At 72.6% G+C, this 57671-nt stretch carries 48 protein-coding genes (2 of these 48 only partly in view); 18 read left to right on the top strand and 30 right to left on the bottom strand.

Annotated elements, in window-relative coordinates:
* From ACWZEH_RS08625 to ACWZEH_RS08615, 3 genes are all read left to right on the top strand, one after another.
* Positions 1–168 carry the 3' end of an alpha-amylase gene (locus ACWZEH_RS08625; protein WP_456197118.1) on the top strand. 1206 nt of this gene lie to the left of the window's left edge, so 168 of the gene's 1374 nt are visible here — the last part of the coding sequence; the start codon falls outside the window, past its left edge; it ends in the stop codon at positions 166–168.
* Between the two features lie 205 nt (positions 169–373).
* Entirely contained in the window at positions 374–5812 is a 5439-nt protein-coding gene (gene pulA / locus ACWZEH_RS08620) for a pullulanase-type alpha-1,6-glucosidase (RefSeq protein ID WP_456197116.1), read from the top strand.
* A 65-nt stretch (positions 5813–5877) separates the two neighbouring features.
* Positions 5878–6252: a 5-carboxymethyl-2-hydroxymuconate Delta-isomerase gene (locus tag ACWZEH_RS08615; protein ID WP_456197115.1), complete on the top strand. Its 375-nt coding sequence runs from the start codon at positions 5878–5880 to the stop codon at positions 6250–6252.
* A 31-nt stretch (positions 6253–6283) separates the two neighbouring features.
* Here the strand turns inward: ACWZEH_RS08615 and ACWZEH_RS08610 are convergent, their stop codons facing one another.
* Positions 6284–6973 carry a TetR/AcrR family transcriptional regulator gene (locus tag ACWZEH_RS08610; RefSeq protein ID WP_456197113.1) on the bottom strand — a complete coding sequence of 230 codons (690 nt, stop codon included), beginning with the start codon at positions 6971–6973 and terminating at the stop codon, positions 6284–6286.
* Between the two features lie 87 nt (positions 6974–7060).
* Positions 7061–9037 carry a hypothetical protein gene (locus ACWZEH_RS08605; protein WP_456197111.1) on the bottom strand — a complete coding sequence of 659 codons (1977 nt, stop codon included), beginning with the start codon at positions 9035–9037 and terminating at the stop codon, positions 7061–7063.
* A gap of 129 nt (positions 9038–9166) precedes the next feature.
* Between ACWZEH_RS08605 and ACWZEH_RS08600 the strand changes: the two genes are divergently transcribed.
* Positions 9167–9610: a hypothetical protein gene (locus tag ACWZEH_RS08600; protein WP_456197109.1), complete on the top strand. Its 444-nt coding sequence runs from the start codon at positions 9167–9169 to the stop codon at positions 9608–9610.
* Between the two features lie 86 nt (positions 9611–9696).
* Here the strand turns inward: ACWZEH_RS08600 and ACWZEH_RS08595 are convergent, their stop codons facing one another.
* From ACWZEH_RS08595 to ACWZEH_RS08565, 7 genes are all read right to left on the bottom strand, one after another.
* The gene (locus tag ACWZEH_RS08595; protein WP_456197107.1) at positions 9697–11202 is read right to left on the bottom strand and encodes a DUF1996 domain-containing protein; all 1506 of its coding nucleotides are present in this window, start codon (positions 11200–11202) and stop codon (positions 9697–9699) included.
* Between the two features lie 386 nt (positions 11203–11588).
* Positions 11589–12242, bottom strand: coding sequence for a response regulator (locus tag ACWZEH_RS08590; protein ID WP_456197105.1), 654 nt, complete (start codon positions 12240–12242; stop codon positions 11589–11591).
* Positions 12227–13600 carry a sensor histidine kinase gene (locus ACWZEH_RS08585; protein WP_456197103.1) on the bottom strand — a complete coding sequence of 458 codons (1374 nt, stop codon included), beginning with the start codon at positions 13598–13600 and terminating at the stop codon, positions 12227–12229. The genes ACWZEH_RS08590 and ACWZEH_RS08585 overlap by 16 nt, the downstream gene beginning before the upstream one ends.
* Positions 13601–13713: 113 nt before the next feature.
* Positions 13714–14724: an NAD-dependent epimerase/dehydratase family protein gene (locus ACWZEH_RS08580; RefSeq protein ID WP_456197101.1), complete on the bottom strand. Its 1011-nt coding sequence runs from the start codon at positions 14722–14724 to the stop codon at positions 13714–13716.
* Positions 14725–14866: 142 nt separating this feature from the next.
* Positions 14867–15904 carry a glutamine synthetase gene (gene glnII, locus ACWZEH_RS08575; protein WP_456197099.1) on the bottom strand — a complete coding sequence of 346 codons (1038 nt, stop codon included), beginning with the start codon at positions 15902–15904 and terminating at the stop codon, positions 14867–14869.
* A gap of 401 nt (positions 15905–16305) precedes the next feature.
* Positions 16306–16980 (bottom strand): RlpA-like double-psi beta-barrel domain-containing protein, encoded by a 675-nt coding sequence (locus ACWZEH_RS08570; RefSeq protein ID WP_456197098.1) that lies wholly within the window; start codon positions 16978–16980, stop codon positions 16306–16308.
* Between the two features lie 114 nt (positions 16981–17094).
* Positions 17095–17454, bottom strand: a complete 360-nt coding sequence (locus ACWZEH_RS08565) for an arsenate reductase family protein (RefSeq protein ID WP_456197097.1) — start codon at positions 17452–17454, stop codon at positions 17095–17097.
* A 231-nt stretch (positions 17455–17685) separates the two neighbouring features.
* On the opposite strand from ACWZEH_RS08565, the gene ACWZEH_RS08560 reads away from it, so the two are divergent.
* Positions 17686–17994 (top strand): hypothetical protein, encoded by a 309-nt coding sequence (locus ACWZEH_RS08560; protein ID WP_456197095.1) that lies wholly within the window; start codon positions 17686–17688, stop codon positions 17992–17994.
* A gap of 60 nt (positions 17995–18054) precedes the next feature.
* Here ACWZEH_RS08560 and ACWZEH_RS08555 read toward each other — a convergent pair whose 3' ends face one another.
* Entirely contained in the window at positions 18055–18315 is a 261-nt protein-coding gene (locus ACWZEH_RS08555; RefSeq protein WP_456197093.1) for an SCO2583/SCO2584 N-terminal domain-containing protein, read from the bottom strand.
* A 136-nt stretch (positions 18316–18451) separates the two neighbouring features.
* Here ACWZEH_RS08555 and ACWZEH_RS08550 point away from each other — a divergent pair, with 136 nt between their 5' ends.
* Positions 18452–18919: an ankyrin repeat domain-containing protein gene (locus ACWZEH_RS08550; protein ID WP_456197091.1), complete on the top strand. Its 468-nt coding sequence runs from the start codon at positions 18452–18454 to the stop codon at positions 18917–18919.
* Between the two features lie 57 nt (positions 18920–18976).
* Here the strand turns inward: ACWZEH_RS08550 and glnA are convergent, their stop codons facing one another.
* Entirely contained in the window at positions 18977–20386 is a 1410-nt protein-coding gene (gene glnA / locus ACWZEH_RS08545; RefSeq protein WP_456197089.1) for a type I glutamate--ammonia ligase, read from the bottom strand.
* 275 nt (positions 20387–20661) lie between these two features.
* On the opposite strand from glnA, the gene ACWZEH_RS08540 reads away from it, so the two are divergent.
* Positions 20662–21132 (top strand): RDD family protein, encoded by a 471-nt coding sequence (locus tag ACWZEH_RS08540; RefSeq protein WP_456197087.1) that lies wholly within the window; start codon positions 20662–20664, stop codon positions 21130–21132.
* Between the two features lie 100 nt (positions 21133–21232).
* Here ACWZEH_RS08540 and ACWZEH_RS08535 read toward each other — a convergent pair whose 3' ends face one another.
* The 4 genes from ACWZEH_RS08535 to lipB all read right to left on the bottom strand — a co-directional run bounded on the left by ACWZEH_RS08535 (position 21233) and on the right by lipB (position 24443).
* Complete coding sequence (locus ACWZEH_RS08535; RefSeq protein WP_456197085.1) at positions 21233–21934, bottom strand: DUF4191 domain-containing protein; 702 nt, start codon at positions 21932–21934, stop codon at positions 21233–21235.
* A 117-nt stretch (positions 21935–22051) separates the two neighbouring features.
* Positions 22052–22255, bottom strand: coding sequence for an SCO2195 family GlnR-regulated protein (locus tag ACWZEH_RS08530; protein ID WP_384021204.1), 204 nt, complete (start codon positions 22253–22255; stop codon positions 22052–22054).
* 285 nt (positions 22256–22540) lie between these two features.
* Positions 22541–23506, bottom strand: a complete 966-nt coding sequence (gene lipA / locus ACWZEH_RS08525; RefSeq protein ID WP_456197084.1) for a lipoyl synthase — start codon at positions 23504–23506, stop codon at positions 22541–22543.
* A 139-nt stretch (positions 23507–23645) separates the two neighbouring features.
* A complete protein-coding gene (lipB, locus tag ACWZEH_RS08520) occupies positions 23646–24443 on the bottom strand; it encodes a lipoyl(octanoyl) transferase LipB (RefSeq protein WP_456197082.1) in 798 nt (265 codons plus the stop codon).
* Positions 24444–24853: 410 nt separating this feature from the next.
* On the opposite strand from lipB, the gene ACWZEH_RS08515 reads away from it, so the two are divergent.
* Entirely contained in the window at positions 24854–26320 is a 1467-nt protein-coding gene (locus ACWZEH_RS08515; RefSeq protein WP_456199503.1) for an NsdA family TPR-like regulatory protein, read from the top strand.
* Between the two features lie 48 nt (positions 26321–26368).
* On the opposite strand, the gene ACWZEH_RS08510 is transcribed toward ACWZEH_RS08515, so the two are convergent.
* The 3 genes from ACWZEH_RS08510 to ACWZEH_RS08500 form a co-directional block, all read right to left on the bottom strand.
* A complete protein-coding gene (locus ACWZEH_RS08510) occupies positions 26369–27763 on the bottom strand; it encodes an NAD(P)/FAD-dependent oxidoreductase (protein ID WP_456197080.1) in 1395 nt (464 codons plus the stop codon).
* Positions 27764–27976: 213 nt separating this feature from the next.
* A complete protein-coding gene (locus ACWZEH_RS08505; protein WP_456197079.1) occupies positions 27977–28879 on the bottom strand; it encodes a TIGR01777 family oxidoreductase in 903 nt (300 codons plus the stop codon).
* A gap of 47 nt (positions 28880–28926) precedes the next feature.
* On the bottom strand, positions 28927–30111 hold the full coding sequence (locus tag ACWZEH_RS08500) for a MarP family serine protease (protein ID WP_456197077.1): 1185 nt from the start codon (positions 30109–30111) through the stop codon (positions 28927–28929).
* Positions 30112–30299: 188 nt separating this feature from the next.
* Here ACWZEH_RS08500 and ACWZEH_RS08495 point away from each other — a divergent pair, with 188 nt between their 5' ends.
* Positions 30300–31229: a peptidoglycan recognition protein family protein gene (locus ACWZEH_RS08495; RefSeq protein WP_456197075.1), complete on the top strand. Its 930-nt coding sequence runs from the start codon at positions 30300–30302 to the stop codon at positions 31227–31229.
* Here the strand turns inward: ACWZEH_RS08495 and ACWZEH_RS08490 are convergent.
* The 7 genes from ACWZEH_RS08490 to ACWZEH_RS08460 form a co-directional block, all read right to left on the bottom strand.
* Positions 31196–31714 carry a DUF4240 domain-containing protein gene (locus tag ACWZEH_RS08490; protein WP_456199501.1) on the bottom strand — a complete coding sequence of 173 codons (519 nt, stop codon included), beginning with the start codon at positions 31712–31714 and terminating at the stop codon, positions 31196–31198. The genes ACWZEH_RS08495 and ACWZEH_RS08490 overlap by 34 nt on opposite strands.
* 53 nt (positions 31715–31767) lie before the next feature.
* Positions 31768–32838, bottom strand: a complete 1071-nt coding sequence (locus tag ACWZEH_RS08485; RefSeq protein ID WP_456197074.1) for a helix-turn-helix transcriptional regulator — start codon at positions 32836–32838, stop codon at positions 31768–31770.
* 100 nt (positions 32839–32938) lie between these two features.
* Entirely contained in the window at positions 32939–35641 is a 2703-nt protein-coding gene (gene aceE / locus ACWZEH_RS08480) for a pyruvate dehydrogenase (acetyl-transferring), homodimeric type (protein WP_456197072.1), read from the bottom strand.
* Positions 35642–35906: 265 nt separating this feature from the next.
* A complete protein-coding gene (locus ACWZEH_RS08475) occupies positions 35907–36530 on the bottom strand; it encodes a GntR family transcriptional regulator (RefSeq protein WP_266071999.1) in 624 nt (207 codons plus the stop codon).
* Positions 36531–36960: 430 nt separating this feature from the next.
* Positions 36961–38802, bottom strand: coding sequence for a 2-oxoglutarate dehydrogenase, E2 component, dihydrolipoamide succinyltransferase (sucB, locus tag ACWZEH_RS08470; protein ID WP_456197070.1), 1842 nt, complete (start codon positions 38800–38802; stop codon positions 36961–36963).
* Positions 38803–38862: 60 nt separating this feature from the next.
* On the bottom strand, positions 38863–40251 hold the full coding sequence (gene lpdA / locus ACWZEH_RS08465; RefSeq protein WP_456197068.1) for a dihydrolipoyl dehydrogenase: 1389 nt from the start codon (positions 40249–40251) through the stop codon (positions 38863–38865).
* Between the two features lie 425 nt (positions 40252–40676).
* Positions 40677–42224 carry a leucyl aminopeptidase gene (locus ACWZEH_RS08460; RefSeq protein ID WP_456197066.1) on the bottom strand — a complete coding sequence of 516 codons (1548 nt, stop codon included), beginning with the start codon at positions 42222–42224 and terminating at the stop codon, positions 40677–40679.
* A gap of 293 nt (positions 42225–42517) precedes the next feature.
* On the opposite strand from ACWZEH_RS08460, the gene ACWZEH_RS08455 reads away from it, so the two are divergent.
* Positions 42518–43360, top strand: coding sequence for an endo alpha-1,4 polygalactosaminidase (locus tag ACWZEH_RS08455; RefSeq protein WP_456197064.1), 843 nt, complete (start codon positions 42518–42520; stop codon positions 43358–43360).
* A gap of 40 nt (positions 43361–43400) precedes the next feature.
* Here ACWZEH_RS08455 and ACWZEH_RS08450 read toward each other — a convergent pair whose 3' ends face one another.
* Complete coding sequence (locus ACWZEH_RS08450) at positions 43401–44192, bottom strand: adenosylcobinamide-GDP ribazoletransferase (protein WP_456197062.1); 792 nt, start codon at positions 44190–44192, stop codon at positions 43401–43403.
* Between the two features lie 60 nt (positions 44193–44252).
* On the opposite strand from ACWZEH_RS08450, the gene ACWZEH_RS08445 reads away from it, so the two are divergent.
* Positions 44253–45017 carry a hypothetical protein gene (locus tag ACWZEH_RS08445; protein WP_456197060.1) on the top strand — a complete coding sequence of 255 codons (765 nt, stop codon included), beginning with the start codon at positions 44253–44255 and terminating at the stop codon, positions 45015–45017.
* Between the two features lie 500 nt (positions 45018–45517).
* On the opposite strand, the gene cobT is transcribed toward ACWZEH_RS08445, so the two are convergent.
* The gene (cobT, locus tag ACWZEH_RS08440; protein WP_456197058.1) at positions 45518–46720 is read right to left on the bottom strand and encodes a nicotinate-nucleotide--dimethylbenzimidazole phosphoribosyltransferase; all 1203 of its coding nucleotides are present in this window, start codon (positions 46718–46720) and stop codon (positions 45518–45520) included.
* A gap of 228 nt (positions 46721–46948) precedes the next feature.
* On the opposite strand from cobT, the gene ACWZEH_RS08435 reads away from it, so the two are divergent.
* Positions 46949–48076 (top strand): class I SAM-dependent methyltransferase, encoded by a 1128-nt coding sequence (locus tag ACWZEH_RS08435; protein ID WP_456197056.1) that lies wholly within the window; start codon positions 46949–46951, stop codon positions 48074–48076.
* A gap of 39 nt (positions 48077–48115) precedes the next feature.
* Here the strand turns inward: ACWZEH_RS08435 and ACWZEH_RS08430 are convergent, their stop codons facing one another.
* Positions 48116–49315 (bottom strand): bifunctional adenosylcobinamide kinase/adenosylcobinamide-phosphate guanylyltransferase, encoded by a 1200-nt coding sequence (locus ACWZEH_RS08430; protein WP_456197054.1) that lies wholly within the window; start codon positions 49313–49315, stop codon positions 48116–48118.
* A 163-nt stretch (positions 49316–49478) separates the two neighbouring features.
* Here ACWZEH_RS08430 and ACWZEH_RS08425 point away from each other — a divergent pair, with 163 nt between their 5' ends.
* Positions 49479–49691 carry a hypothetical protein gene (locus ACWZEH_RS08425; protein ID WP_456197053.1) on the top strand — a complete coding sequence of 71 codons (213 nt, stop codon included), beginning with the start codon at positions 49479–49481 and terminating at the stop codon, positions 49689–49691.
* Positions 49692–49762: 71 nt separating this feature from the next.
* Here ACWZEH_RS08425 and ACWZEH_RS08420 read toward each other — a convergent pair whose 3' ends face one another.
* Entirely contained in the window at positions 49763–50482 is a 720-nt protein-coding gene (locus ACWZEH_RS08420; protein WP_456197051.1) for a class I SAM-dependent methyltransferase, read from the bottom strand.
* 128 nt (positions 50483–50610) lie between these two features.
* Positions 50611–51291 carry a DUF3043 domain-containing protein gene (locus ACWZEH_RS08415; protein WP_456197049.1) on the bottom strand — a complete coding sequence of 227 codons (681 nt, stop codon included), beginning with the start codon at positions 51289–51291 and terminating at the stop codon, positions 50611–50613.
* A 230-nt stretch (positions 51292–51521) separates the two neighbouring features.
* On the opposite strand from ACWZEH_RS08415, the gene ACWZEH_RS08410 reads away from it, so the two are divergent.
* From ACWZEH_RS08410 to ACWZEH_RS08390, 5 genes are all read left to right on the top strand, one after another.
* Positions 51522–52298 carry a PspA/IM30 family protein gene (locus tag ACWZEH_RS08410; protein WP_456199500.1) on the top strand — a complete coding sequence of 259 codons (777 nt, stop codon included), beginning with the start codon at positions 51522–51524 and terminating at the stop codon, positions 52296–52298.
* 69 nt (positions 52299–52367) lie between these two features.
* Positions 52368–52655 carry a PspA-associated protein PspAA gene (pspAA, locus tag ACWZEH_RS08405; protein WP_456197047.1) on the top strand — a complete coding sequence of 96 codons (288 nt, stop codon included), beginning with the start codon at positions 52368–52370 and terminating at the stop codon, positions 52653–52655.
* Between the two features lie 73 nt (positions 52656–52728).
* Positions 52729–53976, top strand: coding sequence for a sensor histidine kinase (locus ACWZEH_RS08400; protein ID WP_456197045.1), 1248 nt, complete (start codon positions 52729–52731; stop codon positions 53974–53976).
* A 52-nt stretch (positions 53977–54028) separates the two neighbouring features.
* On the top strand, positions 54029–54715 hold the full coding sequence (locus ACWZEH_RS08395; protein WP_456197044.1) for a response regulator: 687 nt from the start codon (positions 54029–54031) through the stop codon (positions 54713–54715).
* Positions 54716–54951: 236 nt separating this feature from the next.
* Positions 54952–57671, top strand: partial view of an efflux RND transporter permease subunit gene (locus ACWZEH_RS08390; protein WP_456197043.1) — the 5' portion only. The gene runs 439 nt beyond the window's last position; 2720 of the gene's 3159 nt are visible here — the first part of the coding sequence; the start codon lies at positions 54952–54954; the stop codon falls past the right edge of the window.

Here is a 57671-nt window from a genome sequence, read left to right as displayed (position 1 = left end):
CACGAGTCCGGCTCGCTGACCCGTACCTACCAGACGTCCCTCGCGGCAGGTACGTACTGCAACGTACAGAACAACACGCAGGTGACGGTGGACGGTTCGGGCCGGCTCGCCGCCACCCTGGGCGCCGACACGGCCCTCGCGGTGTACGCGGGCAAGTCCTCCTGCTGAACGCGCGCCGGTCGCGCCGCCGCTCACGGGGGCGGCGCGACCGGCGTCCGCATGAAAGTCCTTACCGTTACTTTCACAACCCTTGCTGTAAAGCTTTCAACGGCGATACGGTCACGCCGGCGCCCCGGTGACGTGGCCGGAACAGGTCGTGCCGTGGTGCGGGGTCGGACCCTCAATGAGCCGTAGTCGCAAGGAGTTCACGCCTGTGATACCCAGATGGCCCGCGCCCCCGGCGCGCCGCACCGCGCAGGGCGGGCGGGTGGCCGCCGTGACGGCGGCCGCACTCGCCGCCGCCCTTGCCGCCACCCTCGTGCAGCCCCTGGCGGCTCAGGCCGCCGCACCCCCCGAGCCCCCGTCCGACGCCACGCTGGCGAAGGCCCCCGCGCGGCACGATCTCACCCGGGAGCAGTTCTACTTCGTCCTGCCGGACCGGTTCGCCAACGGGGACGCGGAGAACGACCGGGGCGGGCTCACCGGTTCGCGGCTCAGCACCGGCTACGACCCCACCGACAAGGGCTTCTACCAGGGCGGCGACCTCAAGGGCCTCACCGAGAAGCTCGACTACATCAAGGGGCTCGGCACCACCGCCCTCTGGATGGCGCCCATCTTCGAGAACCAGCCCGTGCAGGGGACGGGGGAGAACGCCTCGGCCGGCTACCACGGTTACTGGATCACCGACTTCACCCGGGTCGACCCGCACTTCGGCACCAACAAGGACCTCGAGACCCTCATCGACAAGGCCCACGACAAGGGCATGAAGGTCTTCTTCGACGTCATCACCAACCACACCGCCGACGTCGTCGACTACGAGGAGAAGTCCTACGACTACCTCTCCAAGGGCGCCTTCCCCTACCTGACCAAGGACGGGAAGCCCTTCGACGACGCCGACTACGCCGACGGCTCCCGGAAGTTCCCGCGCGTCGACGCCGGTTCCTTCCCCCGCACCCCGGTCGTCCCCGCCGCGAAGAAGGACGTCAAGGTCCCGTCGTGGCTCAACGACCCGACGATGTACCACAACCGGGGCGACTCCACCTTCGCCGGCGAGTCCGGCGAGTACGGCGACTTCTCCGGGCTCGACGACCTGTGGACCGAGCGTCCCGAGGTCGTCGACGGCATGGAGAAGATCTACCAGCGGTGGGTGAAGGACTTCGACATCGACGGCTTCCGGATCGACACCGTGAAGCACGTCAACATGGAGTTCTGGACCCAGTGGGCCACCGCCCTGGACGCCTACGCGGCGAAGAAGGGGCGCGACGACTTCTTCATGTTCGGTGAGGTCTACTCCGCCGACACCGACGTCACCGCCCCCTACGTGACCGAGGGCCGCCTCGACGCCACCCTCGACTTCCCCTTCCAGGAGGCGGCCCGCCAGTACGCCTCCCAGGGCGGCAGCGCGCAGCGGCTCGCGTCCGTCTTCGGCGACGACCACAAGTACACGACCGACCGGGCCAACGCCTACGAACAGGTCACCTTCCTCGGCAACCACGACATGGGCCGCGTCGGAACGTTCCTGAAGCAGGACAACCCCGGGGCGTCCGACGCCGACCTGTTGAAGAAGGACATGCTCGCCAACGAGCTGATGTTCCTCAGCCGCGGCAACCCCGTCGTCTACTACGGCGACGAGCAGGGCTTCACCGGCGCCGGCGGCGACAAGGACGCCCGCCAGACCCTGTTCGCCTCCCGCACCGCCGACTACCTCGACGACGACCTCATCGGCACCGACCGCACCCACGCCGAGGACACCTACGACACGAAGGCCCCCCTCTACCGGCAGATCAGCGCCCTCGCCAAGCTCCGCAAGGCGCACCCCGCCCTCACCGACGGTGTGCAGCAGGAGCGGTACGCGGCCGACGGCCCCGGCGTCCACGCCTTCTCCCGCACCGGGACCGGCACCCGCACCGGCCAGGACACCACCGAGTACGTGGTCGCCTTCAACAACACCGACGAGGCCAAGAAGGCGACCTTCGCCACGAACTCGGCCAGGATGACCTTCCGCGGCATCCACGGCACCGACGCCTCCGTCACCAGCGGCGCCGACCGGAAGATCACCGTCACCGTCCCGGCCGGCTCGGCGATCGTCCTCAAGGCGGCGGGCAGGCTCGCCAAGCCCGCCGCGAAGCCCACGGTCACCCTCAAGGCCCCGGAGGCCGGAGCCACCGGCACCGTCGAGCTCACCGCCGACGTCGAGGGCGGACAGCTCAACCGCGTCGTCTTCGCCGCCCAGACCGGCAACGGCAAGTGGCGCACCCTCGGCTCCTCCGACCACGCCCCCCACAAGGTCACCCACACCATCGGCGACGACGTCCGCGCCGGCACCGCCCTGCGCTACAAGGCCGTCGCGATCGACTCCGCCGGCCGCACCGCGAGCGCCCTGGCGGCCTCCTCCACCGGCACTCCGCCCGTCGAGGAACCGCCCACCGCGGGCTCCCGCGACCACGCGATCGTCCACTACAAGCGCGCCGACGGCGACTACGACGACTGGGGCCTGTACGCCTGGGGCGACCTCGCCGAGGGCGAGGCCACCGAGTGGCCGGGGAGCCACCCGTTCACCGGCCGTGACGCCTACGGCGCCTTCGCGTACGTCAAGCTCAAGCCCGGCGCCTCCACCGTCGAATTCCTCGTCGTCGACAAGGACGGCAACAAGGACGTCTCCACCGACCGCACGATCGACGTCACGGAGAACGGCGAGATCTGGATCGAGCAGGGCGAGGAGACCGTCACCACCGAACGCCCCGAGTACCCGGCGCAGGACAAGAGCAAGGCGGTGCTGCACTACCAGCGCGCGGACGGCGACTACGACGGCTGGGGCCTGCACGTGTGGACCGGCGCCGCCGAGCCCACCGACTGGTCGAACCCCCTGGAGCCGGTGAAGACTGATTCCTATGGCGCGGTCTTCGAGGTACCGCTCACCGAGGGTGCCACCAGCCTCAGCTACATCATCCACAAGGGCGACGAGAAGGACCTCCCCTCCGACCGGTCGCTCGACCTCAAGGCGAACGGCCACGAGGTGTGGCTGTTGAGCGGCGAGGAGAAGTACCTGCTGCCGCAGCCGCCCGGCTCGGCCGCCGCCGTCGACCCGGCCACCTCGAAGGCGGTCTGGATCGACCGGGACACCGTCGTCTGGGACGGCTCCGCGGGCGCCGCCTCCACCCAGCTGCTCGCCTCCCGCAGCGGCTCGATCGAGGCGCGGGACGGCACGCTCGTCCTCGGTGACGACACGCGCGTGATCCGGCTGCTCCCGGCCGACCTGACCGACGCGCAGAAGGCGAAGTTCCCGCATCTCAGGGACGGCACCGCCCACACGGTCGACCCGCGCGACCGGGACCGCGTGCGCGAGGCCCTGCGCGGCCAGGTCGTCGCCTCCCGGCGCGCAACCAACGGAGCGGTCCTCGCGGCGACCGGCGTGCAGATCGCTGGCGTCCTCGACGACCTGTACGCGGCCGGCGCGACGAAGGCGGAGCTCGGTCCGACGTTTTGGCACGGCCGGCCCACGCTGTCCGTGTGGGCGCCGACCGCGCAGAACGTCTCGCTGGAGATCGGCGGCTCCACCGCCCGCATGAAGCGCGACGACGCCACCGGCGTCTGGTCCGTCACCGGCCCGAAGTCCTGGAAGGGCAAGCCCTACCGGTACGCCGTGAAGGTGTGGGCGCCCAGCACCCGCCGGCTCGTCACCAACAAGGTCACCGACCCCTACTCCGTCGCCCTGACCACCGACTCCGCGCGCAGCCTCGTCGTCGACCTCGGCGACCGCGACCTCGCCCCCAGGGGCTGGTCCGGCCTGGACAAGCCGAAGGCCGTCCCCCTCAAGGACGCCCAGATCCAGGAGCTGCACATCCGCGACTTCTCCGTCGAGGACCGCACGGCGAAGCAGCCCGGCACCTACCTCGCCTTCACCGACAAGGACAGCGACGGCTCGAAGCACCTGCGGAAGCTGGCGAAGGCCGGCACCTCGTACGTGCACCTGCTGCCCGCCTTCGACATCGCGACCATCCCCGAGAAGAAGTCCGACCGGGCGACCGTCGACTGCGATCTCGCCTCCTACCCGGCCGACTCCGAGAAGCAGCAGGAGTGCGTGGCGAAGGCCGCCGCGAAGGACGCCTACAACTGGGGCTACGACCCGTACCACTACACGGTCCCCGAGGGCTCCTACGCCAGTGACCCGGACGGCACGGCCCGCACGGTCGAGTTCCGGAAGATGGTCAGGGCGCTCAACGAGGACGGCCTGCGCGTCGTCATGGACGTCGTCTACAACCACACCGCGGCCAGTGGCCAGGCGGGCACCAGTGTCCTGGACCGGATCGTGCCCGGCTACTACCAGCGGCTCCTCGCCGACGGTTCGGTCGCCGACAGCACCTGCTGCGCGAACACGGCGCCCGAGAACGCCATGATGGGCAAGCTCGTCGTCGACTCGGTCGTCACCTGGGCCAGGGAGTACAAGGTCGACGGCTTCCGCTTCGACCTCATGGGCCACCACCCGAAGGCCAACATCCTCGCCGTCCGCAAGGCCCTCGACGCGCTCACCCCCGCGAAGGACGGCGTCGACGGCAAGAAGATCATCCTGTACGGCGAGGGCTGGAACTTCGGCGAAATCGCCGACGACGCCCGCTTCGAACAGGCCACGCAGAAGAACATGGCCGGCACCGGCATCGCCACCTTCTCCGACCGGGCCCGTGACGCCGTCCGCGGCGGCGGCCCCTTCGACGAGGACCCCGGCGTCCAGGGCTTCGCCTCCGGCCTGTACACCGACCCCAACTCCTCGGACGGCAACGGCACCGAGGCCGAACAGAAGGCCCGGCTCCTGCACTACCAGGACCTGATCAAGGTCGGTCTGAGCGGAAACCTCGCCGAGTACCGCTTCACCGACACCGACGGCAAGGAGGTCAAGGGTTCCCAGGTCGACTACAACGGCGCACCGGCCGGATACGCCCACGCCCCCGGCGACGCCCTCGCCTACGCCGACGCCCACGACAACGAGTCCCTGTTCGACGCGCTCGCTTTCAAGCTGCCGACGACCGCCGGCGCCGACGACCGGGCCCGCATGCAGGTCCTCGCCATGGCGACCGCCGCCCTCTCCCAGGGCCCGGCGCTCTCCCAGGCCGGCACCGACCTGCTGCGCTCCAAGTCCCTGGACCGCAACTCCTACGACAGCGGCGACTGGTTCAACGCCATCCACTGGAACTGCGCCGACGGCAACGGCTTCGGCCGCGGTCTGCCGCCGGCCGCCGACAACGCCGACAAGTGGCCCCACGCGAAGCCCCTGCTGGGCGCGGTGCGGGTCGGCTGCCCGCAGATCGACGGCGCCTCGGCCGCCTACCGGGACCTGCTGAAGATCCGTACGACGGAGAAGGCCTTCTCCCTCGACACCGCGGGGCAGGTGCAGTCCGCGCTGTCCTTCCCACTGTCCGGGAAGGACGAGACACCCGGCGTGATCACCATGCGCCTCGGTGACCTGGTCGTCGTCTTCAACGCGACGCCGCAGAAGCGGGAGCAGCGCGTCGCCGCCCTCGCCGGCACGGACCACCGGCTGCACCCGGTGCAGGCGGCGGGCTCGGACGCGGTGGTGAAGACCTCGTCCTACGCGGCGGACACCGGCACCTTCACCGTCCCGGCCCGCTCGGTCGCGGTGTTCACCGCGGCCGGCTGACGCCCCGGGCGCGCCGGCGCAGAAGCTAGGGTGAGCCCTCCGACCCGGAACCGGAGGGCTCACCCATGCCGCAGATCACCGTCGACCACTCCGCACAGCTGAAGCACGGCTTCGCGTACGACTGGCCCGCCTTCGTCCGGGACCTGCACAGCACCGTGGTGGAGATCGCGGCGGCGAAGCTCCCGGCGTGCAAGACCCGGTTCCGTCCGACCGACGACGTCTTCATCGGCCACGAGCAGGCAGAGGACCACGCCCTCGTACACGTCCACATCGGCCTGCTCCCCGGACGGACCGAGGAGACCAAGGCGCGGCTCACCGAGGCCGTCCTGGAACTGGTGCGCCGGCATGTGCGGCCGGTCGGCGGCCTGACCCTGCACGCCTCCGCCGAGGTAGGCGACCTCGACGCGTCGTACCGCAAGTTCGTGGAGCCGGCGCAGTAGACGGAGCCGGCACAGCAGGTGGAGGTCCGCCTCAGCGGGCCAGCGCGATGAGCCGGGCGGCCAGGTCGGCGAACGGCCCGTCGCCCGGCTCGTCCCCCAGCAGGTCGCGCAGCAGCCCGCCCAACTCCTCGTCGTGGGCCGCGGCGACGGCACAGAGCGCGGCGAAGTCGTGCACCAGCTGGGCCTCCAGCTCGTCCCGCGGTATGCGGCGGCCGTCCAGCCAGATCAGAGCCGTCGACTCGGCGAGCGAGATCCAGGACCGCACCACCAGCTCCAGCCGCGGGGACGGGTCGACCGCGCCCATGTGCGACAGAATCTGTTCGTACGCCGCCTGCCGTACGGAGTCGATCAGCGCGTTGGTGGTTGAGGAACCAACCGCCGGGCCACCACGCATCAGGGCGGAGAAACCGGGCCCGTGCTCGTCGACGAAGTCGAAGTACCGGCCCATGACCCGCAGCAGCCGCGCCCCCAGCGGGCCCTCGCGCGGCTCCACGAACCGTGACGCCAGATCGTCCGCCGCTCGCCTCAACGCGGCTTCGTAGAGGCTGAGTTTGCCGGGGAAGTAGTGGTACACCAGGGGTCGCGAGATGCCGGCCGCCGCCGCGATCTCGTCGATGGAGACGTCGTCGGGCGAGCGACGGCTGAACAGTTCGAGGGCGACGCCGATCAACTGCTGCCGTCGTTCCTCGACTCCCATTCTGCGGCGCACCCCGGTAGTCATACACACAGCCTACCGATCGAATCCGGCCGTGACCGGTCCGCACCGGACCGCGGTGGTCATCCGGGCTGCCGGCCGGCCCGCATCCGGTCAGCGGAGCCCGGTGACCCGGTCCCCGTTCTCCAGGGTTCCCTCGAGGTCGGCCCGGGCGCCCTGTTCGGCCTCGACGGTCAGCAGGTTTCCCTGCGCGGTGCCCTCGACACCGCCCGTCGCGGTGACCGACGTCGTGCCGCGGCTGCCGGCGGCCAGCAGGTACCAGGTGCCCGCACCGGACTTCCACAGCACCCCGGCCAGCACCCGCGGCTCGCGCTCCCCGCACTGCGGCACGTCCTCGGCCTGGGCCGCCACCGCCCCGGACGGCCCGCCCGGCGTGTGGAACTGCGCCTGCGTCCGGGTGCCGCCGCCCCGCCAGGTCTCGGCCCGCGTGCACACCCAGGCCGCGGCCCCGCTCGCGTCCGGCAGCGGCTGCTCGGCGAACGCCCACGCGTTCACGCTCCGTACGCCCGCCGAGCGCATCGAGGCCAGCGAGCAGGCGAACGGCGCCCAGGTGCGCAGCGCCTTCTCGCCGGCCACCTCACCGGTCCTCCCGGGCCGCCCCGCGGTCAGCGCGGCCGGGACCAGCTCGCCGAGGTCGGTCACCAGCCGGGTGCCGGTGTCGTCGGTCAGCTCCAGCACGTTCCACGAGGTGCACGAACCGGGCTTCGGGGCCGCACCGGCCAGCGGAGAGGTCACGCCGTCGGTGAGCGCGAGGTCCGCCGTGTCCGCGCCGGGCTCGCGCAGGTCCCGCGCACCGGCCGCACGCACCCAGGGTGCCGTCAGGTAGCGGACGTTGTTGTCGGTCCGGCCCAGCACCAGCGCACCCGCCCCGGCCCGGTCCGCGCCGTCGGCCCGGGCGAGGTCGAGGGCGGCGCCCTCGGTGCCGTCCACGGGCTCGGCGTACCTGGCGATGCGCAGACCGTCGTGGAGGATCACCACGCGCGCGTTGTCGACCGTCCCGGCGTAGAGCAGTTGGGGCGGACCGGCCGGACCCCCGGACGGGGTGTCCGGCGTCGCCGACACCCGCACCCGCTCGCCGGGCCGGGCCCACACGGCGAGGGCCCGGCGCAGCAGGCCCGCGTCACCGGCCAGGTGGCCGCGGGCCGGCCACACGGAGAAGTCGGTGCGCGCGGAGGTCTTCCAGGCGGCGGGGGAGACCCGGGTCAGCTTCCCCGGGTCCAGGGCGGCCCGCGCGGCCCGGTTCAGCGCGTACGGCGGCGCGGCGGCACCGTCGGGGCCCCAGCCGTCCTCCGGCAGCCCGAACAGCGCGCCGCAGACGACGAGCGCGGCCCCGGCGGCCAGTACGGCCTTCAGCCGCCGGCGGCGGCGCACCAGATCGGTGGGCCGGGCCTGGAGGGAGCAGGGGTCGAACGCGGGGGAGCCGAGCAGCCGGTACTCGGCCGGCACCCGGTCGGCCTCGCGCAGCGCCCCCGCCGCGTCGGCCACGCCCGCCTCCGTGAGCAGCGTACGGACGTCGGCGTCCGCAAGCCGCTCCAGAGCACGCAGCACATGGGCGGCGCGGACGGGGCCGGGCAGGGCGGACAGCCGCTGCTCCAGGGCGAGTTCGTCGGCGCCGCCGGACCGCGGGAGCAGGCGCAGCCCCCACACCTGGGGCAGCGGCGGCGGCAGGGCGGGCAGCCCGGCCCGCTTGCGCCGGGCCCCGCGCCGCCGCACGGCCGTACGGTGCGACGGGCTCGCCCGCAGCGCCGTACGCACCACCTGGAGCCGGACCAGCGCGTACCCGGGGTCACCGTCCGGGCCGACGGCCCGCGCGGGCCGGGTGGCCCGGACGGCCTGGGCGGGGATCGCGGGTGCCGCGGTGCGGCCGCGGGGCAGCGCGCGCTGGACCAGGGCGTGCGCGGTCAGCACCCGCCTGCCCCCGGCGCCCGGCTCCGGCGGCAGCATCAGGTACGCGAGCCGCACGAGCCGCGGATAGTGCTCGACGAGAGCGGCCTCGGCCTGACGGACGTCGACGAGCGGGCCGTCGGGGGAGCGGGCCGGGGGCCGCTTGGCGGCATGCTGTGACTGCACGTCAGTCAGAACGAGCGATGCCTCCGTAGGTCACCGGTTGAGCACTCCGGCTCCCGGAGCCGTATCGAAGGCGAAGAGCCCCTCGCCGGGGCTCCGTGCGGCATGTCGCCGGAAGGACCGGAGGAACTCATGAGGCTGACCCGACCGAGGCTCGCGCTGACCGGCGCGGTGGCGGTACTGGCACTGGCGGGCTGCGGGTCCGGTGGCGGGGGGAACGACGGCGACGGGAAGAGCGGGGCGCCCGTCACGGCCACCGGCAGCCTGGAACACCTGGCCGCCGAGGCGAAGTGCGAGCCGGACATGCAGACCGACGCCGACACCATCCGCCAGGCCATCTGCAGGACGGGCGAGGAGAAGTACGTCCTCGCCACCTTCGCCACCGACCGCGGCCAGCGCGAGTGGCTGAACGGGGCGAAGGACTACGGCGGCTACTACCTGGTCGGCCGCAAGTGGGTCGCCGTGGGCGAGGAGAAGACGGTCACGGCGCTGCAGACCACGCTCGGCGGGACCATGGAGGAAGGGTCCGAGCACATGAACCCCGGTGGCAGTCACAACAGCGGTCACCACGGCTGACCTCGAGGCTCCCGGCAGAGCGGGAAGCCGGCGGTGGGATCTCTCCCACCGCCGGCTTCCCGTCGCTCCGGGACTGCTGTCCGGGACTACTGGCAGTCCTGGCCGCTGTTGATGCAGCCGACCATCTCGTTCATCAGGTTCTCGTCGAAGAAGTTGATGAAGTCGTTGTGGTCGGTGATCGGCTTGTGCAGCTGGTCCGGGAAGGAGTCCACCGCGAACGGGTTCACGACCTGGCCGTTGTCGATCTGCACGGCCGGGAGGTCGTAGACCAGACGGACCTGGAGCTGGGGGATGGCCTGGAAGCCGTTCGAGCAGCTGCCGTCCGCCTCGACGAAGTCGACGTGCGTGCGGTGGTTGGCGCTGTCGATGTTCTGGCCGTCCCAGCAGCTCTGGAAGGCGGACGTCCGGACCACGCTGCTGCCCTCGGGGCAGATCGGGTACTTGTCCGTCACCTGCCGGTCCTCGAAGCCGGTGCAGCTCCAGGCGGTGTTGGCGTTGTTCAGGCCGTTGGTGAAGGCCTTGGCGTCACCGGTGATGATGCGCAGGGCCGTCGGCATCGCGACGACGTCGCTCGTGCGGTTGCCGACGAACTTCAGCTCCGCCTGGCTGGGTTCGACGATCTTGCCGACGTTGCCGTCCTGACCGCCGCCGGGCTGGCCCTGGTCGATGTCCTGCGTGCCGTCCTGGATCCGCAGGACCGGCCAGAAGTACGACGACCGGTCACCCTGGTTCTGGCAGGTCGTCTCGCCGCCTGCCAGGTCCTCGTCGCTCGCGAAGGCGGTGTTGGCCTGGTTGCCGACGTAGTCGTGCTGGTGCTGCGCACCGTTGCTGACACCGGGAGCGACGATCACGTTGTCCGAGTTGCGGAGCTCGTTCTCGTTGGTGCCGCACTCGGTGGTGAAGCTGCCCGTGGAACCGCCGTCGCCGTTCGCGGCCAGACCGTTCGGCAGGTTGCGGGAGTTCGGCTGGACGTCCTCGATGTCGATGAAGTCGTCGGCGACGGGGCCGTTGTCGGCCTGACCGCCGTTGCCCTGGTCCTGCCCGTCGTCCTGGCCGCCGCCGTCCTGACCCTGGTCCTGGCCGCCGTCGCCCTGGCCGCCGCCGTTGCCGGCGTCCGGCTGGTCGGCAGGCACGCCCTCGCACCCGGCCAACCCGTCGAGGCCCTGCGGCGCCTTTCCGCCCGAGCGGTTGATGTTGATGTTGATCCGGTCCAGGGTGGCCACCCGCTTGGACTTCAGCGGTCCCAGGATGGCGTTGTCGACGTACCTGGTGTCTCCCGCCTGGGCCTGACGCGTCTCCGCGAGACGCGTGTAGGCATCCGTGATCTGCCGGTCGAGCAGCGCCAGCTCCTTGGCGACCCTCTTGCGCGCGTTCCTCGGCACATCCGTCAGCTGCTGACCGACGTCCGGGCACTTGATCGTCGCGACCTGGGCGGCCGTGGACTTCGTCCGGTCCCTTCCAGGCTGCTTCTCATGTGCCGAGGCGTAGAAGTTGGCCCAGACCAGCCCGCCCCCACCGAGCGCCAGGGCCGCCGATGCGGCCACGGCCTTGGTGGCCAACGGCATACGGCGTTTTCTTGTATTGCGTCCCATCAGTCTCCTAGCAAGGGGTCCTCGGCCTCGGCCAAGGGGGGAATCGCTTCCCTGTGCTCTGGTAATTTTCCTTTGCCCCGCAAAAGGGGTCGGTTCGGGCTGGACCGCAACCCTCGGGTTGGAAGCCCGCCGCCTCAGCGGTGGGTGGAGTCACGGAACTCCTCTGACTTCGTTGGGGAGTACCTCCTTGCGGGTGTCGAATCGCCCAACAGAAGCGGAGCGGCTCCCTTGAGTACGGGAGCCGCCCCGGGGGTGTTCACCCGTCTCGGAAATTGATGAGAAGTTCGTACGCCACTCTGGTTTCAACAGTCCCTGGCACACGAGGAGTTGCGGATCGACCGCGACGGGTGGGAGGGAGTTCCCGGCGAGGTGCGGCGAGTCGGCTTTCACCGGCCACGGTCGAGATGGGCGAGAACCGCCAGCACGCGCCGGTTGTCGTCGTCCGATACCTCCAGGCCCAGTTTGGCGAAGATGTTGGCGGTGTGCTTGGCGACGGCCCGTTCCGTCACCACCAGCTTGCCGGCGATCGCCGCGTTGGACCGGCCCTGCGCCATCTGCTCCAGCACCTCCCGCTCCCTGGGCGTCAGCCGCGCCAGCGGCCGGTCGTCGCCCGATCTCCGCGCCAGCAGCTGCTGGATCACCTGCGGATCCATGGCCGTACCGCCGCCGGCCACCCGCCGTACGGCGTCCACGAACTGCTCCGCGTCGAAGACCCGGTCCTTGAGCAGATAGCCCACCGCACCGCTGCCGTCGGCCAGCAACTCCCGCGCGTACAACTGCTCGACGTGCTGCGACAGCACCAGCACCGGCAGCCCGGGCCGCCGGCGCCGCGCCTCCAGCGCGCACTGCAGCCCCTCGTCGGTGTGCGTCGGCGGCAGGCGTACGTCGACCACGGCGACGTCCGGTTTCAACTCGGCTAAGGCCCTGGCCAGTTCGGGCCCGGACTCCACGGCCGCGGCGATCTCGAAGTCATGGGCCTCAAGGAGCCGGACCAGTCCGTCGCGCAGCAGGAACAGGTCTTCGGCTAGGACAACTCGCAAGGGATCTCCATGGTGACCATGGTGGGGCCGCCCACGGGAGAGCTGACGGCCAGGACGCCGTCGAATGTACCCAGCCGCCGCTCCACCCCGGTCAGCCCCGAGCCGGCCCCGATCGCCGCGCCGCCCCTGCCGTTGTCGGTGACGCTCGCCCGCAGACACCCGTCCGCATGGTGGAGGTCCACCCAGATCCGGTCGGCCTCCGCGTACTTCACCGCGTTGGTGAGCACCTCGCTGACGGCGAAGTACGCGGCAGACTCCACCGGCGCCCCGGCCCGCCCCGGCAGGTCCACGCTCACCTCGGTCGCCACCGGGAGCCGCAGCGCCAACGCCCGCACCGCGTCGCCCAGACCGCGTTCGGCCAGCACCGGCGGATGGATGCCGCGCACCAGCTCACGCAGCTCCGACAGCGCCTCCACCGACGACTTGCGGGCCTGCGCGATCAGCTCCCGTGCCTTGTCCGGGTCCTTGTCGAGCAGTACCTCGATGGTCCCCAGATCCATGCCCATCGCGACCAGCCGGGCCTGCGCCCCGTCGTGCAGATCCCGCTCGATGCGCCGCAGTTCGGCCGCGGAGGTGTCCACCGCGTCGCGTCGCGTCTCGGTCAGCACCCGTACCCGCTCCTCCAGTCGACCCGCTCCGGGGGAGAGGACGGCGCGGGTGAGCCGGTAATGGGCGTTCAGCACCGACGGGGCGAGGAAATGGGCGACGAAGACCAGACCGAGGGCCAGCACCCCGGCGCCGAGCGCGGACGCCTGGTCGCCGACGGGGACGAAGCCGTACCAGTACGGGTCCGGCATGATCCGCCACAGTCCGAGGGCGAGCGCGATGCCCTCCAGCGGGTACAGCAACAGCGCGGCCGGCATCACCGCGGTGGCGAACCCCGCGCTCATGTCGACCGGGAGCCACAGAAGCTCCCGCCAGGTCGCCGGGTCGCGCAGCATCACGGAGGTGCGCTCCCACGGGCCGGCGCCCCTCGGCACCGGCCGGTACGCGGGCGGAATGCGCACCCCGCCCCACTCGGCGGCCAGCACCCGTCGCCAGTTCGCGTAGGTCCGGGCCCGGTTCAGCACGTACGGCGTGGTGACGACGCCGACGCCGGCCGGGATCAGCGCGAGCGACATCAGGGTCAGGGTGAAGGCCGTCACCGACAGCGGGAGCGACACCAGCGCCAGCACCAGCCCTCGCGACGCCCCCCTCAGAAGGCCTTTGGTGTGCCTGGCGCGCCCGCTGCCGGTACGCGTGTTCGCGCTCGTGCCGCCCGTACGCGCGGGGTCCGTACGCGCGGGGTCCGTACGCGCGGGGTCCGGGGGCGTCGCGTCACCGCTCGTGTGGTCCGTGGGCACGGGGTCAGTGGTCATGACGTCAGTCTGGCCGAGCGCCGCATCCGGGTCACGGGGCCGAACCCCCCGGTCGGGGGGTGGTGTTACCTACACCTCGGCGTCCCTTCCCCGGCTCCGCGGCCTCCGTCCCGTCACGCCCCGTCGGCCGCGGCGAGTACCTTCGCCTCCGTCCTCGGGTCGAGCCCCTTGGCCGTCCGGTCCCTGCGCTGGGGCGCGCTCCCGTCGAGACCCCGCAGCCAGCGCCAGGTGTCGGCGACGGTCTCGCCGACGGGACGGCAACGCAGCCCCGCCGCGAGCGCCCGGGAGACGTCACCGGCGTGCAGGGCGTCGTGCATCTCGCCGCCCGGCGGCACCCAGACCGGCAGCTGCGTCCACGGTTCGATGCCGGCCTCGAGGATCACCTCCGGCCCGGTCCACCGCAGCTCGGCCGTGCCCCCGGTCGCCTCCGCGCAGGCCTCCAGCAGCGTGCCCATCGTGGCGTGCCCCTGCGGGCCGGTCAGGTTGTAGGGTCCGCTGATCCCCTGTTCGGCCGCCCCGAGGATCCACTCGGCGAGGTCGCGGACGTCGACGTACTGGAGGGGCAGGTCACGCGGCCCCGGCGCGAGGACCGGGCCGCCGCGTGCCATCCGGTTCAGCCACCAGGGCAGCCGGCCGACGTTCTCGTACGGGCCGAGGATCAGCCCCGCCCGCGCCAGCACCGACCGGTCCGCGCCGAAGGCGTCCACGACGGCCAGTTCGCCGCCCCGCTTGTCCCGCGCGTAGTCGGTGTGACCGGCGTGGGCGTGGGCGTCGGCCACGACCGGGGCCGCCTCGGTGGCTCCGGCGGGCGCGGGCCACGCGTACACCGAACGGCTCGACACGTACACGTACCGTCCGGCGCGGCCCCGCAACAGCCGCGCCGTGTCCCAAACGGCACGCGGGGCGGCCGACCAGGTGTCGACGACGACGTCCCACGTGTCGTCCGACTCGTCCAGGGCGGCCAGACCGCCGACGGCCGTGCGGTCGCCCAGCAGCGACCGCACGCCCACCGCGGCCGCGTGCCGCCCCCGGTGGAAGACGGTCACCTCCCAGCCCCGCCCCAGCGCCGCCTCGACGACGGCCCGTCCCGCGAACTCCGTACCACCCAGCACCAGAAGTCTCATACGCCGGACTCTGCCGGAGCGGGCGGGGCGAGGGAACAGGGATCTGCCGAGGGCAGAGGACCGGGGTTCGGCGACGAAGCGAGGGGCACCCGTTCGACGGGTGCCCCTCGCTCCACAGGCGGATGCCGAGCCGTGGGACGGCTCAGACCTGGCCGGCCTTCTCCAGCGCGGTGCAGCACGTGTCGACCATCAGACGCGTCACCAGGTACGGGTCGACGTTGGCGTTCGGACGGCGGTCCTCGATGTAGCCCCTGCCGTCCCTCTCGACCTGCCACGGGATGCGCACCGAGGCGCCGCGGTCGGAGACACCGTAGGAGTACTCGTTCCACGGCGCGGTCTCGTGCAGGCCGGTGAGACGGTCGTCGATGCCGGCGCCGTAGTTCTTGACGTGGTCGAGCGGCTTGGAGCCCTCACCGAGCGACTCGCACGCGGTGATGATCGCGGCATAGCCCTCGCGCATCGCCTTGGTGGAGAAGTTGGTGTGCGCGCCCGCGCCGTTCCAGTCGCCCTTGACCGGCTTGGGGTCCAGGGTGGCGGAGACGCCGAAGTCCTCGGCGGTGCGGTAGAGCAGCCAGCGGGCCACCCACAGCTGGTCGGAGACCTCCAGCGGCGCCAGCGGGCCGACCTGGAACTCCCACTGGCCCGGCATGACCTCGGCGTTGATGCCGGAGATGCCCAGGCCCGCCTTCAGGCAGTTCTCCAGGTGCGCCTCGACGACGTCACGGCCGAAGATCTCGTCCGAGCCGACACCGCAATAGTAGCCGCCCTGCGCGGCCGGGAAGCCGCCCTCGGGGAAGCCGAGCGGGCGGGCGCCCTTGAAGAAGGTGTACTCCTGCTCGATGCCGAAGACCGGCTCCTGCGCGGCGAACCGCTCGGCCACCTCGGTCAGCGCGGCCCGGGTGTTGGACTCGTGCGGCGTCATGTCCGTGTTCAGGACCTCGCACAGGACCAGGACGTCGTCACCGCCGCGGATGGGGTCGGGGCAGACGAAGACCGGCTTCAGCACGCGGTCCGAGGCGTGGCCCTCGGCCTGGTTGGTGGACGACCCGTCGAAACCCCAGACGGGCAGCCCGGCGACCGCGGTCGTCTTCTCGGAGTCCGCCAGGATCTTGGTCTTGGAACGCAGCTTGGCCGTCGGTTCCGTGCCGTCGATCCAGATGTACTCAGCCTTGAAGCTCACGGTCCACTTCCTTCGGGGCGGGTCGGGGCGCATGTGCGGGTGCTGCACGCTGCGGCGTTGCGCCACGCCGGCAGCGGGGTGCCGGGGCGCCCCGCTCGCGATGACACGCAGCCTGTCAACAGGCGGTTTCCCGGCCATTGCCCGAATGTGAACCTCGTGTTACCGGCGACCGTTGTGTCCCGGACCGCGCTGTGAGCACGGCGTGGCGGGCGCGACTCGTGGCCGACGGGACCACGCGACGGGGCCGTACACGACAGGGAGCCCTCCCCCGCTCCCGACGGCGGTCGAGCAGGGGAGGGCTCCCACCCCGGGTGCGACCGGGCCGGGGCGCGCCGTGGCACGCCCCGCCCCCCGAACATGGTCCGCACCGCAGGGGGCTCCTGTGGGCGTTTCCGCGGGTGTCAGCCCACCTTCTCTATGAGTGCCCGGCGGATCAGGAACTTGCCGGGCTCCCGGACCTGTTCGAAGGCCGCGTCGTTGAGCAGGACGCAGCTGCCGGACACCCCGGTGACCTCGACGGTCGTGGACTTGTCGTTGTCCAGGTTGGTGACCTTGAGCCGCGTCCCGGCCGGGAACAGGTTGCTGGACGCCGCCGGGGCCCCGTCCTCGCCGGAGAGGGTGACCGTGGAGCCGTTGCACACCTGCTCACCGGAGGCGGCGGCGCCGTCACCGCCCGGACTCTGAACGGCGTCGTCCCCGCCGGCCTGCTCGTCCGGGGCGGGCTGTGCGGGCTCCTCGGGCTGTGCGGGCTGGGAGTCCTGAGCCGACTCCCCAACCGTGCACCCGGACGCCTCCTGCTTGAGCTCGATCTCGGCGATGACCGCCTCGCGGTTGGCGATCCGCGCCCCGGACTGGGCGTCGGGACTGGCCCGCTGGCCCTCGATGAACTTCTGGTTGTTGCCGAGCGCGGTGGCGAGGCCCTGGCAGACGGTCGAACCGGCCGCCGACTTGGTGGTGGGCGTCTGGGAGGCGTTCGACGTACTCGCCATGACGAAGGCACCGCCACCGGCCACCGTCACCGCGCTCACCAGCAGCGCGAGCTTCTTCTTGGGACCGAGCGTTCTCCTGCGCGACATGCGCGCCTCCTGAGCGGTAGGGGAGCGTACGCCGCTATGTACGAGATCCCGAACGGAGTTGCTCAGCGGTCCGGCCGACTCTCCGAAGTGGCCTGCGTCACAAGGGGCCGGTGTTCAGCGGGACAGGGCGTCCCGTACCGCCTCGTCGGTGCGGGCCACGACCGCCGTACCGTCCTCGGCGGTGATGATCGGACGCTGGATCAGCCGGGGATGTTCGGAGAGCGCCGCGATCCAGCGCTCGCGCGACCCGTCGTCCCGGGGCCACTGCTCGAGCCCGAGCTCCTCGGCGGCGGCCTCCCGGGTGCGGGTGATGTCCCACGGCTCAAGACCGAGCCGCTCCAGCACCTCTCTGATCTCGTCCGGGCCCGGTACGTCCTCCAGATAACGGCGGACGGTGTAGTCGGCACCCTCGGCGTCCAGCAGGCTGACGGCGCTGCGGCACTTGGAACAGGCCGGATTGATCCAGATCTCCATCCGCCCACGGTACGCCCGGCCCGGTTCTGTTCGATTTCTCACCGCCCTCACGCACCCCCTTCGAACCAGATGCTCCACGGTCGTGATCCACCGCCTCACCTGGGCGTTCGATGGCTGCTTCAGGTTCCCCGAATGTCGGTGCCGGGCGGTAAACTAGGAGCAGTGTTCGAGGGTGTTGCCGGGGCCGGCGTGGATCCCGGTGGGCACCCTGACCGCGACAGGAGGATGCCTGTGCCCGCTGCCGCACTCAAGCCGATGCCCACCCAGTCCACAGCGAAGCGTGCCGTACCGCTCGAAACGCCCTGCGCGCCCGTGGCGAAGCGACCGCTGCCGCCGGGCCGCCCGCGGGAGTGGTACGTGACGCACAACCGCCGCCTCAAGGCGATGAGGCTCGCCATCGCCCTGCTCGACTCCGGCGTCTACCTTCCCGACCAGGCCCGCGACGAGACGATCCGCGGCGCGGCCCACCTGATCGGTGTGCACCCCCCGTCGGAGACGACCTGCCGCATGGTCCGGGCCTTCATGCGCTACAACCGCTGAGCCGGTCCCCGAAAGGCGCCGGGCGCTCCCGATTCCCGGGGGCGCCCGGCCGCTCTGCGATCAGTACGGGCGGAAGTCGATGTAGCCGAGGAAAACGATCACTGCGGCGACGCAGCCGAGGACCACGACGGTGGAGACCCAGGACGACGACGAGCGGCGGGACGCCCTGTGCTCGGGTTCACCGCGGAACGGGACCGGGCCGGGAGGGTTGTCCTTCCAGCGCGCGGCGAGCATGCGGGCGCGGGCCGACGGCTCCTTGAGCTCGGCCGTGTCCGCCCACTTGATGTCGAACTCCCGCTCCTCGTCGTTCCTCTCGGGCATCCCCGTGACCTCTCTCGAACAACAGTGTCAGCTTCAATCATCCCTCGCGGGGCCCGCAGGGGAAAGTGCCTTCCGGACACACTCCGGCACCTCCGGTCGCCGCCGTGCACGGCCGCGGACGCATACGCTCGCCCCGGTGAACAGACGAAAGCGGAAGAAGCTCTCCGGGCGGCTGGTCGAGGCGGCGATGTTCGCAGAGGCCGACACGGTGCGAGCCCTCGTGCGAGCAGGCGCCGACCCCGGTGGAGCCAACGCCGACGGCACCGTCCCGCTGTACGCGGCCGCCGTCCGCGGGGCCACGGAGATCGTCGCCTGCCTGCTGGACGCAGGGGCTCTTCCGAACGCGGAAAGCCGTGACGAGACGGACGGCACCCCTCTGTGCGCGGCCGCCGCATGGGGCCATGCCGACGTGGTACGCCACCTCCTCGCCCATGGCGCCGACCCCGGTCTCCGCGAGGACGACGGCGAGGGCCGCTCGCCCCTCGAGTGGGCCAGGAACGGACACCACACGGAGACGGCCGCACTTCTTCTCGCGGCGGGCGCACTGAGCCCGGACGGGACAACGAGGGCCGCCACCCCGGCAGGCGGGGAGCGGCCCTCGTAGTGTTTCCGGCGTGCGGGCGGAGAAGCGGCCGGGCGGTGGGCGCCCGGCCGCCGCCGTTTACACGTCGAAGTAGAGCTCGAACTCGTGCGGGTGCGGGCGCAGGGCCAGCGGGGCGATCTCGGTCGTGCGCTTCAGGTCGATCCACGTCTCGATCAGGTCAGGCGTGAAGACGTCGCCCTGGAGGAGGAACTCGTGGTCGGCCTCGAGGCGGTCGAGGACGGCGCCGAGCGAGGTCGGGACCTGCGCCACGCCCGCGTGCTCCTCGGGGGCCAGCTCGTAGAGGTCCTTGTCGATCGGCTCGGCCGGCTCGATCTTGTTCTTGATGCCGTCCAGGCCCGCGAGCAGCAGCGCCGAGAACGCCAGGTACGGGTTGCCGGAGGCGTCCGGGGCACGGAACTCGACGCGCTTGGCCTTCGGGTTCGAGCCGGTGATCGGGATGCGCATCGCGGCGGAACGGTTGCGCTGCGAGTACACCAGGTTCACCGGGGCCTCGAAGCCCGGTACCAGGCGGTGGTACGAGTTCACCGTCGGGTTGGTGAAGGCCAGCAGCGACGGGGCGTGCTTGAGGATGCCGCCGATGTAGTAGCGGGCCATGTCCGACAGGCCGGCGTAGCCCTGCTCGTCGTAGAACAGCGGGGAGCCGCCCGTCCACAGCGACTGGTGGACGTGCATGCCCGAGCCGTTGTCACCGAAGATCGGCTTCGGCATGAAGGTCGCGGTCTTGCCGTTGCGCCAGGCGACGTTCTTCACGATGTACTTGAAGAGCTGCAGGTCGTCGGCGGCCGCGAGCAGGGTGTTGAACTTGTAGTTGATCTCGGCCTGGCCGGCCGTGCCCACCTCGTGGTGCTGGCGCTCGACCTTCAGGCCGGCCCGGTCCAGCTCCAGGGAGATCTCGGCGCGCAGGTCGGCGAAGTGGTCGACCGGCGGGACCGGGAAGTAGCCGCCCTTGTAGCGGACCTTGTAGCCGCGGTTGTCCTCCAGCGCACCGGTGTTCCAGGCGCCCGCCTCGGAGTCGATGTGGTAGAAGGACTCGTTCGCCGAGGTGCTGAAGCGCACGCTGTCGAACACGTAGAACTCGGCCTCGGGACCGAAGAAGGCGGTGTCCGCGATGCCGGTGGAGGCGAGGTAGGCCTCGGCCTTCTTGGCGACGTTGCGCGGGTCGCGGGAGTACTGCTCGCCCGTGATCGGGTCGTGGATGAAGAAGTTGACGTTCAGCGTCTTGTCACGGCGGAACGGGTCGACCCTGGCGGTCGTCAGGTCCGCGCGCAGCGCCATGTCGGACTCGTGGATGGCCTGGAAACCGCGGATCGAGGATCCGTCGAAGGCCAGTTCCTCATCGGGGTCGAACGCCTCAACAGGCACCGTGAAGTGCTGCATCACGCCCGGGAGGTCGCAGAAGCGGACGTCGACGAACTTGACGTCCTCGTCCGCGATGAACTTCTTGGCCTCGTCGGCGTTCTGGAACATCCAGCTCCTCCTACCCCCGGCCGTCCCGCCGGGGTGGTAGATCGTTCGTGCGGCCAGTGCGGGCGGCCCACGCTGCCCTCGACCCTAGGGACGGGTGGTTTCTCGGGCGTGACCCATTTGTTTCGCACAAGTTAACCGGCCCATCTCTCACGGTAGCCCGGTGACGTTCCGCCGTCGCATCGTCGTCCTCCTCGGCCGGCCCCGGTCCCTCCCCGGTTCCTCCCCGGTCCACCCCGCCCTCCGCCGGCCGTGCGGGAGCGCAGTACCGTGGTCGGGTGGACAACAGGCAGGCAATCGGATCGTGGCTCTCCGGGCCGCGCGCGGCCATGGAAGACGCCGGCGCCGACTTCGGGTACCGGGGCGAGCAGCTGGGGCTGCCGGAGGACGGACCGGGCTCCATCGCCCGTCCGGGGCGCAGGATCGGCGCCCTGGCCGTCGACTGGGCACTGTGCGTCCTGATCGCATACGGCCTCATCACCGACGGCTACGACGGGCAGACGACCAGCAACTGGGCGCTCCTGGTGTTCCTCGTCCTGAGCGTCCTCACCGTCGGCACGGTCGGGTTCACCCCCGGGAAGCGGCTCTTCGGCCTGCGCGTCGTCGCCGTCGGCAGCGGCCGGGTCCAGCCGGTGCGCGGCCTGGTCCGCTCGGCGCTGCTCTGCCTGGCCGTCCCCGCCCTGATCTGGGACCGCGACGGCCGAGGCCTGCACGACCGGCTCGCCCGCACGGTCGAGGTACGTGTCTGAGACACCGGCCACCACGGCGCTCGTACGACGGAGGAGGGGCACCCGGAATCATTCCGGGTGCCCCTCCTCCGTCGTACGAGCGCCGTATACGGGGCCCGCCTCAGCGGGTCTTCGGGCCGCCCTTCGGGAGCTTCATGCCCTTGGGCATCGGGCCCTTGGGGAGGGGCATGTTGCTCATCAGATCGCCGAGGGCGCGCAGTCGGTCGTTGGTCGCGGTGACCTGCGGGCCCGTGAGCACGCGGGGCAGCTTGAGCATGGTCGTGCGCAGCTTCTTCAGCTCGACCTGGCCCTCACCCGTGCCCACGACCATGTCGTGCACCGGGACGTCCGCGACGATGCGGTTCATCCGCCGCTTCTCGGCGGCGAGCAGGCTCTTCACCCGGTTCGGGTTGCCCTCGGCGATCAGCACGATGCCGGCCTTGCCGACCGCGCGGTGCACCACGTCCTGGTTGCGGTTCATCGCCACGGCGGGAGTCGTGCTCCAGCCTCGGCCGACGTTGTCCAGTACGGCCGCGGCAGCGCCCGGCTGTCCCTCCATCTGCCCGAAGGCCGCCCGCTCGGCCCTGCGCCCGAAAACGATCGCCATCGCGAGGAAGGCGAGCAGGAAGCCCAGGATGCCGAGATAGATGGGGTGACCGATCAAGAAACCGATCGCGAGGAAGACACCGAAGGTGACGATTCCGACAGCCGCGAGTACAAGACCGATCTTTTTGTCGGCCCTGCGGGTCATCTTGTAGGTCAGGGCGATCTGCTTCAGCCGCCCGGGGTTCGCAGCGTCCGCTGCGGTTTCCTTCCTCGCCATGCGGTGAAGTCTACGTGTCCCCAGGGGCGAGGACGACGGCAGTGTCCGTGAGGGGCCGGGCGGGGGACGGGAAGGCGGCAGGCGGGTGCCGGCCGGTGCCGTGCGACGGCAGAGGGGTCAGAGGCTGATGACGGTCGGGGACTGGTCGAGCACGCGCTGCGCCTCGACCCGGTCCTTGGCGCGACGGCGGTCCTCCAGCACGGAGGTCCAGGCGTTACGGCGGGCGGTGCGCTGGCCGCCGCTCATCAGGAGCGACTCGACGGCGCGCAGGGCGGTGCCGAAGGACGGGATGGCGGTGGCACGGACGGGCGCGGCCTGCATGGTGGAGGTCTCCCTCGAAACATCTTCGGGTACGGGAAGTACGTGGTGTGATTCCAGGGTCACTGATTGGTGTTACCAGGGCGTGACCCGCCGGTCAAACGGACATGAAGCCGAGATTCGGGCCCCGTGAAAGCCGACGCGGCCCCGGCGTACGTCCTCATCTGCGAGGACGGCAGGGACCGCGTTCTCTCGGCCATTACTTATCGGTAGTATCTTGTGCTCAGATTCACACGCATGCCTCATGCGTGCCCGGCCCCGTCCCGGAGCGGACGGGGTGACGCCGTGTCAGACGGCCTGCGTCGCGACGTACGTCCCGCGCTTCTCGACCGCCATCCGGTACAGGCGGCCGGCCCGGTACGAGGAGCGGACCAGCGGGCCGGACATCACACCGGAGAAGCCGATCTGCTCGGCCTCCTCCTTCAGCTCCACGAACTCGTGCGGCTTCACCCAGCGGTCGACGGGGTGGTGGCGCACCGACGGGCGCAGGTACTGCGTGATGGTGACGAGCTCGCAGCCGGCGTCGTGCAGCTGCCTCAGCGCGTCGCCGACCTCCTCACGGGTCTCGCCCATGCCGAGGATCAGGTTCGACTTGGTGACCAGGCCGTAGTCCCGGGCGGCGGTGATGACCTTCAGGGAGCGGTCGTAGCGGAAGCCGGGGCGGATCCGCTTGAAGATGCGGGGCACGGTCTCGACGTTGTGCGCGAACACCTCGGGGCGGGAGGAGAAGACCTCCTCCAGCTGCTCCGGGACGGCGTTGAAGTCGGGGGCCAGCAGCTCGACCTTGGTGCGGCCGGTCTCGCGCGCGGCGGTCTGCGCGTGGATCTGGCGCACCGTCTCGGCGTACAGCCAGGCGCCGCCGTCCTCCAGGTCGTCGCGGGCGACGCCGGTGATGGTGGCGTAGTTCAGGTCCATGGTGACCACGGACTCGCCCACGCGGCGCGGCTCGTCGCGGTCGAGGGCCTCGGGCCTGCCGGTGTCGATCTGGCAGAAGTCGCAGCGCCGGGTGCACTGGTCGCCGCCGATGAGGAAGGTCGCCTCGCGGTCCTCCCAGCACTCGTAGATGTTCGGGCAGCCGGCTTCCTGGCAGACCGTGTGCAGGCCCTCGCTCTTCACGAGGTTCTGCATCTTCGTGTACTCGGGCCCCATTTTCGCCCGTGTCTTGATCCACTCGGGCTTGCGCTCGATGGGGGTCTGGCTGTTACGGACCTCCAGGCGCAGCATCTTGCGTCCGTCGGGTGCGACTGCGGACACATCGGCTCCCTAGCTTCGATTCTTCGGCGTACACCAGGGTACGCCCGTGTTTGTCGGGCCTGCCGGTCAGGCCAACCTCAAAGACGCGGGGCCCATTCCCGGGCGCGAGGCCGGGGCCCCGCGTCCGGGCCGGGCCGGATCAGGTGCTCGCGCGGACGATCTCCCGGGGCTTGAGGTCGGCGTGCTCCAGGATGTCCCGCAGGTGGTGCTCGAGGACCGGGAGCACCTCGTCGATCGTGATGTCGCGGCCCAGTTCGGCCGCGAGGGAGGTGACGCCCGCGTCGCGGATGCCGCACGGGATGATCCGGTCGAACCACTTGTTGTCCGGCTGCACGTTGTACGCGAAGCCGTGCATGGTGACGCCCTTGGCCACCCGGATCCCGATGGCCGCGAGCTTGCGGTCCTCGCGGCGCTGGCCGGCGTTGGAGGGCGCGTACTCGGGGCCGTTCAGCCGCGGGTCGAACTCCTCGTCGGTCAGGCGGGGGTCGAAGTCCAGGGAGAGGCCGCCGAGCGCCGGGCGCTGTTCCACCGGGTCGCCCAGCACCCACACTCCGCTGCGGCCCTCGATGCGGGTGGTCGTCACGCCGAACTCCGCGGAGGTGCGGATCAGCGCCTCCTCCAGGCGCCGTACGTGCGCCACCACGTCCACCGGGCGGGGCAGCTTCTGGATCGGGTAGCCCACCAGCTGGCCGGGACCGTGCCAGGTGATCTTGCCGCCGCGGTCCACGTCGACGACCGGGGTCCCGTCCAGAGGGCGCTCGCTGTCCTGGGTGCGCCGTCCGGCCGTGTAGACCGGGGGGTGCTCCAGCAGGATCACGGTGTCGGGCACCTCGTCTGTGAACCGCGCCGCGTGCACCCGGCGCTGTTCGTCCCAGGCCACCTGGTAGTCGACGGCCTCGGTCCCGAAACCCATTCGGACGAACCGCAACTCACTCACGGGCGAGCGCCTCCCGGACGGTAGTAAGGAGAAGGAGCAGGACAAAAACGGTAAGGCGGTGGGGCGTGAGATGCCGTAAGGCACGAAACGCACCCAAGCCACTGTACGACCGTACGACCGGTCACCGTTCCGGCGCCCACGGGGCGCCGGTTCCGCCCGGTCCCGGTCCCGGTCTCCGGTCGCTGCCCGCCATCCGCCATCCGCCATCCGCCGGCAGTCGTCAGCCGTCAGCCGTCAGCCGCGACGCCAATCCTCACACGATCGGATGAATGCCGGTCGAAGACTGTGATCGGATGTTCACCCTCCGCTACATTCGCGCCGTCCGGCAGGTCATAAGAGCTGCTCACGGGCTGCTCATGGGCAATCCGGGCACCACCACGTCCGCCGGAAGGCAGGAGACCGCACCGCAGATGTCGGAACGACCCGCGCAGCGCACCCCCAACCGCCAGCTCGCCGCGCTCATCGCAGAAGCGGGGTTCTCCAACGCGGGACTCGCCCGTCGCGTGGACCAGCTCGGTCTCGAACACGGGCTCGACCTGAGATACGACAAGACCTCCGTCACCCGCTGGCTGCGTGGGCAGCAGCCCAGGGGCACCACGCCCGCGCTCATCGCCGAGGTCTTCACCCGGCGCCTCGGCCGCCGGCTCACCGCCCAGGACCTCGGCCTGGACGCCTGCGCCCCCGTCTACGCGGGGCTGGAGTTCGCGGCCTCCCCCGACGAGGCCGTCGACATCGTCAGCGGCCTGTGGCGCAAGGACTCCGGCAGCCACGCCGAGCTGCGCAAGATCGCCTTCACCTCGGCGGGGCTCGTCGTACCGAGCCGGGACTGGCTCATCGGCCGGGCGGACGAGAAGGTGGCCCGTGCCGAGCCGCCGGTCCGCCTCCCCGCCCAGATCCGCCCGGCGGGCGGACCGGCGGGGCGGCAGGCCGCGTTCGGCGTCCGCCGCCGGCACGCCGCCGAACGCGGCCCCGGCCAGCGGGTCACCGGCGGCGACATCGCCGCCCTGCGCTCGGTCGGCGAGCTGTTCCGCACCCTCGACGACGCCTACGGCGGCGGCCACGCCCGCCAGGCGCTGGTGCGCTACCTGGAGCACGAGTGCGAGCCGATGCTGCGCGGCAGCTACGGCGAACAGACCGGCCGCCGCCTGTTCGCCGCCGTCGCCGACCTGACCCGGCTGGCCGGCTGGACGTCGTACGACATCGGCGCGCACGGGCTCGCCCAACGCTACTTCGTCCAGGCACTCCGCCTCTCCCAGGCGGCCGCCGACCGGGCCTACGGCGCGTACGTCCTGGTCACCATGAGCCGGCAGGCCGTCTACCTCGGCCACGGCCGGGAGGCCGTACAGCTGGCGCGAGTGGCCCAGCAGGGCGCGGGCGGCTCCACCCCGCCCCTGGTGCAGGCCCTGCTGCACGCCGTCGAGGCGCGCGGGCACGGGGTGCTCGGCGAGGTCCGGGCCTGCACCGCCGCCCTGGTACGCGCCGAACGCGCCCTGGAGAGCGCCCGGCCCGGCGACGAGGTCCCGCACTGGGTGCGCTTCTTCGACGAGGCCCAGCTCGCCGACGAGTTCGGTCACTGCCACCGGGACCTCCAGCAGTTCCGGGCCGCCGCCCAGCACGCGGAGCGCTCGCTGCAACTGCGCGCCCCCGGTTACGCCCGCAGCCGCCTGTTCTGCCGGGTCGTCCTCGCCACCGCCCGCCTCGGCCTCGGCGAACTCGACCAGGCATGTCTCCTCGCCGCCGAGGCGGCCGGCCAGGCCGCCGAGATGCGCTCGGTACGGGCGGTGGAGTACGTCCGTGACTTCGAACGCCGCCTGGAGCCCTACCGCGACGCGGCCCCGGTCCGCGTCTACCGCGACAGGATCGCGGCGTACGGCTGAGCCGGGGGCGCCGGCGGGCGGTGTGCCGGGCACCGCCCGCCGGGACGGTCAGGCCGCTCGGGCCGTGGGGAGGGGGTCGGCCGTGTGCAGGGGGCGGTCCGCGCCCAGGTCCGCCAGGATCGCGGCCGAGGCGCGGCGGCCCGAGTGCAGGGCGCCCTGCACGGTGCTGGTGTCGCGGTGGTCGCCGCACACGTACAGGCCCGCCAGCAGCCGTACCGGGCGGCGCAGATCGTGCGGTGGAGGCGTCGCCGGCACGGCGTCGGCGGTGTGGTGGACCGCCAGGGTCTGCCAGCGGGCCGTCGACACGCCGTACAGCCTGGACAGGTGCACGCGCACGCCCGTGTCGACCTGCGCCCCGGGCGGGCCCAGGACCGTGGACGACACCAGCGCGCGGCCGGCCGGGGCCCGGGACGGGTCGACCCGGCTGATCACCGCCGTGTGCGCCACCGGGCCGCCCCGGTCGGCGTCCAGGAGCAGCGAGGCCCCGGTCTGCGGCGGCTCGTCGGTCGCGTGGTGCACCACGGTCACCGGGTGGAAGTCCGGCACCCGCAGGCCCGGCAGCAGCTGCGCGGCGGCGCGCGCGTCCGTCGCGATCAGCACCGCGCGGCAGCGGAACTCGCCGTGCTCGGCGGTGGTCACCGACGTCGTCGAGACGGAGGTGACCCGGACGCCGGTGTGCAGCGTGCCCGGTGGCAGGCCCCGGGCCAGCAGTTCCGGGAGTGCCTCCGCGCCGCCCTCCGGCAGACACAGCCGCCCGGCCGCGAAGGCGCGCAGCGCGAGATCCGCGCACCGGCTGGAGGTGGTGAGGTCCGGGTCGCACAACAGCGCGGTGAGCAGCGGACGGAGGAAGCCGTCGACGGTACGGGTCGGCAGGCCGCGGGCCACCAGCGCCTCGGCGGCGGTCGACTCCGGCCGGGCCAGAAGCCGTTCCACCGGTGTGCCCGCGAGCCGGGTGAACGCGGCACCCAGCCGGGCCTGGTCGACGGCGGTGCCCAGCGGGGCACCGGTCCGGCTCCGGGGAGCGGACACCTGCCGTCCGGGGACGGCCGCCGGCCTCCTGGGCGCCGCCCCCACCCGGGGGGCGCTCGCGAGGGCGCGTACCGCATGGAGTGCGCCCCTCGCCCCCCTCGCGCCGGTGGGTATGCCCGCGCGGTGGTGCCGTCCGTCGCTGTGCAGCAGGACCCCGGGCGCGAACGGGCGCAGCACGAGCCCGTCCAGGCCCGCGGCCGGCCGCAGTTCGGGATACGCCGTGGACAGCAACCGCCCGGTTCTGTCGAGCCGGAAGCCGTCGACCTTCTCCGTGGCCATCCGGCCGCCCACCGTGGGGGCGGCCTCCAGGACCACGGTGGTGACTCCTGCGCTGGTCAGTCGTCGCGCCGCGGAGAGTCCGGCGGTTCCGGCCCCCACGACGACGACGTCCGCCCGGTACGTGGGCTCAAGCACGTGCCCCTCCTCGAGGTTGCGCGGACGCTGGAGACGTCATGCCCCCAACAGGCCCCAGGAATACCCGAGTTCTGCTCGAGGTTAGGTCCGGGAAGGCGTGTGGGGAGTCGCGCATCGACAGGGGCACGGGCGCACGGCGGTCGCATGCGCCCTTTGGGCGTGCCCCTCACGGTCACCGAGGGTGCCCCGCGCGCCGGCCGCCGCCCCGCCCCGTCACAGTGCCGCGCGGATCGACCCCTCGATGTCCGGGAACGCGAACCGGAACCCCGACTCCAGCAGCCGCGTCGGCAGCACCCGGGCGCTGCCCAGCACGTCCTGGGCCATCTCGCCGAGCACCGTCCGCAGCACCGGCGCCGGTACCGCGAACACCGCCGGCCGGCGCAGCACGCGCCCCATCGCCTCGGTGATCTCACGGTTGGTCGCCGGGTGCGGCGCGGTCAGGTTGAACGGCCCGGACAGCCCCTCGGTGTCGAGCAGGTGGCGCAGGGCGGCCACCTCGTCGTGCAGGGCGATGTACGACCAGTACTGGCGCCCGTCACCCAGCCGCCCGCCCAGCCCGGCCCGGAACAGCGGGAAGAGCCTGCCCCACGCCCCGCCCCCGCGGGCCACCACGAGCCCGGTCCGGGCGAACGCCGTCCGCACCCCCGCCTCCCGGACCGGTGCCGCGGCGGCCTCCCACTCGACGCACAGCTCCGGCAGGAAACCCGAGCCCGCCGGCGCGCTCTCGTCGACCGTCCGGTCACCGGTCTCGCCGTAGTAGCCGATCGCGCTGCCGTTCACGAACACCCGCGGCCGTACGTCCTGCTCCAGCCCGGCGACCGCCTCGGCGAGCGCCGCGGTGCCCCGCACCCGGCCGGTGCGGATCCGCTCCTTGTACTCGGGTGTCCAGCGGCGGTCGCCCACCCCGGCACCGGCGAGATTGACCACGGCGTCGCACCCGGCGAGCCCGGCCGCGTCCACGGACCCCCGCTCCGGGTCCCACCGCACCTCGTCCTCCGTGCGGGGCGTCCTGCGCACCAGGCGCACCACCGTGTGCCCGTCGGTGGTCAGGGACCGTACGAGCGCGCCGCCGATGAGGCCGGACGCACCGGCCACCGCGATTCGGGAAGATTCCATGGTCCCATCCTGCCCCGCGGCCCGGACGTCACGGCGGACCCGCCGCCCTACGACGTCACGAGCTCCCCGGTGCCGACCGGCGCCGTCGCGCCGGCCGCGCGCTCCGCGTCCTCGGAGACCTCGGCCGCGGTCAGGACGTAGCCGGTCTCCGTGTCCGAGGTGGACCGGGCGAACACCACGCCGAACACCCGCCCGTCGGTGGTCAGCAGCGGTCCGCCGGAGTTGCCGGGGCGCACGGTGGAGCGGACGGAGTAGATCTCGCGGGTGACGACCCGGTCGCCGTAGATGTTCTGCCCCCTCGCCTGCACCCGGTTAGCGACCGTCGCCGCCTGGAGGTTCAGGTCGCCGTCCTGCGGATAGCCCGCGACGACCGCCGAGTCGCCGCGGTCGGCGTCCTCGACGAACCGCAGGACGGGTGCCCGCAGTCCGGGCACGTACAGCACGGCCACGTCCTTCTGCGGGTCGAACAGCACCACCCGGGCCTCGTAGGCCCGCCCGACGCCGCCGACCCGCACGGTCGGCTCGTCGATGCCCGCGACCACGTGGGCGTTGGTCATCACGCGCTCCGTCGCGTACACGAAGCCGCTGCCCTCGCGGCCCTGGAGACCCGCGACCCCCTCGACCTTCACGGTGCTCCGCTGGGCGGCCCGGGTGGCGGCCGCGGTGACGCTGTCGCCGGAGGGCTCGGCGACCTCGGCCGTCGACTCGTTCTCGAACGGGTTGAAGACCTGTGGGAAGCCCGCCTCGGTCAGCGCCGAGGTGGCCCGCGAGAACCACGCGGGGGTGGTGTCCGGCATCACCTCGTGGACCGCGCCGAGCAGCCGCGAGTCCCGGATCGCGGAGGTGATCAGCGGGGACGAGGAGGCGCCGAGGACGGACGCGAGCACCCAGGCCACGACCAGCACGGCCACCGAGTTGGCCACCGCCCCGCCGACCCCGTCCGCCACCCGCAGCGGCCCCCGGTCCAGCTCCCGCCGCAGCCTGAGCGCCAGCCGGCCCGCCACTTCATGACCCACGGCCGCCGGCAGCAGCACCGTGAGCAGGGCCGTCACCGTCGCCCCGGTCGTCCCCGGGGTCACCAGGTCCATGACCCAGGGCAGAATCCACACGCCGACGACCGCACCGCCCACGAAACCGGCCAGCGACACGCAGCCGGCCAGCAGGCCGCGCCGGTAGCCGGACGCCGCGTAGGCCATGACGACCAGCAACAGCAGGATGTCGAGCAGGTCCACGCACGCCGCCTTCCTCTCGGGCCCTCTCATACGTGGGGGAGGGGCCCGGTGATCAGCCACACGCGGGTGACCACCGGGAAGCGGCCGTACGCGTGTGTACCCGGAAGAACGCCGGGGACCCGGACGATGGTTCCACCGGTCGGCGCGGCCACGTCGCGGGGCGGCCCGACCCGACCCACAGTGAAGGCATGCGTGCCCTCACGAGACCAGGGGGAGCGCGGCTGCGCCGTGCTCCCCGGATACCCGGCGGCCCCGGCCTCGCGGGCCTGCCCAGAGCCGTCAAAGTACTGCTCGGCTGTCTGCCGGGCGTCGCCGCGGCGGTCGCCCTGGTGCTGTGCGCGTACGGTGTCGAACGGGCCGCGGAGCCCTCGTCCGCCGCCCCCGTCACCGCCCGCAAGGCGGCCGCCCACACGGCACCCAGGCCGCCCATCGTGTCGAGAACGGCCTGGGTGGGCGACGCCGGCCGCGAACAGCCGCCCCCGCGCTACGACGACGAGGTCGTCGCCGTCTTCGTCCACCACACCGACTCGCCCAACGACTACGACTGCGCCGAGGCTCCCACCAACATCCGCAACGTCTACGAGGGCCAGACCAACGCCCGGGAGTGGGACGACATCGGCTACAACTTCGTCGTCGACCGGTGCGGCACCATCTACGAAGGCCGTGCCGGCGGCACCGACCGTCCCGTCACCGGCGCCCACACCCAGGGCTTCAACCACCGCAGCACGGGCGTCGCCGCGCTCGGCACCTTCACCGCCGGGGTGCCCGTGCCGCCCGCGATGGAGCGCGCGATCGCCGAGCTGGCCGCCTGGAAGCTCGGCCTGTCCGGCACCGACCCGCGATCCGACGTCCGGCTGGTCTCCAGCAACGGCCGCAGCAGGTACGCGGCCGGCACCACCGCCATGCTGCCCGCCCTCGCGGGTCACAGCGACGGCTTCATGACCAGCTGCCCGGGCGCCGCCCTGCACGCCCGCCTGCCGAGGATCAGGGAGATGGCGGCGGAGCTCCAGGGCCGCTGGCCGGACGCCGGACACCGGCAGGAGAAGCAGCAGGAAGAGGCACAGGAGAAGGCACAGGACCGGGCTCAGGGCCTGAACCGGTCCCAGAGCCGGGGATAGCGTTCGGCGAGCCGGGAGTCGTTCTCGAAGTCGACGGGCGTGCCCTCGGGTTCGGCCGGGCCCGCGGGGAGCTCCAGGCCGGGGGCCACGGTGCCGGTGAGCTGCTCGTACGCCTCGTCCGCCGCGTAGCCGAGCTCCTCGCCGTCGCCGTCGATCTCCTCGTCGAAGTCGTCCAGCAGCTCGGCCAGGGAGTCCGGGTCGTGCAGCGCGCCCTCGAAGACCTCACGGCCCTGGCCGATCAGCCAGCACCGGAAGAAGTCGAAGGCGTCGTCGCTCGCCCCGTCGAGGAGCACCCAGGCGGCGCCCCACAGGTCCCAGCGGTAGGCGCGGTGGTAGCGGGACTCGAAGTGCCGGGCGAAGTCGAGGACCGCCTCCGGGTCCAGCCGCGCGAGCCGCTCCACGAGCAGGTCGGCCTGCTCCTCCGGGTCGCCCTCGGCGTCCTCGCGGGCGGTGTCGACCAGCTCCCAGAACTCCGTCTCGTCCATCACGCGTCAAGCATCGGCCCTGGAACCTTCGGACGCACCCCGGATCACGCGGATCACTCCGGCCCGTACAGCAGGGCCAGCCGCAGGGCCTGAGCGGCGAACCGCTTCCGCAGCGACGCCGGCGCCAGGACCTCCACCTCGGGGCCCAGCGCCGTCAGCTGGGCGCGGGCGACCTCCTCGGACTCCACCGGCAGGGTCACCGTCACCCATCCGTCGCCGTCGGCCCCGGTCCCGGCCGCCTCGGCCAGCGCCTCCCGCGCGGCCGCCGGATCCACGGCGTGCGGCAGCGCGCGCATCCCCTCGGGCGACAGCCGTACCACCACCTCCGCCCGCAGGATCGAGCGCGCGAACTGCTCCGCCCGCTCCTCCCAGAACGCGGGCAGGCCGAACTCCGGGTCTCGCTCGAAGCGTTCCGCGCCCGCCCCGCGCACCGCCCCCGCCGCGTCCACTTCCCGGACCGGTTCCACCGCGGTGAACCGGTCGATCCGGTACACCCGGTACACCCGGTACACCCGGCGGAGCCCGGGCCCCACCGCTGTCCGCCCCGGCCCCTCCTGCGACGGCACCCGCGCGCACAGGTACCAGACACCCGCCTTGAGCACGAGCCCGTACGGCTCCAGCTCCCGCTCCACCTCGGCGTCCCCGCGCCGGTAGCGCGCGACGACCCGGCGGTCGTCCCACACCGCGTCCGCCACGGCCGGCAGCAGCTCGGGCGCCGGCACCTCGCGGAACCAGTTCGGGGCGTCCAGGTGGAAGCGCTGGGCCGCCGTCCGCGGCGCGTCCCGCAGGGACGGCAGCAGCGCCGCCGACACCTTCAGCCGGGCCGCGGAGGCCGTGTCCTCCAGCCCCATCTCGCGCAGCGCGCCCGGCACCCCGGACAGGAACAGCGCCTCCGCCTCACCGCGGGCCAGCCCCGTCAGCCTGGTCCGGTAACCGCCGACCAGCCTGTACCCGCCGGTCCGCCCCCGGTCCGCGTACACCGGCACCCCGGCCTCGGACAGGGCCTGCGCGTCCCGGGTGACGGTCCGCTCCGACACCTCCAGCTCGCGCGCCAGCTCGGCGGCGGTCATGGAGGGCCGGGACTGGAGCAGCAGCACCATCTTGATCAGCCGGGCAGCACGCATGGCGCCCATGATGCAGCAGGAGGCCCCCGCCGCAGCGGGGGCCTCCTGCCGTCGGGCCCGAAGACCCCAGGTCCTACAGGTCCTACAGGTCCTACAGGTCCTACAGGCCGTACCTCTCGCGCGCTTCCTTCACGGCCGTCACCTGTACCTCGCCGCGCCGGGCGAGCTGCGCCAGCGCCGCGACGACGACGGACTCGGCGTCGACCCCGAAGTGACGGCGGGCCGCCTCACGGGTCTCGGAGAGGCCGAAGCCGTCGGCACCCAGCGAGGTGTAGTCCTGCTCGACCCACTGCGCGATCTGGTCGGGGACCTGGCGCATGTAGTCGGAGACCGCCAGCACCGGACCCTCGGCGCCCTGGAGCGCCTGCCGGACGTACGGCACCCGCTCCTCGCCGCGCAGCAGCGCCTCGTCCGCCTCCATGGCGTCCCGGCGCAGCTCGGTCCACGACGTCGCCGACCACACGTCGGCCGCCACACCCCACTCCTCGGCGAGCATCCGCTGCGCCTTCAGCGCCCAGTGGATCGCCGTACCGGAACCGAGCAGCTGGATCCGCGCCGCGTCGGCCGCGGGGGTGAGCCCGGCCGACTCCGCCGTGTTGAAGCGGTACAGGCCCTTGAGGATGCCCTCGTCGATCCCGTCGGCCGACGGCTTGGCCGGCTGCGGGAGCGGCTCGTTGTAGACCGTCAGGTAGTAGAAGACGTTCTGGTCCTCGTCCGGGGCCGCCTCGCCGTACATCCGGCGCAGACCGTCCTTGACGATGGTGGCGATCTCGTACGCGAAGGCCGGGTCGTAGCTCAGCGCGGCCGGGTTGGTCGCCGCGATGACCGGCGAGTGGCCGTCGGCGTGCTGGAGGCCCTCACCGGTGAGCGTGGTGCGGCCGGCGGTGGCGCCGACGAGGAAACCGCGGCCGAGCTGGTCGCCGAGCTGCCACATCTGGTCGGCCGTGCGCTGCCAGCCGAACATCGAGTAGAAGATGTAGAACGGGATCATCGCCTCGCCGTGCGTCGCGTACGACGTGGAGGCGGCGATGAAGTCGGCCATGGAACCGGCCTCGGTGATCCCCTCGTTGAGGATCTGGCCGTTCTCGGCCTCCTTGTAGTACATCAGCTGGTCGCGGTCGACCGGCTCGTACGTCTGGCCCTTGGGCGAGTAGATGCCCAGTGACGGGAAGAGCGACTCCATGCCGAAGGTGCGCGCCTCGTCGGGGACGATCGGCACCCAGCGCTTGCCGGTCTCCTTGTCGCGGACCAGGTCCTTGACCAGGCGGACGAACGCCATGGTGGTGGCCACGTTCTGCGAGCCGGAGCCCTTGTCGAAGGCGGCGAACGCCTTGTCCGCCGGGGCCGGCAGCGGGGCGACGGGGTGCACGCGGCGGGCCGGGGCCGGACCGCCGAGGGCCGCGCGCCGCTCCTGGAGGTAACGGACCTCGGGGGAGTCGGCGCCCGGGTGGCCGTAGGGGACCACGCCGTCGACGAAGTCGCTGTCCTTGATCGGCAGTTCGAGGCGGTCGCGCATCGCCTTGAACTCGTCCACCGACAGCTTCTTCATCTGGTGGTTGGCGTTCTTCGACGCGAAGCCCTCGCCGAGCGTGTGGCCCTTGACCGTCTGGGCCAGGATCACGGTCGGCGCGCCCGTGTGGGAGAGCGCGGCGCGGTAGGCGGCGTAGACCTTGCGGGCCTCGTGGCCGCCGCGCGAGAGGTGGAAGCACTCGAGGATCTTGTCGTCGCTCAGCAGCTTCGCCATCTCGACGAGCGCCGGGTCCTTGCCGAAGAAGTCCTCGCGGATGTAGGCGGCGTCGCGGGTCTGGTACGTCTGGACCTGCGCGTCGGGCACCTCGCGCAGGCGGCGGACCAGCGCGCCGGTGGTGTCCAGCCGGAACAGCTCGTCCCAGGCGGTGCCCCACAGGCTCTTGACCACGTTCCAGCCGGCGCCGCGGAACTGGGCCTCCAGCTCCTGCACGATCTTGAAGTTGGCGCGGACCGGGCCGTCGAGCCGCTGCAGGTTGCAGTTGATGACGAAGGTCAGGTTGTCCAGGCCCTCGCGGGAGGCGAGGGTGAGCGCGGTGGTGGACTCCGGCTCGTCCATCTCGCCGTCGCCGAGGAACGCCCACACGTGGGAGTTCGACAGGTCCTTGATGCCGCGGCTGGTCAGATAGCGGTTGAAGCGCGCCTGGTAGACCGCGGAGATCGGACCGAGGCCCATCGAGACCGTGGGGAACTCCCACAGCCACGGCAGGCGTCGCGGGTGCGGGTAGGACGGCAGTCCGTCACCGCCGGCCTCGCGGCGGAAGTTGTCGAGGTGCGCCTCGGTCAGCCTGCCGTCGAGGAAGGCACGGGCGTAGATGCCGGGGGAGGCGTGGCCCTGGATGTAGAGCTGGTCGCCGGAGCCGTCACCCTCCTTGCCGCGGAAGAAGTGGTTGAAGCCGGTCTCGTAGAGCCAGGCCGCGGAGGCGAAGGTGGCGATGTGGCCGCCGACGCCGTACTTGCTGCCGCGGGTCACCATCGCCGCCGCGTTCCAGCGGTTCCACGCGGTGATGCGGGACTCCATCGCCTCGTCGCCGTCCACGGCGGGCTCGGCGGCGGTGGGGATGGTGTTGACGTAGTCGGTCTCGAGGAGCTGCGGCAGCGCCACGCCGGCGCCCTCGGCGCGCTCCAGCGTACGGCGCATCAGGTACGCGGCCCGGTGCGGTCCGGCGGCCTGGGCGACGGCGTCGAGGGAGGCCTGCCATTCGGCGGTCTCCTCGGGGTCGCGGTCCGGGAGCTGGTCCAGCTCGCTCGGCTGGATGGCCTTGGGGTCGGTCATGTCGCCGCCTTCCTCAGTCGAAGGGGGTTCCCTCATCGGTAAGGGTTCGGGGTGCCCTTGGTCTTTGGCAGGACAGGGCTGGGGCTCTGGTGGAGACCCCGCAGGTGACCATAACCCGCTGATCGATGATCGATCAAAGGGTTCAGGTGAAAATCTCTTGATTTCAAGAAAGTCGGCACGCGGTGCCCGGGCAAGTGGCACCGAGTGACGCGGAAAGGGGTGTTTTCGCAGGTGAGCAAGGGTCTTCGCGGATCCCGTGCCGGGCTCACGCCCGGGGCGCGCACCCCAGCACATGGGCCTTCACGATCTCCGCGATCCGGGGGTCACGGCGGCGGAACGCGGCCACCAGGTCCTGGTGCTCCTCCGCGTACGACTGCTGGACCGTGCCCAGCCAGCGGATGGACAGGGCGGTGAAGACCTCGATGCCCAGGCCCTCCCAGGTGTGCAGCAGCACGGAGTTGCCGGCCGCGCGGACCAGCTCGCGGTGGAAGGCGACCGTGTGCCGCACCTGGCCCGTGCCGTCGGCGACCCGGTCGGCCTCGTACAGCGCGGCGACGTGCGGCTCCAGCGCCGAGCAGTCCTCCGCCAGCCGCTCCGCCGCCAGTTCCGCGGCGATCGCCTCGAGACCGGCCCGCACCGGGTAGCTCTCCTCCAGGTCGGTGGCCGAGAGGTTCCGCACCCGGACGCCCTTGTTGGGCGCCGACTCGATCAGCCGCAGCGACTCCAGCTCGCGCAGCGCCTCCCGCACCGGCGTCTGACTGACCTCGAGCTCCGTCGCGATCCGTCGCTCCACGATCCGCTCGCCCGGCTGCCAGCGCCCGCTGATGATCCCTTCCAGGATGTGCTCGCGGATCTGCTCGCGCAGCGAGTGGACGACGGGCGCGGTCATGAGGGCTCCTTGAACAGGACTCGTGAATCCGAGACAGCCGCCCGGCGGGCCCCGTCGAGGGGCGGCGGACGGGCGACGGACAGACCCTTGAGGGCGATTGACCCTTAGACAATACGGCTGTGACACCGCCCGGGAGGGGCGCACAGGGCGCTTTCGACCAGGTGAGACGAGGCTTACACAGCGTGTACGGCCCGGCCCGCGACGGATGCGCCCGGACCCGCCCGGCCCGCGCGACGGGGCCCGCCGAGCCCGCCCCGCGGGGTCCGCGTGAACACCGGCCCCGTGTGCCAGGGCGGCTCGAGCCGCCCTGGTGCGAAGCTGCGTACCGGGTACCGGGCGCCGGCCCCGCACACGACGGTGCCCCCGCCCGGAGACTTCCGGACGGGGGCACCGGTGACCGGGGTCGGCGACCCGGTTCAGCGGCCGTGGATCACAGGCCGAGCTCGACCTCGAACTCGCCCGCCTCCAGGATCGCCTTGACCGAGCTCAGGTAACGGGCCGCGTCGGCGCCGTCCACCAGACGGTGGTCGTAGGAGAGGGTCAGGTACGTCATGTCGCGGACGCCGATGACCGTTCCCTCCTCCGTCTCGATGACGGCCGGACGCTTGACCGTGGCACCGATGCCGAGGATCGCGACCTGGCCCGGAGGCACGATGATCGTGTCGAACAGCGCGCCGCGCGAACCGGTGTTGCTGATGGTGAAGGTCCCGCCGGACAGCTCGTCCGGAGTGATCTTGCTCGCCCGGACCTTGCCCGCCAGGTCGGCCGTGGCCTTGGAGATACCGGCGATGTTGAGGTCACCGGCGTTCTTGATGACCGGGGTCATCAGGCCCTTCTCGGAGTCCACCGCGATACCGATGTGCTCGGTGTCGAAGTAGGTGATGGTCCCCTCGGCCTCGTTGATCCGGGCGTTGACGGCCGGGTGGGCCTTCAGCGCCTGGGCCGCGGCCTTGACGAAGAACGGCATCGGGGAGAGCTTGACGCCCTCACGGGCCGCGAACGCGTCCTTGGCCCGCGTACGCAGCTTCATCAGCCGCGTGACGTCGACCTCGACGACCGAGGACAGCTGCGCCTGCTCACGCAGGGCCTTGACCATGTTGTCGCCGATGACCTTGCGGATCCGCGGCATCTTCACGGTCTGACCGCGCAGCGGCGACGCCTCGAGGGCCGGGGCCCGCTTGGCGGCCGGGGCGGCCTGCTGCGCGGGAGCCTGGGCCGGAGCGGCCTTCGCGGCCTCGGCCGCGGCGACCACGTCCTGCTTGCGGATCCGGCCGCCGACGCCGGTGCCCTTGACGGTGGACAGGTCGACGCCGTGCTCGGCGGCGAGCTTGCGCACCAGCGGGGTCACGTAGGCGCCCTCGTCGGTCGGCTGGGCGGCGGCCGGAGCGGCTGCGGCCGGAGCCGCCGGCGCGGGGGCCGGGGAGGCCGGCTGCGCCGGGGCGGCCTGCGGGGCGGGAGCGGCGGGAGCCGGGGCCGGAGCGGGTGCCGGAGCGGCCTGCTGCGGAGCCGGAGCCGGAGCCGGAGCCGGAGCCGGGGCGGGCTCGGGCTGCGCCGGGGTGGGCTCGGGCTCCGGCTGCGCCGGGGCGGCCGGAGCCTGCTCGGCAGCCGCCGGAGCGGCCCCCGGAGCGCCGATGACGGCGAGCTTGGCGCCCACCTCGGCGGTCTCGTCCTCGCCGACCGTGATCTCCAGCAGCACACCCGAGGTGGGCGCCGGGATCTCGGTGTCGACCTTGTCGGTGGAGACCTCGAGCAGCGGCTCGTCGGCCTCGACGCTGTCACCGACCGACTTCAGCCAGCGGGTGACGGTGCCCTCGGTGACGGACTCGCCGAGCGCGGGCAGGACCACGTCGGTGCCCTCGGCGGAGCCGCCGCCGGTGGAGGCCTCGGCGGTGGGAGCGGGCGCCGGGGCGGCCTGCTCGGTGGACGGGGCGGCCTTGGCCGGCTCGGGAGCCGGTGCGGCGGGCTGTTCGGCCTGCGGGGCGGGCTCGGCGGGCTGTTCGGCCTGCGGGGCCTGCTCGGCCGCCGGGGCGCCGGTCCCGTCGTCGATCAGGGCCAGCTCGGCACCGACCTCGACGGTCTCGTCCTCGGCGACCTTGATGGAGGACAGCACGCCGGCGGCCGGAGAGGGGATCTCGGTGTCGACCTTGTCGGTGGAGACCTCGAGCAGCGGCTCGTCGGCCTCGACGCGCTCACCCTCGGCCTTCAGCCAGCGGGTGACAGTGCCCTCGGTGACGCTCTCGCCGAGCGCCGGAAGGGTTACGGAAACCGCCATGGTTTCGGTTGCTCCTTAGAAGTGCGGAAGTCTGTGTCGTCGCGCCCGTGACCGAAGAGGTCAGTCGTGGGAGTGGAGGGGCTTGCCCGCGAGGGCAAGGTGGGCCTCGCCGAGCGCCTCGTTCTGCGTCGGGTGGGCGTGGACCAGCTGGGCGACCTCGGCAGGCAGCGCCTCCCAGTTGTAGATCAGCTGTGCTTCGCCGACCTGCTCGCCCATACGGTCGCCGACCATGTGGACGCCGACCACCGCACCGTCCTTGACCTGGACGAGCTTGATCTCGCCCGTGGTCTTGAGGATCTTGCTCTTGCCGTTGCCCGCCAGGTTGTACTTCAGGGCGACGACCTTGTCCGCACCGTAGATCTCCTTGGCCCTGGCCTCGGTGATGCCGACGGAGGCGACCTCGGGGTGGCAGTAGGTCACCCGGGGCACGCCGTCGTAGTCGACCGGGACGGTCTTCAGACCGGCCAGCCGCTCCGCCACCAGCATGCCCTCGGCGAAGCCGACGTGCGCGAGCTGGAGCGTCGGGACGAGGTCACCGACGGCGGAAACGGTCGGGACGTTGGTCCGCATGTACTCGTCGACCAGGACGTAACCGCGGTCCATGGCGACCCCGGCCTCCTCGTAGCCGAGGCCCTGCGAGACCGGACCGCGGCCGATGGCGACGAGCAGGACCTCGGCCTCGAACTCCTTGCCGTCGGCGAGGGTGACCTTCACGCCGTCCTGGGTGTACTCGGCCTTCTGGAAGAAGGTGCCCAGGTTGAACTTGATGCCCCGCTTGCGGAACGCCCGCTCCAGCAGCTTCGAGCTGTTCTCGTCCTCGACCGGGACGAGGTGCTTGAGGCCCTCGACGATGGTCACGTCGGTGCCGAAGGACTTCCACGCGGAGGCGAACTCGACGCCGATGACGCCGCCGCCCAGCACGATCGCGGACTTCGGCACACGGTCCAGGACGAGGGCGTGGTCGGAGGAGATGATCCGGTTGCCGTCGATCTCCAGGCCCGGCAGCGACTTCGGCACGGAGCCGGTCGCCAGCAGGACGTGGCGGCCCTGGACCCGCTGACCGTTCACGTCGACGGAGGTCGGCGACGAAAGCCGGCCCTCACCCTCGATGTAGGTCACCTTGCGGGAGGCGATGAGACCCTGCAGGCCCTTGTACAGGCCCGAGATCACGTCGTCCTTGTACTTGTTGACGGCCGCCATGTCGATGCCCTCGAAGGTGGCCTTCACACCGAACTGCTCGCTCTCGCGGGCCTGGTCGGCGATCTCGCCCGCGTGCAGCAGGGCCTTGGTGGGAATGCACCCGTTGTGCAGGCAGGTACCGCCGACCTTGTCCTTCTCGATCAGGGCGACGTCCAGGCCCAGCTGCGCCCCGCGCAGGGCCGCGGCATAACCACCGCTGCCACCGCCGAGGATCACTAGGTCGAAAACAGTGCTGGCGTCGTTCGCCACGTCACGTCCTCCATGCATGTGCGCCACGCCGGTCTCCAGTGACCGGTCGGCGGCTGGTGTCCGGCCGCTCTTTTGCCTTCGGCCCTTCGGTGGGGCCCTGTCCTGCCGAGCCCTATCCTCGCACTTGTCGGCGCGGAACGGGACGCGGGGCGGCGGTGTGAGACGTCCCACGTCCGAACGCCGGGCCGCGACAGGCGTGGTGAGAACGTGCGACGCCCGGCACGACACGCCCCCGGAGGCAGGGGCGCGGCGGCGGGACCGGGCCGCCCCGGGGAGCGGAACCGGCGACCCGGAAGAGCCCGCCACGCGTCAAAGCGCCGGGCCGGCCGGCGCGGGGCGGCCGGACGCGGGCCGGGTGGACCCGCGCGCGGAGGCGGGGCCCCGTCCCGCTCGTGCACGGGGCCCCGCCGGCCGGACCGGCCGGCTCAGCCCAGTTCGCCGGCCGCCGTCTGCTCCGCGAGGCGGACCAGCGTCCGTACCGCCGAGCCCGTACCGCCCTTGGGCGTGTACCCGAAGGGGCCGCCCTCGTTGAAGGCCGGTCCCGCGATGTCGAGGTGGGCCCAGGTGATGCCCTCGCCGACGAACTCGCGCAGGAAGAGACCGGCGACGAGTCCGCCGCCCATCCGCTCGCCCATGTTCGCGATGTCGGCGACGGCCGAGTCCATCCCCTTGCGCAGGTGCTCCGGCAGCGGCATCGGCCAGGCGGGCTCGCCGACCTCCTCGGCGGCCTCCAGCACCGCGGCGCGGAAGGTGTCGTCGTTCGCCATGATGCCGAAGGTGCGGTTGCCCAGCGCCAGGACCATCGCGCCGGTCAGCGTCGCGACGTCCACGATCGCGTCCGGCTTGTCCTCCGAGGCGGCCCACAGCGCGTCCGCGAGGACCAGACGGCCCTCGGCGTCGGTGTTGAGCACCTCGACCGTCTTGCCGCTGTACATGCGCAGCACGTCACCCGGGCGGGTGGCGGAACCCGAGGGCATGTTCTCGGCCAGTGCCAGCCAGCCGGTGACGTTGACCGCGAGACCGAGGCGGGCGGCGGCGACGACCGCCGCGAACACGGCGGCGGCACCGCTCATGTCGCACTTCATCGTCTCGTTGTGCCCGGCCGGCTTCAGCGAGATGCCGCCCGAGTCGTACGTGATGCCCTTGCCGACGAAGGCGAGGTGCTTCTTCGCCTTCGCGGAGGTGTACGACAGCTTCACCAGCCGCGGGCCCGACGCCGAGCCGGCGCCCACGCCGAGGATGCCGCCGTGACCGGCCTTGGCCAGCGCCTTCTCGTCGAGCACCTGCACCTTGATGCCGTGCTCCTTGGCCGCGGTCTGGGCGACGGCGGCGAAGGCCTCGGGGTCGAGGTCGTTGGGCGGGGTGTTGACCAGGTCGCGGGCCCGGTTGAGCTCCTCGGCCACCGCGGCGGCACGCGCGACGGCCGCCTTGAACGCCTTGTCGCGGGACGGCACGCCGGCCAGCACGGCCTCGGCGAGCGGCGCCTTGCGGGCCTTCTTCCTGTCCTTGCCGCCGTTGTCGGCGGTGTTCTTGTAGGCGTCGAAGGAGTACGCGCCGAGCAGCGCGCCCTCGGCGACCGCGCCGGCGTCGGCGGCGTCCGTCATCGGGAGGGCGAAGACGGCCTTCTTGGAACCGGACAGGGCACGGGCGGCCACGCCGGCCGCCCGGCGCAGTGCCTCGGTGTCGGGGGCGGCGTCCTTCTCGGGCGGGGACCCCAGGCCCACCGCGACCACGAGCGGCGTCTTGAAGCCGGTGGGCGCGGGGAGCTTCGTCACCTCACCCTCGGCGCCGGACGCGCCGAGGGTCTCCAGGACGTCGGCGAGTCTGCCGTCGTAGGCCTTGTCCACGGCTTCGGCGCCCGGTACGACGACCGGGCCCCCGGCCGCGGACGCGGTGCCCTTGGCGACACCGATCACGATCGCGTCGGCCCGCAGGCCGGGCAACGCGGCGGTGCTGAGAGTGAGAGCAGTCACGGTGGTGAATTCTCGCTTCCGATGTGAAGTTGCTGTGGCCGAAAGGTGTGGGTCGACCGGGCCCGGCGCCGACCCTAACGGCACCTGACGGTACGGTCTCGGCGGGGCCTTCCCCGGTACGGCGACACTCCGGACGAGACTACGCGCGTCTGCGTGTCCACCCCCTCACGCGGGTCTTCACCGATCGGTGATGTGGCGGCCGTCTCCGGGGCCCGGCCGCGGACCGCCGGACGGCGGGGGTGGCGGGCCACCCCGAGACGCGCCCCCGGGACACCACCTCTGAGACGAGACCCATGAGACGACACGCAGGACTGCCCGGCGCGCCATTGGCTCTCGCTCTCGCTCTGTGCGCGCTGCTGCTCGCGGGCTGCACCGGATCCGAAAGCCCTTCCGGTTCCGGGTCCGGCGAGGGCTCCGGACGGGCCGGGGACCCCGGCTCCCGCTGGCAGCCGAGTCCCGGTACCGACTGGCAGTGGCAGCTCAGCGGGCGCCTCGACACCTCGGTCGACGTACCGGTCTACGACATCGACGGGTTCGACCACTCCGGGGACACGGTCGCGCGGCTGCACCGCGACGGCCGGAAGGTCATCTGCTACCTGTCCACGGGCGCCTGGGAGGACTTCCGCCCGGACGCCGGGGACTTCCCCGACGAGGTGATCGGCCGCGGCAACGGCTGGGAGGGAGAGCGCTGGCTCGACATCCGGCGTACCGACGTCCTGGAACCGATCATGGCCGAGCGGTTCGACATGTGCCGCGACAAGGGCTTCGACGCGGTGGAGCCGGACAACATGGACGGCTACCGCAACCGCACCGGGTTCCCGCTCACCGCCGCCGACCAGCTCCGCTACAACCGCCTGATCGCCCGGCTCGCCCACGAACGCGGCCTGGCCGTCGGCCTGAAGAACGACCTGGACCAGATCCCGCAGCTGGTCGGCGACTACGACTTCGCGGTCAACGAGCAGTGCGCCCAGTACGGCGAGTGCGCGCGGCTCACCCCGTTCGTCGAGGCCGGCAAGGCCGTCTTCCACGCCGAGTACGAACTGCCCACCGACCGCTTCTGCGCCGACTCCCGGCGGCTGAAGCTGAGTTCCCTGCTGAAGAAGTACGAACTGGGGGTCTGGAGGCGGGCCTGCTGAGACCGGCACCCGGGCACGCCGGGTGCCCGGCGGGGACCGTTCAGCCCAGCGCCGCGACGACGAGGGCGGTCGTCGCCGCGGTCTCCGTCAGCGCGCCGAACACATCGCCGGTGACCCCGCCGAAGCGGCGGACGCAGTGCCGCAGGAGGAGTTCCGCGGCCGCGGCCGACAGCAGCACCGCGAGGACGGTACGGACGACGCCGTCCGCGCCGAGGAGGGCGCCCCCGGCCGCCGCCGCGCCGGTCACCGCGAGCGCGACGGCCGCCGCCCCCGGCCGCGGCACGACCCCGGCGACCGCGGCGCCCAGTCCTTCCGGGCGGGCGGGCGGCACCCCGGCCCGGGCGGCGAGGGTGAGGACGAGGCGGGCCGCGAGAGCGGCGACCACGGCGGCGAGCGCACCCCGGGTCCAGGAGTCGGCGTACGCCTGGGCCAGCGCGGCCACCTGGGCCAGCAGCACGAGGACGAGGGTGAGCACGCCGAACGGGCCGATGTCCGACTGCTTCATGATCCGCAGCGCGTCCTCGGCCGGCCTGCCGCTGCCGAGCCCGTCCGCGACATCGGCCAGCCCGTCGAGGTGCAGCCCCCGCGTGAGCACGGCGGGTACGGCGACGGTGGCGACGGCGGCGAGGAGCGCGCCCGCGCCGAGAAGCAGCAGCAGAAGTCCGACGGCGGCGGCCACGGCGCCCACCACCAGCCCGGCGAGCGGGGCGCACAGCATGCCGCCGCGCGCGGCCGGGCGGTCCCAGCGGGCCACCCGGACCGGGAGCACGGTCAGAGTGCCGAAGGCGAAGCGGAGACCGTCGGACAGCGGGGCCGGGAAGAGGGCGGGCACCGGCGCAGATTACCCGGTGATCGGCAGGGCGCCCCGGGCCGCCATGGATAAAGTGCGCCTATGGGACATTGGTTGCAGCGGAACATCGTCGAGCCGGGGAAGCTGCCGCTGCTCCTCGCCCTCACCGCCTTCGTCCTCACCTTCGCGATCACCCGGGTCGTCACCCGGCTGATCCGGGCCGGCAGGGGCCCCTTCGGCAACGTGAAGGCGGGCGGCCTGCACATCCACCACGTCGTGCCCGGCGTGATCCTCACCGTCGTCGGCGGCTTCGGCGCGGTGGCGGGCGGCCGGCACGGCTTCGGGTCGGCGTTCAGCGCGGTCGTCTTCGGCATCGGCGCCGGTCTCGTCCTGGACGAGTTCGCACTGATCCTGCACCTCGACGACGTCTACTGGACCGAGGCGGGCCGGCAGAGCGTCGAGGTGGTCGTCCTCACCGCCGCGACGGTCGGGCTGGTGCTGTCCGGGTTCTCGCCGTTCGGCGTCGACGACCTGAGCGAGGACGAACTCCAGAACCGCGCGGGCGTCGCCCTGAACGTCGCGGTCAACTTCCTCTTCTCGCTCGTCGCCCTGAGCAAGGGCAAGGCGAGGATCGCCGTGTTCGGCGTGATCGTGCCCCTCGTCGCCGTGATCGGCGCGCTGCGTCTGGCCCGCCCCGGCTCGCCCTGGGCGAGACGCTTCTACCGGCGCAGGCACCGTGCCCGCGCCAGGGCCGTCCTCCGCGCCTACCGCCACGACCTGCGCTGGTCGGGACCCCGCCGCGCCCTCCAGGACTGGATCGGCGGCAAACCCGACCCGGACCCGCCCCGGCCGCTCGAACGCGGCTGACGGGACGGGACCCGCTCCGGGGCGCGGCGCCTCGGCCGGCCGGGGCGGGCTGCCCGGGGCGTGTCCCCGGCTGCACTTTCGCCGCCGGTACGGAGTCCGGGTCCGGGGCTGTCGCCGATGGCGGCGAGTGCCCCGCGGAAGGGACGTCAGACGCCTGCCGGGGGTGCGCGCGAGGGTGGGTTCGACCCGGTCGTGTGGTGACCGGTTCCCGTGCTTGCGGTGTCGTGGGCCGTCCGGGTGCACGGGGCGTGGGTCCGGGGCGCCGGGTACGGCGCCGGTGAGCGGGGCGCCTGCTCCACCGGAGTGATGGTTCAGGGTCTTTCGGACCCGGACCACGCACAGGACGCGCGCCGCCGCCCCGCCCCGGGGGCCGAGCACACCGAGCACGCCGGGGATCCGGGGGCACCTCCCACGCCTTTGAGGCGGTGGGGGAGCGCCCAGGACCGTTCGGGGCGTGCGGCCGAGCGGACTCGCTCCTGCCCGGTCCGGAGGAACGGTGGCTACTCGGGCTTCGGCAGCGGCTCCGGCCGCCCGTCGGTCGCCGCCGGCTGTGGGGGCGCCGGCGGTCCCGAGGTCTCCGGCTCCTCGGACCGGCCCGCTTCGGCCGGAGGGTCCGGGGGCGCCGAGGCGTCCGGGGCCCGTGAGGCCTTCGACTCCTCGGGGTGTTCCGGGAGTTCCGCGGCCAGGGCGGCCGCCGCCTGGACCAGGGGGAGGGCCAGGAGGCCGCCCGTGGCCTCGCCCACGGTGACGCCGTGGGCGAGGAGCGGTTCCATCGCCATCCGGTCCAGCGCCTTCGCCTGGCCCGGCTCACCGCTGTCGTGCGAGGCCAGCCACCAGTCCGGCGCCCGGAACGCGATCCGCTGTGCCACCAGCGCGCACGACGCCGTCACGACCCCGTCGAGCACGACAGGCATCTTCCGTACCGCGGCCTGCAGCAGGAAGCCCGTCATCGCGGTGAGGTCGGCCCCGCCCACCGTCGCCAGCAGCCGCAGCTGGTCGCCGAGCACCGGCCGGGCCCGCCGCAGCGCGTCACGGATCGCCGCGCACTTGCGCATCCAGGCCAGGTCGTCGATCGCCACGCCGCCGCGCCCGGTGACCACGGACGCGTCCGTCCCGCACAGCGCGCCCACCAGTACGCCCGCCGCCGTGGTCCCGCCCACGCTCACATCACCGAGCACCACCAGATCCGTACCGGAGTCGGCCTCCTCGTCGGCCACCGCGACCCCGGCCCGGAAAGCCGCCTCGGCCTCCTGTGGCGTCAGCGCGTCCTCGACGTCGATCCGTCCGCTGCCGCGCCGCACCCGGTGCCGTACGACGTCCTCGGGCAGGGTGTCCGGGTCGCAGTCCAGAGCCATGTCGACCACCCGAACCGGCACCCCGAGCCGCCGGGCCAGCACGGACACCGGGCGGCCTCCCTCCAGCACCTCGCGCACCAACTCCCCGGCGCCGCCCGCGGGACGCGCCGAGACACCCAGCCGGGCGACCCCGTGATCTCCGGCGAAAAGGACGACCCGTGGCCGTTCGACCGGCCGCACCGGCACCGCGGACTGCGCGGCGGCCAGCCACTCACCCAGCTCGTCGAGGCGGCCCAGCGCCCCGGGCGGCACGATCTGGCGCTCACGGCGAGCCTCCGCGTCACGGCGTACCCCGCCGTCCGGACGCTCGATCAGATCGGTGAAGTCGTCGAGATTCAGCACGCTCATTCGCCGAACAGTACCGGCCCGGATCGAACACGCCGGAGCCCCGGGGCCCGTCGTCGGCATCACCCGGGCCGCGCCGACGGCGTCCCGCCCGCCGGACGACGCCACCCCGACGTCATTGCGCCCCGGAGCGCCATCCGATCCGTAACGTTTTACAAGGGAATGTCGTCACCGGCACCCCGCGCCCGCCCGCCGCCCGCCCGCGCCCCCGCTCACCCACCCGGAGCCGCCATGTCCGTGCCCGACGCACCCGACGCCCCCGCCGTCCTGTCGCCCGACGTCCCCGGCGCCCCGGTCGTCCCCGCACAGCAGGCCGCCTCCGTGCGGGTGCACGAGCCGCGTCGCGCGGACTGCCCCTGGTGCGGCTCGGCGCGGCTGCGCAACCGGCTGCGCACCGGCGACCTGCGGCGGCACCGGCCGGGCCGGTTCACCGTCGACGCGTGCCGGGACTGCGGGCACACCTTCCAGAACCCCCGCCTCACCGCAGAGGGCCTGGCCTTCCACCGGCGGGCGATGCGCGGAGCCCCCCGGGACGCCGTCACCGACGCCGTCCTCGCGCTGCGCGACGCCCCGCGCCGCCGCCGGGCCACGGCCCGCGCGATGCTGCGCTTCGGCGAACCGGAGAGCTGGCTGGACGTCGGTACCGGACACGCCCGCTTCCCGGACACCGCGCGGGAGTTCTTCCCGTACACCGCCTTCGACGGCACCGACCTCACCGCGCGCGTCGAACGCGCCCGCGTCCTCGGCCGCGTGGAGGAGGCCCACATCGGCGCGCTGACGGACCCGAAGGTGCGGGCCCGGGTGGCGGCCCGCTACGACGTCGTCAGCCTGCTGCACCACCTCGAACACACCACCGACCCGCGGGCCGAACTCCACGCCGCCCTGGACGCCCTGCGCCCCGGCGGCCATCTGCTCGTCGAGACCCTGGACCCCGGCAGCGCGTTCGCCGTCCTGTTCGGCAGCCGATGGCTGTCCTACGACCAGCCCCGGCGGCTGCATCTGCTGCCGCCGCGCAACCTCCGGGCCGAACTGGAGTCACTCGGCTGCACGATCGTCACCACCCGGTCCGGGCTCACCGGAGCCGGGGCCGGGCACCGTCCCGTGTACGTTCCGTACGACCTGGCCGGCGCCGCCGCGCTGGCGCTCTCCCACGCCCTGCCCGCCCCGGACGCCCCCTGGCGCGCGATCCCGCCGACCCCGTTCCAGCAGCACACGCGCGCCGTACTGCTGCGTGCGGGCGCCCCGTTGGTCGTCGTCGCGGCGCTGACGGACCTGACGCTGGCGCCCGTCCTGCGGCACACCCCGTTCGCCAACGCGTACCGGATCATCGCGCGCAAGCCGGCGAACCGGCCGAACTGACCCCGCTCCCGGCCCCGTCCGGATGCCGGCCCTCGTGGCTCACCCGCGGAGCACCAGCGCCTGGCCCGCCACCACCAGCAGCACCTGCTCGCACTCCTGCGCGAACGCCGCGTTCAGCCGCCCGAGTTCGTCCCGGTACCGGCGGCCGGACGCGGTGACGGGGACGATGCCCGAGCCCACCTCGTTGGACACGGCGACCACGGTCCGCCGGGTCGCACGCACCGCGTCCGTCAGTTCACGCACCCGTTCCCTGAGCGCCCGTTCCCCGCCGTCGGCCCACTGAGCGTTGTCCCACGCCCCGACGGAGTCCATGGCGTCCGTCAGCCACAGCGACAGACAGTCCACCAGCAGCGGCGGCCCGTCGACCCCCAGCAGCGGCACCAGATCGCAGGTCTCCACGGTCCGCCACGCCCCCGGCCGCCGCTTCTGATGCGCCGACACCCGGGCCGCCCACTCGGTGTCCCCGTTGCGGGACCCGCCGGTCGCCACGTACAGCACCTGGGGCAGGGACTCCAGCCGGCGCTCGGCCTCCACCGACTTGCCGGACCGCGCCCCGCCCAGGACCAGCGTCCGGCGCGGCAGGTCGGGCACGTCCTCGTAGGCGCCCACCTCCAGCGTGGTCCCGTCCGGCACGGCGCGCGCCCCGGCCGCCGCGAGCCGGCGCCGCTCCTCCGCGCCCGGCGGCACGTCGTGGTCGAGGTGCACGGCGATCACGTCCGTCGTCGGCCCCACCGCGCCCACCGCCCGCAGCCGCGCCAGCGCGTCCGGACGCCCCACGACGTCCAGCAGCACCATGGCGTACGTCTCGGCCGGCTCCTCCAGCCCGGCCGGCGCGGCCCCCGGCGGCAGATAGAGCAGCCGCTGCCCGCCCGGGCCCGTCACCGCGTACCCGGTGCCCGGCGCGTCCAGCGCCACCGCCCGCACCCGGTGACCCGTCAGCAGCGCCAGCTCCCGCCCGTCCGGCACCCGGCCCGGCTGCGGCAGCCCGGCGGGGACCTCGACCGCGGGGCCGTCGTGCGGATGGGAGAGCAGCACCTGGCGCACACCGCCCAGTGAATGCCCCGCGCGGGCGGCCGCGAACGCCACGCCCGGCATCAGGTCGAGCAGCAGCGAGCCGTCCACGAGCAGCGAGGTCGCCGCACGCGCGTACGGACCGGCGGCCAACGCGCAGGCGGCGCAGGGACAGTCGGGGCGGGGCAGGCCCGCGGGGGCACCGGTGCCGAGCAGAGTGAGTTCCACGGACCCGATTTTCGCCCCTCCCCCCGCCTCCTGCGCGCCCGACCGGGCCCTGTTCCCGATGATCCACCGGATCATCCGCCGGACAGGCTCTAGTCTCTGGTCGGGGCCGGACCGCGATCCGGCTCCTGTTGTGCACAGGTGCTCATACCCACGGGAGGCGTACATGGCGGCATGGACGTGGCGGTTCGAGAAGGCCGACGGGACGCAGGTCGAGCCCGCGGTGACGCCGGAGGACTTCACCACACAGGGGGACGCCGAGTCCTGGATCGGGGAGAACTGGAAGGCACTGGTGGAGGGCGGCGCCGACCAGGTACGGCTGCTGGAGGACGCCACGGAGATCTACGGGCCGATGAGCCTCCACGCGGACGAGGCGTGAGCGTTCGGGCGTGAGTGTTCGGGCGTGAGTGTTCGGGCGGGGGCTCGCGCCCTCGCCCGTCCCGCGTCCGCTCAGCCCCGTACGCCGCACAGGTGGAGCAGCGACGCCACCCCGCGGTAGGGGTCCGTCCGGCCGGCCCGCTCCTCGACCGCGAGGAGTGCCGCCAGGCCGTCGGGGCGGCCGGGGGCGTGCGCGACCCGCGCTCCGTCCACCGCCGTGTCCGTGAAGACCCCTACTCCGTACCAGGTGTGCAGTGGCGCACCGAGCCCCGCGAGGGTCGCCGTCAGGTCCGTCAGCCGGTCGGCCCGCACCTCGAGCCCCGAGCCGTCCCTGTGGCACGCCGAGTCGAACGCGGACAGCGCCCCGGCCCAGTCGCCGCGCAGGCCCACCCGCATCGCCGGCGCGTCGCCGTTGCGCACCAGGAGCGACAGCAGACCGCCGGGAGCGAGCATCCGGGCCAGCCCCGCCACCAGCGGGTCCGGATCCGCCACGTACATCAGCACGCCGTGGCAGAGCACCACGTCGAAACTGCCCGGCAGGAAGTGCACCCCGGTGTCGCGGCCGTCCCCCTCGACGACCCGCATCCGCTCGCGGATGCCCTCGGGCTCCCCGGCGAGCACCGCGCGCGCGGCGGAGATCATCTCCGCGTCCCGCTCCAGACCGGTCACCTGGTGGCCGGCCCGCGCCAGGCGCAACGCCTGCGTGGCCCGGCCCATGCCGACGTCCAGCACACGCAGCCGCCGCCCGACCGGAAACCGCCCCACTATCTGTTCGTCGAGCTGCCGGGCCACCAACTCCTGCTGTACGACCTCCCGCAGGCTTCCGGGCGGCCCGGCCGTCCCATCCGCCTTCGGCGTGGAGTGAGGGGCCTGCGCGGGCACCGCGACGGGTGCCGCGCCGTCGGCGAACGGCGTGGTGCTCAGGGCCGTTCCCCGCGCTTGACCTGGGGCTTGGGCAGGCGGAGCCGGCGCATCTGCAGCGAACGCATCAGCGCGTAGGCCACGGCGCCACGGCGCCTGTCGTCGGGGAAGCGCTCGGCCAGCCGCTTCTTCAGCCGGAGGCCGGTCACGACGGAGTCGAGCACGATCATCACGATCACGACGAGCCACAGCAGCAGCGCCACGTTCTGCAGCTGGGGCACCTGGATCATGCTCAGCACCAGGATGATCACCGCCATCGGCAGGAAGTACTCCGCGATGTTGAACCGCGAGTCGACGTAGTCGCGCGCGAACCGGCGCACCGGTCCCTTGTCACGGGCGGGCAGGTAGCGCTCGTCGCCGCTGGCCAGCGCCTGGCGCTGGCGCTCCATCGCGGCCCGGCGCTCGTCACGCTGCCGCTTGGCGGCCTCCTTGCGCGTCATCGACGTATTGGCCACGCTGCGCCGCTGGGTCTGGGCCTGGCTGCGCTTGGGCGTGGGGCGGCCCTTCGGGGCCTCCGGGTGGCGGATCTGAGTGGAGTCGGTCACCGTCGCCTTGTCGGCGTGGGCCTTCTCTTCCTTCGCACGGCTACGGAACACAAAACCCAAGGGTACGGGGTGTACGGGGTTGGACCCCAGTCCCGGGGGGAACGATCCGGCAACACCGCGCGTCTGTAGAGGCACGAGAGGGGCGTTGTGTGCGACTTGGGGTGCGTTGTCCGCCGGCACCCGGGGACCACCTACTCCCTGCGCCGGATCGGGAGGAGACGCAGTCGTCCTTGGGGATGAGCGCATCCACCCCCGGACAGTGCGGTAATGGATGCAGGGCCCGTACTGTGGGTTCTGTCGCAGAAATGTGAGCCGAGTCCGTCAGAAGGGGGCGCGCGAAGCCCATGAGCGGTGTCATGAAGCGTATGGGGATGATCTTCCGCGCGAAGGCGAACAAGGCCCTGGACCGGGCCGAGGATCCGCGCGAGACCCTCGATTACTCGTACCAGAAACAGCTGGAGCTGCTCCAGAAGGTCCGCCGGGGTGTCGCCGACGTGGCGACCAGCCGCAAGCGCCTGGAGCTCCAGCTCAACCAGCTGCAGTCCCAGTCCTCCAAGCTGGAGGACCAGGGCCGCAAGGCGCTGGCGCTGGGCCGTGAGGACCTCGCCCGCGAGGCCCTCTCCCGCCGCGCCGCCCTCCAGCAGCAGGTGACGGACCTGGAGACGCAGCACGCGACGCTCCAGGGCGAGGAGGAGAAGCTCACCCTCGCGGCCCAGCGGCTCCAGGCCAAGGTCGACGCCTTCCGCACGAAGAAGGAGACCATCAAGGCCACGTACACGGCGGCGCAGGCGCAGACCAGGATCGGCGAGGCCTTCTCCGGCATCTCCGAGGAGATGGGCGACGTCGGGCTGGCGGTCCAGCGGGCCGAGGACAAGACCGCCCAGCTCCAGGCGCGGGCCGGTGCCATCGACGAGCTGCTCGCCTCCGGAGCCCTCGACGACCAGTCCGGCACGCGCAAGGACGACATCCAGGCCGAGCTGGACCGGCTCTCCGGTGGTACGGATGTGGAGCTGGAACTGCAGCGCATGAAGGCCGAACTGGCGGGCGGCTCCTCCACGGAGAAGCAGGCCATCGAGGGCGGCGGCGAGCAGCCCCGGTCGCAGCAGCAGCCGCAGGACACCCCGAGGTTCGACAAGCAGTGACCGCCGCACGGGACACCGGCCCGTGCCGATGACGACCGAGGCCCCCGCGCGGGTGCCCAGGAGGCCGACATGATCGTACGGATCATGGGGGAGGGGCAGGTGGCTCTGGCCGAGAGCCACCTCGCCGAGCTGGACAAACTGGACGAGGAACTCCTCGCCGAGATGGAGGGCGGCGACGGCCCCGGCTTCCGCCGGACCCTCACCGCCCTGCTGAACAGGGTCCACGAGCTCGGCGAGCCACTGCCGGACGACGCGCTGGAACCCTCCGACCTCATCCTCCCCTCTCCGGACGCGACCATCGAGGAGGTCCGGGAGCTACTCGGCGACGACGGCGACGGACTGATCCCGGGTACATGAGACCCCGGCCCGCAGGGCCGCCCGCGTCCGTACGCCCCCCGCACGCCCCCGCGAGGCCGTACGGTGAACGGTCGTGAGCACCTTCCAGCGGGCCCGGCGTCGGCTGCGCGCGCACCCCTTCGCCCTGGACGCGGCCCTGGCCGCGGGCGTACTGACCTGCATGCTGGCCGGTTCCCTCGTCGACCCGCACGGACCCGACGGCGTCACCTGGACGCTGCGTGCCCCGGATCCGCTCAGCCTGGTCCTCATGGTGCTCGCCGCCGCCGCGCTCCCCTTCCGGCGCCGCGCGCCCCGCGCGGTCCTCGGTTTCACCGGCGGTGCCTCCCTGCTGGAGTCCGTCACCGGGGACCCCCGCGCCCCGGTCGCGATGTGCGTGGTCGTCGCGCTCTACACCGTCGCCTCCACCACCGACCGCCCCACCACCTGGCGGGCCGGCCTGCTCACCATGACCGTCCTCACCGGCGCCGCCATGATCGCCGGCCCGTTGCCCTGGTACGCCCAGGAGAACCTGGGGATCCTCGCCTGGACCGGGATCGGCGCCACCGCGGGGGACGCCGTCCGCAGCCGCCGCGCCTTCGTCCAGGCCATCAGGGAACGTGCCGAGCGGGCCGAACGCACCCGCGAGGAGGAGGCCCGCCGCCGCGTCGCCGAGGAACGCCTGCGCATCGCCCGCGACCTGCACGACGTCGTCGCCCACCACATCGCGCTGGTCAACGTCCAGGCCGGGGTCGCCGCCCACGTCATGGACAAGCGGCCCGACCAGGCCAAGGAGGCCCTCGCCCACGTACGCGAGGCCAGCCGCTCGGCCCTCGGCGAACTGCGCGCCACCGTCGGCCTGCTGCGCCAGTCCGGCGACCCCGAGGCCCCCACCGAGCCCGCCCCCGGCCTGGACCGCCTCGACGAACTCGCCGGCACCTTCCGCAGCGCCGGCCTGCGCGTCCTGGTCGCCCGTGAGGACCGGCGCCCGGACCACGCCCCCGCGCTGCCCGCCGCCGTCGACCTGGCCGCCTACCGGGTCGTCCAGGAGGCTCTCACCAACGTCCAGAAGCACGCCGGCACCGAGGCGAAGGCGGAGGTCAGCGTCGTCCGGGTGGGCCCGCACCTCGAGGTCACCGTCCTCGACGACGGCACCGGCGCGGCCCACCACGACGCTCCCGCCGCCCACGGCGACGGAGGCGGCCACGGCCTGCTCGGGATGCGGGAACGTGTCACCGCCCTGCGCGGCACCCTCACCACCGGCCCCCGCTACGGCGGCGGCTTCCGCGTCCATGCGATCCTGCCCGTCGAGACCCGCGCGTCCGCGGCCCAGGACGGTCCGTGACCCGTCCGCGACCCGGGACGGCGGCCCGTGACCAGCGCTCCTGGGGGAACCCGTGACCATCCGCGTCCTGCTCGCCGACGACCAGGCCCTGCTGCGCAGCGCCTTCCGCGTGCTCGTCGACTCCGAGCCGGACATGGAGGTGGTGGGCGAGGCGTCCGACGGCGCCGAGGCGGTCCGCCTGGCCCGCGAACAGCGCGCGGACATCGTCCTCATGGACATCCGGATGCCCGGCACCGACGGCCTCGCGGCCACCCGCCTGATCAGCGCGGACCCCGAACTCGACGGGGTCCGCGTGGTGATCCTGACGACCTTCGAGGTCGACGACTACGTGGTGCAGTCGCTGCGGGCCGGCGCCTCCGGCTTCCTCGGCAAGGGCTCCGAACCCGACGAACTGCTCAGCGCCATCCGGATCGCCGCCGAGGGCGAGGCGCTGCTGTCCCCGGCCGCCACCAAGGGCCTGATCGCCCGTTTCCTCGCCCAGGAGGGCACGACCGACGGCGCCGACCGCGACCCGGCCCGCGCGCAGCGGCTCGACTCGCTGACCGTGCGGGAGCGCGAAGTACTGGTCCAGGTCGCCGGCGGCCACTCCAACGACGAGATCGCCCAGCGCCTGGAGGTCAGCCCGCTGACCGTCAAGACACACGTCAACCGGGCCATGGCCAAGCTCGGCGCCCGCGACCGGGCCCAGTTGGTCGTGACCGCCTACGAATCCGGTCTGGTCCGCCCGAGGACGGACTGAGGGAGACCGCGTGTACTGCGGGGGGAGTAGCCGACGCCCCGAGGAACGGGACCTCGGGCCTACGGATCGACCCTCCCGATGCGCCACTGTGTAGAGCGCGCACCCGGCTCAGCCCGGCCGTGCCCCCGCCCGTGCCCGTGACCGTGCGTCGGACGGTGCCGGTGACCGCACCTCCGACCGCGCTTTCGACCGTTCGCAGACGCTCAAGACGCTCACAGAAGAGAGACCCGTAACCCATGTCCTGGCTGGCCGGATTCAGCCTCGCGCAACGCGCGCTGATCGGACTCATGTCGATCGTCGCGCTCGTGTTCGGGGCGATCGCGATACCTCAGCTCAAGCAGCAGCTGCTGCCCACCATCGAACTGCCCATGGTCTCCGTGATCGCCCCCTACCAGGGCGCGTCCCCGGACGTGGTGGAGAAGCAGGTCGTCGAGCCCATCGAGAACAGCCTGGAGGCCGTCGACGGCATCTCCGGCGTCACCTCGACGGCCGGCGAGGGCAACGCCGTGATCATGGCGTCCTTCGACTTCGGCAACGGGACCGAGCAGCTCGTCGCCGATGTCCAGCAGGCCGTCAACCGGGCCCGTGCCCTGCTTCCCGACGACGTGGACCCGCAGGTCGTCGCAGGCAGCACCGACGACATCCCGGCCGTGGTCCTCGCCGTCACCTCCGACGAGGACCAGCAGGCCCTCGCCGACCGGCTCGACCGGAGCGTGGTCACCGAACTCGAGGGCATCGAGGGCGTCGGCCAGGTCACCGTGGACGGCGTCCGGGACCTCCAGGTCACCGTCACCCCCGACGACGCGAAGCTCGCCGACGCCGGCCTCACGGCGCAGGCCCTCACGCAGGCCCTCCAGGCGGGCGGCGCGAGTGTCCCGGCCGGCTCCTTCGACGAGGGCGGCGCCAACCGCACCGTCCAGGTCGGCGGCGGCTACACCTCGATCGAGCAGATCGAGGACCTGATGGTCGCCGGACAGCCCGGCGAGGGCAAGCCGGTGCGCCTCGGCTCCGTGGCCGAGGTCGAGCAGCAGGAGGCCAGGGCCGACTCCCTGACCCGCACCAACGGCGAGCCCAGCCTCGCCGTGGTCCTCACCATGGACCACGACGGCAGCGCCGTCGCGATCTCGGACGCCGTCGACGAGAAGCTGCCCGACCTGCGCGAGTCCCTCGGCTCGGGCGCCGAACTCACCGTCGTCAGCGACCAGGGCCCGGCCGTCGCCAAGGCCATCGAGGGCCTGACCACCGAGGGCGCCCTCGGCCTGGTCTTCGCGGTCCTGGTGATCCTGGTCTTCCTCGCCTCGATCCGCTCGACCCTCGTCACCGCGGTGTCCATCCCGCTGTCCGTCGTCCTCGCGCTGATCGTGCTGTGGACGCGCGACCTGTCGCTGAACATGCTGACCCTCGGCGCGCTCACCATCGCGATCGGCCGGGTCGTGGACGACTCCATCGTCGTCCTGGAGAACATCAAGCGGCACCTCGGCTACGGCGAGGAGCGCCGCGAGGCGATCCTGGGCGCCGTCCGCGAGGTGGCCGGCGCGGTGACGTCCGCGACGCTCACCACCGTCGCCGTCTTCCTGCCGATCGGCCTGGTCGGCGGCATGGTGGGCGAGCTGTTCGGCTCCTTCAGCATCACCGTCACGGCGGCGCTGCTCGCCTCCCTGCTGGTGTCGCTGACGGTCGTCCCCGTCCTGTCGTACTGGTTCCTGCGTCCCCCGAAGGGCACCCCCGAGGACGCCGACGAAGCACGCAGGCTGGCCGAGGAGAAGGAGGCGAAGAGCCGTCTCCAGACCTTCTACGTCTCCGTCCTGCGCTTCGCCACCCGGCGCAGGCTGGCCAGCATCGCCATCGCGGTCGTCGTCCTGATCGGCACGTTCGGCATGACCCCGCTGCTCAAGACCAACTTCTTCGACCAGGGCGAGCAGCAGGTCCTCACGGTCCGTCAGGAGCTGGAGCCCGGCACCAGCCTCGAGGCCACCGACGCGCAGGCGAAGAAGGTCGAGAAGCTGCTCGGCGACACCGAGGGCGTCAAGGACCACCAGGTCACCATCGGCTCGTCCGGCTTCATGGCGGCCTTCGGCGGCGGCACGGACACCAACCAGGCCAGCTACCAGGTGATGCTGGAGGACTCCGCGTCCTCTGAGGACGTGCAGGAGCGCATCGAGAAGGGCCTCGCCGGACTCGACGGCATCGGCACCACCACCATCGCGGGCGGGGACGGGTTCGCCAGCCAGGACCTGAGTGTCGTCGTCAAGGCGGCCGACGCGCAGGTGCTGCGCAGGGCGGCCGACCAGGTACAGGAGACCGTGGCCTCGCTGGACGACGTCACGGACGTCACCAGCGACCTGTCGCAGAGCGTCCCGCGGATCTCCGTGGAGGCCAACTCCCGTGCCGCCGCGGCCGGGTTCAACAGCCAGACGCTCGGCGCGGCCGTCGCCCAGGCGGTCCGGGGCACCCCCGCCGCCAAGGTGGTCCTCGACGACACCGAGCGCGACGTCGTCATCCGCTCGGCCGAGCCGGCCACCACCCTGGCCGAGCTGAAGAAGCTGCGCCTGGGCCCGGTGGAGCTGGGTGACATCGCCACCGTCGAGCTGAAGGACGGCCCGGTGTCCATGACCCGGATCGACGGCCAGCGCTCCGCCACCGTCACCGCCCGCCCGACCGGTGACAACACCGGCGCGGTCAGCACCGAGCTCCAGGCCGAGATCGACGCCCTCACCCTCCCGGCGGGCGCGACGGCCGAGATCGGCGGCGTGTCCGAGGACCAGGACGAGGCGTTCGCCAACCTGGGCCTGGCGATGCTCGCGGCGATCGCGATCATCTTCATGCTGCTCGTCGGCACCTTCCGGTCGCTCGCCCAGCCGCTGATCCTGCTGGTGTCCATCCCGTTCGCGGCGACGGGCGCGATCGGCCTGCTGATCGTCACGGGCACCCCGATGGGCGTCCCGGCGATGATCGG

The sequence above is a fragment of the Streptomyces yamdrokensis genome, assembly GCF_053890455.1.
Note: the sequence above shows the minus strand (reverse complement) of the source record. Positions and strands in the feature narration are given on the sequence as shown.

What these genes read in the sequence shown, in the direction of transcription:
- ACWZEH_RS08615 (WP_456197115.1), top strand. Translation starts at nt 5,878, where the DNA reads ATGCCGCAGATCACCGTCGACCACTCCGCACAGCTGAAGCACGGCTTC.
- ACWZEH_RS08610 (WP_456197113.1), bottom strand. Translation starts at nt 6,973, where the DNA reads ATGACTACCGGGGTGCGCCGCAGAATGGGAGTCGAGGAACGACGGCAG.
- ACWZEH_RS08600 (WP_456197109.1), top strand. Translation starts at nt 9,167, where the DNA reads ATGAGGCTGACCCGACCGAGGCTCGCGCTGACCGGCGCGGTGGCGGTA.
- ACWZEH_RS08595 (WP_456197107.1), bottom strand. Translation starts at nt 11,202, where the DNA reads ATGGGACGCAATACAAGAAAACGCCGTATGCCGTTGGCCACCAAGGCC.
- ACWZEH_RS08585 (WP_456197103.1), bottom strand. Translation starts at nt 13,600, where the DNA reads ATGACCACTGACCCCGTGCCCACGGACCACACGAGCGGTGACGCGACG.
- ACWZEH_RS08580 (WP_456197101.1), bottom strand. Translation starts at nt 14,724, where the DNA reads ATGAGACTTCTGGTGCTGGGTGGTACGGAGTTCGCGGGACGGGCCGTC.
- ACWZEH_RS08570 (WP_456197098.1), bottom strand. Translation starts at nt 16,980, where the DNA reads ATGTCGCGCAGGAGAACGCTCGGTCCCAAGAAGAAGCTCGCGCTGCTG.
- ACWZEH_RS08565 (WP_456197097.1), bottom strand. Translation starts at nt 17,454, where the DNA reads ATGGAGATCTGGATCAATCCGGCCTGTTCCAAGTGCCGCAGCGCCGTC.
- ACWZEH_RS08555 (WP_456197093.1), bottom strand. Translation starts at nt 18,315, where the DNA reads ATGCCCGAGAGGAACGACGAGGAGCGGGAGTTCGACATCAAGTGGGCG.
- glnA (WP_456197089.1), bottom strand. Translation starts at nt 20,386, where the DNA reads ATGTTCCAGAACGCCGACGAGGCCAAGAAGTTCATCGCGGACGAGGAC.
- ACWZEH_RS08535 (WP_456197085.1), bottom strand. Translation starts at nt 21,934, where the DNA reads ATGGCGAGGAAGGAAACCGCAGCGGACGCTGCGAACCCCGGGCGGCTG.
- ACWZEH_RS08530 (WP_384021204.1), bottom strand. Translation starts at nt 22,255, where the DNA reads ATGCAGGCCGCGCCCGTCCGTGCCACCGCCATCCCGTCCTTCGGCACC.
- ACWZEH_RS08515 (WP_456199503.1), top strand. Translation starts at nt 24,854, where the DNA reads ATGTCGGAACGACCCGCGCAGCGCACCCCCAACCGCCAGCTCGCCGCG.
- ACWZEH_RS08505 (WP_456197079.1), bottom strand. Translation starts at nt 28,879, where the DNA reads ATGGAATCTTCCCGAATCGCGGTGGCCGGTGCGTCCGGCCTCATCGGC.
- ACWZEH_RS08495 (WP_456197075.1), top strand. Translation starts at nt 30,300, where the DNA reads ATGCGTGCCCTCACGAGACCAGGGGGAGCGCGGCTGCGCCGTGCTCCC.
- ACWZEH_RS08490 (WP_456199501.1), bottom strand. Translation starts at nt 31,714, where the DNA reads ATGGACGAGACGGAGTTCTGGGAGCTGGTCGACACCGCCCGCGAGGAC.
- ACWZEH_RS08485 (WP_456197074.1), bottom strand. Translation starts at nt 32,838, where the DNA reads ATGCGTGCTGCCCGGCTGATCAAGATGGTGCTGCTGCTCCAGTCCCGG.
- aceE (WP_456197072.1), bottom strand. Translation starts at nt 35,641, where the DNA reads ATGACCGACCCCAAGGCCATCCAGCCGAGCGAGCTGGACCAGCTCCCG.
- ACWZEH_RS08475 (WP_266071999.1), bottom strand. Translation starts at nt 36,530, where the DNA reads ATGACCGCGCCCGTCGTCCACTCGCTGCGCGAGCAGATCCGCGAGCAC.
- sucB (WP_456197070.1), bottom strand. Translation starts at nt 38,802, where the DNA reads ATGGCGGTTTCCGTAACCCTTCCGGCGCTCGGCGAGAGCGTCACCGAG.
- ACWZEH_RS08455 (WP_456197064.1), top strand. Translation starts at nt 42,518, where the DNA reads ATGAGACGACACGCAGGACTGCCCGGCGCGCCATTGGCTCTCGCTCTC.
- ACWZEH_RS08445 (WP_456197060.1), top strand. Translation starts at nt 44,253, where the DNA reads ATGGGACATTGGTTGCAGCGGAACATCGTCGAGCCGGGGAAGCTGCCG.
- cobT (WP_456197058.1), bottom strand. Translation starts at nt 46,720, where the DNA reads ATGAGCGTGCTGAATCTCGACGACTTCACCGATCTGATCGAGCGTCCG.
- ACWZEH_RS08435 (WP_456197056.1), top strand. Translation starts at nt 46,949, where the DNA reads ATGTCCGTGCCCGACGCACCCGACGCCCCCGCCGTCCTGTCGCCCGAC.
- ACWZEH_RS08425 (WP_456197053.1), top strand. Translation starts at nt 49,479, where the DNA reads ATGGCGGCATGGACGTGGCGGTTCGAGAAGGCCGACGGGACGCAGGTC.
- ACWZEH_RS08410 (WP_456199500.1), top strand. Translation starts at nt 51,522, where the DNA reads ATGGGGATGATCTTCCGCGCGAAGGCGAACAAGGCCCTGGACCGGGCC.
- pspAA (WP_456197047.1), top strand. Translation starts at nt 52,368, where the DNA reads ATGATCGTACGGATCATGGGGGAGGGGCAGGTGGCTCTGGCCGAGAGC.